The organism is Curtobacterium sp. 22159 (assembly GCF_052045775.1).
In the GTDB taxonomy this organism is placed as follows: Bacteria; Actinomycetota; Actinomycetes; order Actinomycetales; family Microbacteriaceae; genus Curtobacterium.
This window is the reverse complement of the sequence record NZ_JBQEPN010000002.1, coordinates 10133-66716: the sequence shown is the minus strand read 5'-3', so window position 1 is coordinate 66716 and position 56584 is coordinate 10133. Positions and strand designations below refer to the sequence as shown.

The following is a 56584-nucleotide window of genomic DNA, read 5'->3' as shown; positions in this document are numbered from 1 at the left end:
AACGCCAGCGATGCGAGGATCGCGGCCTTCTGCGCGGCGTCGTAGCCCTCGACGTCGGCCGTCGGGTCTGCTTCGGCGTACCCGAGGTCGGTCGCCGTGGCCAGCGCGTCCTCGAACGTGGCGCCTTCACGGTCCATCAGGTCGAGGATGAAGTTCGTCGTGCCGTTGACGATGCCCATGATCCGCTCGATGCGGTCACCGGCGAGGGAGTCGTGCAGCGGCCGGATGATCGGGATCGCCCCCGCGACGGCGGCCTCGTAGTAGAGCTGGGCGCCGACCTGCTCGGCCACCGCGAAGAGCTCCGGACCGTGGGTCGCGAGCAGCGCCTTGTTGCCCGTCACGACGTCCGCGCCGGACTGGAGCGCCTGCAGGACGAGCGTCCGTGCGGGCTCGATGCCGCCGATGAGCTCGACGACGATGTCGGCTCCGAGGATGAGCGACTCCGCGTCCGTCGTGAAGAGCTCCTTCGGCAGGTCGACGTCGCGCGGGGCGTCGACGTCGCGGACGGCGATCCCCACGAGCTCGAGGCCGGCACCGGCGCGCGAGGCGAGCTCGTCGCCGTGTTCGAGGAGCAGCCGCGCGACCTGGGAACCGACCGAGCCGGCTCCGAGCAGCGCGACGCGGACGTTGCGGTATTCGATCATCGTTGGTTGTGGTTCCTGTCGGGTCGGAGGTCAGTGCGCGGCGCCTGCTGCGGGCGCGGGCACGACCCCGGTGTCGCGGGCGAGGAGGTCGTCGATCGACTCACCTCGGACGAGGATACGGGCTGCACCGTCGGCGACGGCCACGACGGGCGGGCGCCCCACGTGGTTGTAGTTGCTCGCCATGCTCCAGCAGTACGCACCCGTCGCGGCCACCGCGAGCAGGTCACCGCGGTGCACGTCGCCGGGCAGGTAGTCGTCGTTCACGACCACGTCACCGCTCTCGCAGTGCTTGCCGACCACGCGGCTGAGCACGGCCGGGGCGTCAGACGTCCGGGCGAGCCGAGCCGTGTAGTCGGCACCGTAGAGCGCGGGGCGGGCGTTGTCGCTCATGCCGCCGTCGACCGACACGTACGTCCGGGTGGCGATCTGGTCGCCGTCGCCGTCGCCGTCGCCGCCGACCTCGAGCGTCACCGGCTTGATCGTGCCGACCCGGTAGAGCGTGATGCCCGCCGGACCCACGATGTACCGCCCCGGCTCGACGGCGACCTCGGGCACCGGGATGTCCCGCTCCGCGCAGGCCTCGGCCACGATGGTCGCGAGCGCGTCGGCGACGTCCTCGGGCGCGAACGCGGAGTCCGACTCGGTGTAGTCGATCCCCCACCCGCCGCCGAGGTTCAGCTCCGGGACCGGCCCCTGCGCCACGAGTGTGGCGTGCACGTCCATCAGGCGTCGAGCGGCCTCACGGAACCCGGACTCGTCGAAGATCTGCGAGCCGATGTGCGAGTGCAGCCCCACGAACGCCAGGGACGGCTCGGCGCGCACGGCCTCGGCGGCCGCGACCGCTTCCGTCAGCGGGATGCCGAACTTCTGGTCCTCGCGCGCGGTCGCGAGGTACTCGTGCGTCGAGGCGTGCACGCCGCTGTTGATCCGGATCCGGACCCGCTGCACGACGCCGGCGTCCGCCGCGGCACGGGCGACGCGCTGCACCTCTTCGTGGCTGTCGAGGACGATCGTGCCGACACCCACCTCGACGGCGCGGGCGATCTCGGCGTCGGACTTGTCGTTGCCGTGGAACCCGAGCATCGCCGGGTCGACGCCGCCGGCCAGTGCGACCGCGAGCTCACCGCCGGTGCAGACGTCCACGCGGAGGCCCGCCTCGGCCATCCACGCGGCGACCTGGGTGGTCAGGAAGGCCTTGCCGGCGTAGTAGACGTGCGCCCGGGTGCCGATGCGCTCGAACGCCTCGGCGAAGGCGTTCCGTACCCGGACCGCGCGGGACTGCACGTCCCGCTCGTCCACCACGTACAACGGCGTGCCGAACTGCGCGACCAGGTCCGACGCGGTGACGCCGCCCACCGCGAGCTCGCCGTCGTCCGTCCGCGTCGCGGACGCCGGCCAGATGCGCGCGGTCAGCGCCGAGGCGTCCGTCGGGAACCGCAGTCGCTGCGGGGCAAGGGGGTTCTCGCTCACGGGACCCGATCCTACCGAGCCGGGCCGCGCCTCCCGGCCGCGTTACGCACCGGTGCGGTCACGAGCACTTCCCGACCGTCTGCAGACCCTGCTCGTTGAGCGGCAGCGAGTCGGCCGTGACGCGCACCGTGGCCTCCGTCGAGGTGATGTCGAGCGACCGGACGCGGAGGGCCGCCGGCAGGAACCGCGCCGTGCAGACCTCGACGGGGACGTTCGTCACGCCCGGGATCGAGTCGACCTTGAGCCCGAGCGCCGAGTTCGTGATCCGCACCGTCTTCGGCGTGATCGTGATGCCCGTACCGTCGTCCTGCGCGACGACGGCGCCCCTGGCCGCGTAGCTGATGTCGTACCCGAGGACGGCGGTCTTCCCCGAGAGCTCCACGCCGCCGTCCACCAGGGTCATCCGGTCGAACAACGGGCTGTACTTCGACAGCGCCTTGACCGAGGACGCCGCCAGGGTCACGTGCCCGTCGACGTCGTGCACGTCGCCCTTGCCGTCCACCGGGACGTCGCGCGCCGTGACGTCGGCGGCCAGCGGGACACCGTCCACGGTGAGCTTCCGCGACGAGATCTCGACCTCGTCGAGCTGGCCCGAGATCAGCTGCGGGATGACGATGCCCTTCGCGTGCGCCGTCACCTTCCCCGTCGCGCCGGAGGGCAACGACTGCTCGACCTGCTGGGCGATGACGCGATCGACGACGCTGCGCAGGACGAACTCGGCGACGACCACGAGCGCGGCGAGGACGAGCACGACGACCACGAGGACGACGGGCCAGCGGCGCTTCCGGGGGGTCTCGGTGGCGGCGGACATGCGTCCCACCCTGCCAGGCCGGCCTGGAGGCGCGGCGCGCGTCCGGCGCGCGGGGCGCGTCGCGCGGGGGTCCGCTCCGCTTCGAACCACGGAAACGACGTCGAACCAGGCGRWYCGCCTGGTTCGACGTCGTTTCCGTGGTTCGGTCCGCAGGCGCGCCGCCGGCGCGCGGGGCGCGGGGCGCGTCGCGCGGTCGCTACATGCGCTCCGGAGCGGTCACGCCGAGCAGGCCGAGACCGTTGCGGACGACCTGGCCCGTGGCGTCGTTCAACCACAGGCGCGTGCGGTGCAGATCGGTGACGGCCTCGTCCCCGAGCGGCGTCACGCGGCAGGCGTCGTACCAGCGGTGGTAGAGCCCGGCGAGCTGCTCGATGTAACGCGCGATCCGGTGCGGTTCGCGCAGCTCGGCCGCCTGCCGCACCACGCGCGGGTACTCGGCCAGGGCACCGAGGAGGGCGCTCTCGGTCTCGTGCGTGAGGAGCGAGGCGTCGAAGGCCGACCGGTCCACGCCGGAGGCCGCGGCGTTCCGGGCCACCGACTGCGTGCGCGCGTGGGCGTACTGCACGTAGAAGACCGGGTTGTCGTTCGTGCGCTTCACGAGCAGGTCGAGGTCGATGTCGATCGCGGTGTCGCTGGCGAACCGGACGAGCGAGTACCGGCCGGCGTCGACACCCACGGCGTCGACGAGGTCCTCCATCGTGACGATGGTGCCCGCGCGCTTCGACATCCGCATCGGCTCACCGTCCTTGAGGAGGTTCACCATCTGACCGATGAGGATCTCGAGGTTCTTGCCCGGCTCGTCGCCGAACGCCGCGCACATCGCCATCATCCGGCCGACGTAGCCGTGGTGGTCCGCGCCGAGCATGATCAGGTTGCGCTCGAACCCGCGCTCGCGCTTGTCGAGGTAGTACGCCAGGTCACCGGCGATGTACGCGGGCTCGCCGTCGGACTTGATGACGACGCGGTCCCGGTCGTCGCCGAAGTCGGTCGTGCGGAGCCACTGCGCCCCCTCGGCCTCGTACATGTGGCCGTTCTCGCGCAGCCGCTCGATGGCGCGCTCGACGGCCTTCGACTCGTGCAGCGAGTTCTCGTGGAAGTACACGTCGAAGTCGACGCCGAAGTCGTGGAGCGAGGACTTGATGTCGGCGAACATGAACTCGACGCCCTCGCGCCGGAACAGCTCCTGCGCCTCGTCGCGGGGCATGTCGACGACGTCGGTGCCCGCGGGGAGCGTCGCGATCACACGCGCGGCGATGTCCGAGATGTACGCGCCGCCGTAGCCGTCCTCCGGGGTGGGTTCCCCCAGCGCCGACGCCACCAGCGACCGGGCGAAGCGGTCGATCTGCGCGCCGTGGTCGTTGAAGTAGTACTCCCGGGTGACGAGGCCGCCCTGCGCCTCGAACACGCGAGCGAGGCTGTCACCCACCGCGGCCCAGCGCACGCCACCCATGTGGATGGGGCCGGTGGGGTTGGCGGACACGAACTCGAGGTTGATCCGCACGCCGTCGTACAGGTCACCACGGCCGAACGACTCCCCGCCGTCGACGATGGTGCGGGCGATCTCACCGGCGGCCGCGGCCTCGAGCGTGATGTTGATGAACCCGGGACCGGCGACGTCCACCGAGTCGACGCCGTCGAGCTCCGTCAGCTCGCCGGCGATCTCCGTCGCGAGCTCGCGCGGGTTCGTGCCGAGCCGCTTCGCGAGCTGCATCGCCGCGTTCGACGCCCAGTCGCCGTGCGCGCGGTTCTTCGGGCGCTCGAGCGCCACGTGGGACTCGTCGATCGTCACGGCGTCGGACGCACCTCGTCGCTCGACGATCCCGGTCAGGATCGACAGGTACGCGGCGGAGAGTTCGGCAGGAGTCACGAGGAGCGAGTCTACCGGGACGTACAGGTCCTCCCCGGCCGATGCACCATCATGTCGGGATGACCACCCGCAGCCGTGCCCGGGCGATCAGCGCCGCCCTGCTCACCGCGTCCGCGTCCGTCGCCCTCGTGGCGTGCTCCGGCGGTGGATCCGGACACGCCACCGCCAGCGCCAGCCCGGCGCCGATCGGGAAGCGCGTCACGCAGACGTGCGCCGAGCTGCTCCCCACCACCGCGCTCTCGGTCTACGGGAAGACGTTCGAGCAGGTCCGCGACTACGAGCCGGACAAGGGGTCCCCCGCCGCCCGCATCGCCGAGCAACGCGGCCGGGTCTGCGAGTTCCGGGCGACGGACGACGCCGCCACGACCATCACCCTCGCCGTCGCGAACCTGCCTGAGAAATCACTCACGAACCTCAAGGACGCCCTCTACCAGCGCGGTGGTTCCGTGCCGACCTACCGCGTCGAGGGGTACTTCTCCCTCACCGACGGTGTCGGCCGGGCCGACGCGTTCGCCGACCCCTACTGGATCACCGCGTCCTCTCCGCTCTTCACCGAGCCAGGAGGCGCGCAACCGGTCATCGACGCCGTCCACGACGTCGTGCAGCCAGCCGGGTCCGCGACACCGTCCGACTGACGCTCCCGGCGACACGCGGTGTCCGGGGCAGGGTCGCGGACCTGCTACGGTTGTTCTCACCCAAGGGCCCCCATAGCTCAGGGGATAGAGCACTGCCCTCCGGAGGCAGGGGCGGAGGTTCGAATCCTCCTGGGGGCACAGGAACAATTCCGCGCAGGCAGTCGGCTTCGCTTCGCTCAGGCGTCTGCGCGCGACGTCGGCTTCGCCGACCTTCCCTCGGGGGGCGGTCGGGGCGGGGCCCGCGCGCGATGTCGGCTTCGCAGACCTTCCCTCCGGGGCCGGTCGGGGCAGGGCCCGCGCGCGATGTCGGCTTCGCCGACCTTCCCTCCGGGGGCGATCGGGGCGGGGCCACCGGGCGGGACCGGCTCGGGTAGCGTCGGGGCATGGGGATCCTTCCAGACGCCGAGGTGGCTCCGCTGCGCGGCGGGCCGACGCTCCGGTGGGGCGTGATCGGCCCCGGCACCATCGCGAACGACTTCACCGCGACCCTGCACGCCAACTCCGACCAGCGCGTCGTCGCCGTCGGGTCCCGCTCCCCCGAACGCGCCGCCGCCTTCGCCGCACGCCACGGCGTCCCCGCGGCCCACGGCTCGTACGAGGCCCTCGTCGCGGACCCCTCCGTCGACGTCGTCTACGTCGCCTCGCCGCACCCGCAGCACCTCGGGCACGCCCTGCTCGCGATCGCCGCGGGCAAGCACGTGCTCGTGGAGAAGCCGATGACCACGTCGGAGGCCGACACCCGCACCCTCGCGGACGCCGCACGCCGCGCCGGGGTGTTCGCCATGGAGGCGATGTGGACCCGGTACCTGCCGGGCACCACCGTCATCGCCCGGCTCCTCGCTGACGGCGCGCTCGGCGACGTGCAGCTGGTCTCGGTCGACGTGGGCTGGCCGCACCAGCCCGACCCGGCGGACCGCATGTTCGACCCCGCCGCCGGCGGGGGCGCGCTGCTCGACGCGGGCGTCTACGGGCACTGGTTCGCGCGGTTCGCCGCCGGCGCCCCGGTGACCAGCCGCACGACGGGAGTGGTCTCGGACCGCGGGGTGGACCTCCAGTCCGTCACGGTGTCGACGTCCGGCGGCGCGCAGTCCGTGGTGACCACGACGATGACGGCGTGGACACCCGGCCTGGCGGTCATCGCGGGCAGCCGTGCGACCGTGCGGTACACCGACCACTTCGTGTTCCCCGCGTCCTTCGCACTGCACCACGGGCCGGAGGCCACCCACTGGTCGGACCCGAGCGGACTGCGCGGACGGGCCGGGCTCGTGTGGCAGACCGCCGCCCTCGCGCGGTACGTCGCCGACGGTCGGACCGAGTCGCCGGTGCACTCGCTCGGCGACTCCGTCGGGCTCGCCGCGGCGCTCGACGCGGCACGGGCGGCACTCGGTCCCGCGCCGGGGACGCCCGGAGTTTCCGAACACGTCACGTCCACCCTCTAGGATCACGGGCCGGTCGTCCCGCACGCGACCGGGAAGAGGACTCGATGACCACCGCCACCGGGAACCCGCAGCACGAACTCGCCCGCGCCGGGTACGCGCCCACCCCGCGGACCCTGCTCGACGTCCTCACCGCCACCGCGACCGAGCACCCCGACGCCCTGGCACTCGAGGACCCCGCGGGGACCGTCGACTACGCGACCCTGCTGCACCTGGTGCACGAGCAGGCCGACGACCTCGCCCGCCGGGGCGTCCGGCGTGGCGACCGGGTCGGGGTGCGGATCCCGTCGGGCGGCCGCGACCTCTACGTGTCCATCCTCGCCGTGCTGGCCGCCGGTGCGGCGTACGTCCCCGTCGACGCAGACGACCCCGAGGAACGGGCGACGCTGGTCTTCGGCGAGGCAGCCGTGGTCGGCGTGGTCGGGGCCGGCGGCGTGCTCCGTGACCGCGCGGGCGCCGAGCTGCCCGTGACCGACCCCGGGGCGACCGCCGAGGCGCCCCGGCTCGAGGACGACGCGTGGATCATCTTCACCTCCGGGTCCACCGGGGTGCCGAAGGGCGTCGCGGTCACCCACCGGTCGGCGGCGGCGTTCGTCGACGCCGAGGCGCGGATGTTCCTGCAGCCCGCACCGATCGGCCCCGGCGACCGGGTGCTGGCCGGGCTCAGCGTGGCGTTCGACGCCTCGTGCGAGGAGATGTGGCTCGCGTGGGGTCACGGCGGCTGTCTCGTCCCCGCGCCGCGGTCCCTCGTGCGCACCGGCGTCGACCTCGGTCCGTGGCTCATCGCGCACACGATCACGATCGTGTCGACGGTGCCGACGCTCGCCGCACTGTGGCCGGACGACGCGCTCGAGCAGGTGCGCCTGGTGATCTTCGGCGGCGAGGCGTGCCCGCCCGAACTGGCCGCCCGCATCGCGAGCCGGGACCGCGAGGTCTGGAACACGTACGGGCCGACGGAGGCGACCGTCGTGGCCTGCGGTGCCCTGCTCGACGGGAGCACGCCGATCCGGATCGGCCTGCCGCTCGACGGCTGGGACCTCGCCGTCGTCGACGCCGAGGGGCAGCGCGTGGAGCCCGGCGGCGTCGGCGAGCTCGTCATCGGCGGCGTCGGGCTCGGTCGCTACCTCGACCCGGCGAAGGACGCCGAGAAGTACGCGCCGTTCCCGGCACTCGGGTGGGGGCGGGCGTACCGGAGCGGTGACCTCGTGCGGTACGACCCCGAGGGACTCGTGTTCCAGGGGCGCGCGGACGACCAGGTGAAGCTCGGCGGCCGGCGCATCGAGCTCGGTGAGATCGACGCGGCCCTGCAGGCGCTCGACGACGTCGCGGGCGGCGCTGCCGTGGTGCAGCGGACCCCGGCCGGCAACCAGGTGCTCGTCGGGTACGTCGCACCCGTCGCGGGCGCGACCATCGACACCGCAGCGGCGAACGCCCGCCTCCGCGAGGAGCTGCCGGCCGCGCTCGTCCCGCTGCTCGCCGTCGTGGAGTCGCTGCCGACGCGTACGTCCGGCAAGGTGGACCGGGCGGCACTCCCGTGGCCCCTGCCCGGCTCGTCCGCCGCGGCGCTGTTGCCCGACACGGTGGCCTGGATCGCCGAGCGCTGGTCGGCGATCCTCGGCGTGCCGGTGTCGAGCGTCGACGACGACTTCTTCGCGCACGGCGGCGGATCGCTGACGGCCGCACAGCTCGTCTCCGCGATCCGGGAGCGCTTCCCGACCACGACGGTCGCGGACGTGTACGACCACCCCCGCATCGGTGCGCTCGCGGAGGCGCTCGACGACTCCGGCCCCGTGGTGTCGGTCCCCCGGGACGTGCGCCCGGTGCCGCCGCTGACGGGCCTCGCGATGACGCTCCTCGGACTGCCGGTGCAGGTCCTCCGTGGGCTCCGGGTGCTCACCTGGACGGCACTCGTCGCCGCGGTCCTGCACGCCACGACGCTGCCGTTCCTGCCCGTCCTCCCCTGGCCTGCCCTGGTGGCCGCGCTCCTGCTGTTCGTGACGCCGGTCGGCAAGATGGCCGTGACGGTCGTGCTCGCCCGGCTGATCCTCGCCGGCGTCCGCCCGGGCGACCACCCGCGTGGCGGTTCGGTCCACGTGCGGGTGTGGCTCGCCGAGCGGATCGCCGAGGCCGTCGACGGGCCCTCGACCGCCGGAGCGCCGTGGATCAGCTACTACGCGCGGGCGCTCGGCGCCCGGATCGGCAAGGACGTCGATCTGCACACGCTCCCGCCGGTCACGGGGATGCTCACGATCGGCAAGCGCGCATCGATCGAGCCCGAGGTCGACCTCGCGGGGCACTGGGTGGACGGCGACGTGTTCCGGCTTGGGCGCGTCCGCGTGGACGAGGACGCCGTCGTGCACAGCCGGACGACGCTGCTGCCGGGCGCGCACGTCGGGGCGGGCGCGGAGATCGAGGCGGGGTCCGCGGTCACCGGCCGGGTGCCGGACGGGGAGCGCTGGGCGGGCTCGCCAGCGGAGCGCGTCGGGTCGGCTCGGCACGACCGGGAGGCGCGGCCGCCGTCCCGACGTCGGTGGCTGCTGGCCTACGGGGCCGGTGCGGTGGCCGTGGCCGGGCTGCCGGTCGTCGGCGTCGCTGCCGGCGTGGCACTGGTCTGGCTCCTGGTCGGTCCGGCGTCTTCGCTCGGCGCGGCCGTGCTCCGGGCGCTCGTGTGGGTGCCGCTCGCGACCGTCGTCGCGGGCGCCGTGTACGCCGCGCTCGTGGTCGCCTCGGTGCGGTTGCTCGGGATCGGGCTGCACGAGGGACGCCATCCGGTCCGGTCGAGGATCGGGTGGCAGGTGTGGACGACCGAGCGCATCCTCGACGGAGCACGCACGCTCCTGTTCCCCCTGTACGCCTCGCTCGTGACGCCGCTCTGGTTGCGACTGCTCGGGGCGCGGGTCGGCCGGAACACCGAGATCTCGACCGTCCTGCTCATCCCCGCGCTGACGCAGATCGCCTCCGGCGCGTTCCTGGCCGACGACACGATGGTCGCGACCTACGAACTCGGCGGCGGTCGCGTGCGGATCGGCCGGTCGAAGGTCGGTCGCCGGGCCTTCCTCGGCAACAGCGGCATGACGGGCGCGGGGCGCTCGGTCCCACGTGAGGCGCTCGTCGCCGTGCTGTCGGCCGTGCCGAAGAAGGCCAAGCGGGGCTCGTCCTGGCTCGGCTCTCCCCCGGTGCGACTCCGGCGGGCCGCGGCCGAGTTCGACGAGGAGCGCACGTTCCGGCCGCCGCGGTCGCTCAAGGTCGCGCGCGGGTGCTGGGAGCTGCTGCGCCTGCTCGCTCCGATGGTGTCCGCGGCGATCGCGCTCGGGGTGGCCGCACTGCTGCTCGCGCTGTGGTCGGCCGTCGGGATCGGGTGGACGATCCTGCTCGCGGGACCGGTCCTCATCGTCGCGGGAGCGGCCGCTGCGGTGGTGTCGACGGGCGCGAAGTGGGCGTTCGTCGGGCGCATCGAAGCGCGCGAGCACCCGCTGTGGTCGTCGTTCGTGTGGCGGAACGAGGTGCAGGACACCTTCGTCGAGACCGTCGCCCGGCCGTGGTTCGCCGAGCAGGCCACCGGCACACCGGCCCTGGCGGCGTGGCTGCGGAGCCTCGGTGCCACGATCGGCCGTGGTACCTGGCTGGAGACGTACTGGCTGCCCGAGGCCGATCTCGTGACGATCGGCCAGGGTGCTTCGGTGGCGCGCGGGACGGTGGTCCAGACCCACCTGTTCCACGACCGCGTCATGCAGCTCGACGCGGTGCGCCTCGACGCCGGTGCGACGCTCGGTCCGCACAGCGTGGTGCTGCCGGCGGCGGGCATCGGCGACGGCGCCACGGTCGGCCCGGCGTCGCTCGTGATGCGGGGCGAGCAGGTGCCGGGCGGGACGCACTGGTCGGGCAACCCGATCGCTCCGTGGACATCCGCGCCCACGGTCCCCGCCCGACCGTCCGCCGAGGCCGCCACCGTGGCAGACTGATCGGCACCGTGAAGCCGACGAACCGAGACGCCGACCCGTACACCCCGCACAGCGGCGACCGGCGGTGGGACGCCCGCCACTACGACCTCCGGCTGGAGTACCGCGTGGCGACGAACCGGCTCGACGGCACGGCGACCGTCACCGGGCGGGCGAACGAGACCCTGGACCGGATCGTGTTCGACCTGCACGGACTGTCCGTCGACCGGGTCGACGTGGACGGCAAGCGCGCACGGAAGACCACGACCGCAACCCACAAGCTCACCGTGACCCCGGCGGTGCCGGTGGCCGCCGGCGCCGAGTTCACCGTCCACGTGAAGTACCGGGGCACGCCGCACCCGCTCCGCAGCCCCTGGGGACAGATCGGGTGGGAGGAGCTGACCGACGGGGTCATCGTGGCCGCCCAGCCGACGGGTGCGCCGTCGTGGTTCCCCTGCAACGACCGCCCGGACGACAAGGCGACGTACCGTTTCGAGGTCACCGCCGAGGCCGCGTACGAGGTCGTCGCGAACGGCGAGCTGCTCGCGAAGGAGCGTGCCCGCGGCGGCACGACCTGGACCTACGCGACGAACGAGCCGATGGCGACGTACCTGGCGACCGTGCAGATCGGCCGCTACCGGACCACGAAGCTCCGCGGCTCGGACGTGCCCGTCACGCTGCACCACCCGGCGGACCTGCTGTCCGCCGCGAAGACGGACTTCGGCCGGGTGCCGGACATGCTCGCCCTGTACGCCGACCGGTTCGGTCCGTACCCGTTCCCGGCGTACGGCGTCGTGGTGACCGACGACGACCTGGAGATCCCGCTGGAGGCGCACGGCCTCGCGGTCTTCGGTCGGAACCACGTCGACGGCGAGCACGGCACCGACCGGCTCATCGCACACGAGCTCGCGCACCAGTGGTTCGGCAACTCGGTCACCGTCGCGCGGTGGCGGGACATCTGGCTGCACGAGGGGTTCGCCTGCTACGCGGAGTGGCTGTGGTCCGAGCACAACGGCGGCGACTCCGCGGACGTCCTCGCGGAGCGCTACCGCGAGGGGCTCCTGGAACGGCCGGAGGACCTGGTCGTCGCCGACCCGGGGGCGAAGGACATGTTCGACGACCGCGTCTACAAGCGCGGTGCGCTCGCCCTGCACGCCGTCCGCCGCGCATCGGGCGACGACGCGTTCTTCGCGGGGCTGCGGACGATCACCGAGCGCCACCGGTACGGCACGGTGGCGCCGGAGGACGTGCTCGAGGCGTTCGCGGGCGCCGCCGGCACCTCGGTCGACACCGTCCGCGCACTGACGGCGCCGTGGATCGAGGAGCCCAGCGTGCCCGGTCCGGTCGGCGGACTCCGCTCGGGCGACGCCTAGCTGCCCGTCTCCGCCAGGTCCGGCTCGCAGCTGACCTCGGCCCACACGGCGTCGAGGGAGAGCCCGACGACCGCGGCGACGGAGGCGATGGTCGCGAACGCCGGCGTGGCGATGCGGCCGGTCTCGATCTTCCGCAGGGTCTCCGGGGAGATCCCGGCGGCGAGTGCCGTGGCGAGGATCGAGCGTGTCCCACGAGCGCGGCGCAGCAGTGCGCCGAGGCGGCGACCGCGGGCGACCTCGTCGGGACGGAGCGGGAGTCGGACCATGCTCCCACTCTAATACCGGTCGTGGAGTACCGGTATGATCATCCCATGATCGAGATCCTCAGCCCGGCCGAGGTCGACCGTGCACGTCGGACCGGTGCCCTCGTCGGCACGATCCTGCAGACGCTCCGGGACCGCACGCGCGTCGGCACCAACCTGCTCGACATCGACCGGTGGACGAAGGCGATGATCGAGGACGCCGGCGCCGAGTCCTGTTACGTCGACTACGCGCCGTCGTTCGGGCGCGGACCCTTCGGCCACCACGTCTGCACCGCCGTGAACGACGCGGTGCTGCACGGACTCCCCCACGACCGTGCGCTCGCCGACGGGGACCTCCTCACCCTCGACCTGGCGGTGTCCCTCGACGGGATCGCGGCCGACGCGGCGATCAGCTTCGTCGTCGGCACCCCGGACCCGGCGGACCTCGCGCTCATCGAGACGACCGAGCGCGCCCTCGCCGCCGCAGTCGCCACCGCCGGCCCGGGCGTGCGCACGGGCGACCTGTCGCACGCGATCGGCACCGTGCTCGAAGGTGCCGGGTACCCCGTGAACGTCGAGTTCGGCGGCCACGGCATCGGGTCGACCATGCACCAGGACCCGCACGTGTCGAACACCGGTCGCCCGGGCCGCGGCTACACGCTCCGGCCGGGCCTGCTCCTCGCGCTCGAACCCTGGGTGATGGCGGACACCGACGTCCTCGTCACGGACGCCGACGGCTGGACGCTCCGCAGCGCGACGGGGGCTCGAACGGCCCACACCGAGCACACCGTGGCGATCACCGAGGACGGCGCCGAGGTCCTCACCCTGCCACGCTGACCGGCGCGCCGCCCGCGGCGACGGCGACGACCACGTCCGCGCTCGGGTGGAGCAGGGTCACGGGCTGTTCCGCACCGTCGAAGTGCGCGACGCCGCGGTCGAGGTCCACGTCGACGGACGTCGGGTCCACCCGGAGCCCGCGTCCGTCCCGTTTCAGGACGGCCTCCTTCACCGCCCAGCACGCAGCGAGCGCCCGGGGGTCATCACCGGCACGGGAGCGCTCAGCGCCGGTGAAGGCGTCGAGCGGCGCCGCGGCGACGCGCGACACCCGCTCGACGTCGACACCGAGGGACCCTGGCCCGACGGCCAGGGCGAGCAGTCCCGTCGTGCGGGCAAGGCTGACGCCGACGCGCTCGCCGTGCACCTCGGCCCACGGGCGGCCGTGGTCCGTGGCACCGCAGTGCGCGCAGGAGCGCCCCGCGCGCACGGTGACCGGGTCGGCGGCGGTTGCGGCGACGACGGCGGCGACCAGCGCCTCCCGGTCGGCTGCGCGGTCCGCGCCGCGCGCGGCGAGCGTCACGACGACGCTGCGGAGGCGCGGCAGGCTCACGGAACGAGCCTACGGTGCGGGCGTCAGGCGTGGGTGAGCGCGATGAGCGCGACGTTCATGGTGCTGTAGAGGCCCTCGGACCGGGTCGCCTGGCGGACACGGCCGCGGAGCACCTCGTACCTGCCGTCGTGCTCGCGCACGAACCCGATGACGCCGCTCGCGGGCGTCGACACCCGGTGGTAGCCGTCCTCGAGCGGGACGACCTCGGTACTCGTTGTTCGCTCCATCGCAGTTTCCCCTGTCTCGTTCGTCGTCGAACGCGCCCTGAGCATACCCCGGTCGGGGGACAACTCCTTCACAGGCAGGGCGTTCCACGAGGGTTCGCCCGGAGTCTGCCCGGACCGCTGCGCCGCCTGGATAGACTCCGGGCAACAGCGCTCCGTGGCGCGGTTCCGGGCACGCTCGGGCCTCCCGCCACGGCGACGGACGGAGGACGGATGCGAGCGGTCCAGGACGGATCGGCCACGGGTGGGACGAGCACGAACAGGGGGACATCGCGGCTGATCGCCCGCGTCGCTGCGGCGCTGCTCGCGATGGTCGTCGTGCTGGCCCCGGCAGCGACCGCCCGCGCGACCGCGCCCGTCGACCTCCGCGGCGCGTACGTCCTCGACCAGGCGGGTGCCCTCGACTCCGCCCAGCAGGCGCGCGTCGAGAGCGCGATCACGAAGCTCTACTCGGAGACCAAGACGCAGCTGTACGTGGTGTTCGTGCCGTCGTTCTCCGACCCCGCCGACCACTCCGCGTGGGGCTCGGCGACGCTGCAGAAGAACCAGATCGACAGCGACGGCATCCTGCTCTCGGTCGCCGTCGACGACCGGGACTACGACGTCCGTCAGACCAACGAGACGGCCATCTCCAGCTCCGACGTCCAGACCGCGGTGGACGACGACCTGCTCCCGGCACTCAAGCGGAGCGACTGGTCGGGCGCGGCCGTCGCGTTCGCCGACGGACTCGCCGCCTCGCAGGCGCCGCCGAACCTCACCTGGCTGTGGATCCTGCTGCTCGTCGTGGTGGTCGGCGTCGTCGTCGTGCTGATCGTCGTCCGGACCCGCAACAAGCGCCGGACGGCAGCGGCGACGAAGGCGCAGGAAGCCGCCCTGGCCGACCTCGAACGCCGGGCCGGGGGCGCGCTCGTCACCATCGACGACGAGCTGCGCACCGCCGAGCAGGAGGTCGGGTTCGCCACAGCGCAGTTCGGGGAGGACGCGGCTAAGCCCTTCGCGGACGCCCTCGCGGCGGCGCAGCAGGCCGTCCGCCGGGCGTTCACGTTCCAGCAGCAGCTCGACGACGAGATCCCGGACACCCCGCAGCAGCGAGCGGACTGGTCCAAGCAGATCATCGCGATCTGCGAGCAGGCACACGCCTCGCTCGAGGAGCAGACCGAGGCGTTCGACCGGCTCCGCTCGCTCGAGGCCGGGGTCGAGCAGGCCGCCGCCACCCTCGCGAACGACGTCGACGCCGCCCCCGCCGCGGTGAGCGCCGCCGCGGCCGCGCTCGACCGGGTGCGGGCCGCGTACGCCGGTCGGACCCTCGCCACGGTCGCCGACACCGTCGACCAGGCCCAGCAGGTGCTGGCGTACGCCACCGAACGGTCGCGAGCGGCCACCGCGGCGATCGCCGCCGGCGACAAGGGCGAGGCCGTCGTCGCCGTGCGTGACGGGCAGCACGCCCTCGCGCAGGTGCAGCAACTCACCGCGAGCGCGACCGCCGCCGAGGACTCGTTCCGCGAGGCGACCGCGCGTGCCGACGCGATGCGCGCCGACATCGAGGGCGACGTCGCGGCCGCCCGCACGCTGACGTCCGGCGGCCCGGACCTCGCCGCAGCGGTCACCCGCGCCGAGACCGTCCTGCGCCAGGGCTTCGACCCGAAGGACCCGATCACCGCCGTCGACGCGCTGACGAAGGCGAACACCGAGATCGACCGGGCCATCGCCACAGCCCGCGGCGCGGAGGAGCAGCACCGCCGCGCCGCACGAGCGCTCGACGACGCGCTCCGCGACGCCCGGAACCGGATCAGTCAGGCCCGCGACTTCGTGTCGCTGCACCGCGGAGGCGTCGGACCCACGGCCCGCACCCGACTGTCCGAGGCGGAACGCGCCCTCGACGACGCGGTCCGGCTGGCCACCTCCGACCCCGGACAGGCCCTGCAGGCGGCGCGCGCCGCAGAGCAGTACGCCGCGGCCGCGATGGACGCCGCCGACGACGACATGAACGGCTGGGGCGGCGGGGGCTTCGGCGGCGGGGGCGGGAACGGCGCCCAGCTCGGCGGCCTCGTCACGGGACTCGTGCTCGGCGGCCTGCTCGGCGGCCGCGGAGGCAGCTACGGCGGCGGCTCCTTCGGGGGCGGCGGTGGCGGCTTCGGCGGTGGCGGCGGCTTCGGCGGCGGTGGCGGCTTCGGCGGCGACGGGGGCGGCGGCGGGTTCTCCGGCGGCGGCCGGTTCTGACCCCGCGACCGCGCATCCAGCGACCGCACGGCGCACCCCGCGACCGCGATCCCCCGACGGCCCATCCCGCGTCCCGCACCGGGGCACGACAACGACCAGCAGCACCACCAGACCACCAGGAAAGGGAACAGCAATGGCAAAGCAGACGATCTTCGGTCGCATCTCGACCCTCGTCCGAGCGAACGTCAACCAGCTCATCGACAGCGCCGAGGACCCGCAGAAGATGCTCGACCAGCTCGTGCGGGACTACTCGAACAACATCGCGGACGCCAAGACCGCGATCGCGCAGACGATCGGCAACCTGCGACTGCTCGAGCAGGACCACGAAGAGGACAAGAAGGCCGCCGTCGAGTGGGGCCAGAAGGCCGCGAACGCGTCGAGCGCCGCGGACAAGTACCGCGCCGAGGGCAAGACCGCCGAGGCCGACAAGTTCGACAACCTCGCCAAGATCGCCATCGGCAAGCAGATCGCCGCCGAGCAGGAGGTCAAGGACGCCGAGCCGAACCTCGCCGCCCAGAACGAGGCCGTCGAGAAGCTCAAGACCGGACTCGCCGGCATGGAGCAGAAGCTCGAGGAGCTCAGGTCCAAGCGCGACAACCTCGTCGCCCGCTCGAAGACCGCCGAGGCCCAGTCGAAGGTGAACGACGCCCTCGGGAACATCGACGTGATGGACCCGACGAGCGACCTCGGCCGCTTCGAGGAGAAGGTCCGCCGCGAGGAGGCCAAGGTCCTCGGTCAGCAGGAACTCCAGTCGTCGAGCCTCGACGCGCAGTTCGAGAGCCTCGAGGACGTGGGCAAGGACGCGGAGGTCGAGGCCCGTCTCGCGGCGCTGAAGTCCGGCGGCTCGTCGAACCTGTAGCCACCGCACCCCTGGGCGACGCCGGACCCCACCTGACAGACTGAGACGATGCAGTTCCTCGTGGTCGGTCAGTGGCAGGGTTCGGCGTCGTCCCGTGCGATGCGGCTGGGAGACGGGGCGACGGCCATCGCGGCCGACCTGCCCCGCGCCTCCACGACCGTGATCGACGTCCCGGCGGGAGCGGGAGACCGGCTCGAGACCGCGGTCGCGCGCTACACGTCGGTGCTCGCGGTCGCGGAGCGCGTCGCGGAAGAGACCGGTGTCGCGTCGGAACCCGTGCTCGTCGTGGGCGGGGACGGCGCGAGCGTCCTCGGCGCCACGGTCGGCCTCGGACCGGGCACCGCGTTCGTGCGGTTCGCCGGGTCGAGCGGGTTCCGAGCGCTCAACCGCGCGCAGCCGGTCGCCGCCGAGACCGCCGTGCTGCGCATCCTCGTCGACCGGCCGGACGACCTGTTCCCCGCGCTCCCGACGCTACCCGCCTCGTCGATCGTGGTGGCCGGCGTCCGCGGTGTCGAGGACGCCGAGACGAAGGCGCTCGACCGCGCCGGCGTGGTCCACCTCGACGTGGACGCCGCCACGCCCGAGGCGATCAGCGCGGCCGTCGACGCCACGGGCGCCGAGGCCGTGTTCGTGCACGTGGACCTCGACGTGCTCGACCCGTCCGAGGTCGACGGGCTGCTCGAACCCGTCCCGTTCGGACTCGACGGCGCCGGGCTCGTCGAACGCATCCAGGCGGCGACGCGGGGCCGTCGTCTCGCGGGTGCCGCGCTCACCGGCTTCGCGCCCGTCGACCCGGACCGCGCCGTCGACGACCTCGGCGTCATCCTGCGGGCTGTCGGTGCCCTGACGAGCGCGTCCCGGGCGAGCTGACCGGGGACGACCGGGGGACGACCGGGTACGCACCGCACTCGGCAGGACCCCCGTCGGCTCGCGTACGCTCGGCGGCATGACGGACTACGACCTCATCGTGATCGGCGCCGGCGCAGTCGGCGAGAACGTGGCGGACTACGCCCGGAAGCGCGGCCTGTCGGTCGCGATCGTGGAGGCCGAACTCGTCGGCGGTGAGTGCTCCTACTGGGCGTGCATGCCGTCGAAGGCACTGCTGCGGAGCGGTCACGCCCTCTCGGCGGCGAAGCGCCTCGACGGGGCGAAGCAGGCAGTGACGGGCGACCTGGACGCGGCGCGCGTGCTCGCCCGCCGGAACTCGTTCACGTCCGACTGGAAGGACGACGGGCAGGTCTCCTGGCTCGAGTCCGCCGGCATCGACCTGATCCGCGGACACGCCCGGATCACGGGCGAGAAGACGATCGAGGTCGACGGGAAGGCGTACACCGCGGCCGCCGCCGTGGCGCTCGTCACCGGGTCGCTGCACACGCTGCCGGACCTCCCCGGGCTCGCGGACGCGAAGCCGTGGGGCACGCGCGAGGCCACGAGTGCCCAGGAGGTCCCGGAGAGCCTGCTCGTCATCGGCGGCGGGGTGTCCGGCTCGGAGCTCGCGACCGCGTGGGCCTCCCTCGGAGCGAAGGTCACCCTCGTCGCACGGCACGGGCTCCTCGGCGGCATGGAGCCGTTCGCGGGCGAGCTCGTCGCCGACTCGCTGCGGGAGCTCGGCGTCGACGTCCGCACCGGCGTGAACCCGACCCGCGTCGACCGCGACGAGCACGGCCTCGTCACGACGACGCTCGACGACGGCACCACCATCGTCACGAGCGAGGTGCTCGCCGCCACCGGTCGCGCCGCCCACACGCGAGACCTCGGCCTCGAGAGCGTGGGACTGACGGCCGGCGACTGGCTGCAGGTCGACGACACGATGCTCGTGCAGGGCACCGACTGGCTGTACGCCGTCGGCGACGTGAACCACCGCGTGCTGCTCACCCACCAGGGCAAGTACCAGGCCCGCGCGGCCGGCGAGGCCATCGCCGCCCGCCACCAGGGCACGCCGCTGCACACCGAGCCGTGGGGCGCGCACGTCGCGACCGCCGACCACGCGGCCGTCCCCCAGGTCACGTTCACCGACCCGGAGGTCGCCAGCGTCGGCCTCACCGAGTCGGCGGCCCGCCAGCAGGGACTGAACGTCCGCGCCGTCGAGTACGAGCTCGGCAACGTCGCCGGGGCCGCACTGCAGGCGGACGGGTACACCGGACGGGCCAAGATGGTCGTCGACGAGGACCGGCACGTCGTCGTCGGTGTGACGTTCGTCGGGCAGGACGTCGCCGAGATGCTGCACGCCGCGACGATCGCGGTCGTCGGCGAGGTCCCGGTCGACCGGCTCTGGCACGCGGTCCCGGCGTACCCGACGATGAACGAGATCTGGCTGCGTCTGCTCGAGACGTACGGTCGCCCGGAGTAACGGTGCGGAACCCGCTGCTCGACTCCCCCGTGTCGCGGGCCGGTTGGCTGTTCGCGACCGCCGTCGGGCTCGCCGTCGGGGTGCCGCTCTCCACCGGTCGGGTCCGGGTCGTGGACGGGCTGATCGTCTGCACGGGGCTGCCGAGGTGGGTGTTCCGCCGCGGTGGCACGTGCGTCGGCTCGGTCTACCTCACGCGCGACAACGACGGGGAGCGCGTGCTCCGGCACGAGCGCGTGCACGTCGCGCAGTGGCGGCGCTACGGGATGCTCATGCCGTTCGTCTACGCGTTGGCCGGGCGTGATCCGTTGCGGAACCGCTTCGAGGTCGAGGCCGGGCTGGAGGACGGCAACTACCGCTGATCGACGGTGCCGTCCGTCCTGCGGTCGCGACCGCGGTGCCGAGCGGGCAGGACACGCCGCACGCGTGTCACCGAGTGGGCACGACCGGTCGGCCGGGGACGCCGAGTTCGACAGAACGTGCCCACTCGCGGAGCGGGCCGGGCCGGGCCGGGCCGCGCGGCAGCCGGTCAGGCGGCGGGGCGGCGGGGCACCACCAGGGGCGTGCCCGTCTCGGGGTCGGGGACGACCACGCACGGCAACCCGAAGACGTCCTCGACCAGGTCGGCCGTCACCACCGCCGCGGGTGGCCCGGCGGCGACGATCGCCCCGTCCCGCATCGCGATGACGTGTGTGGCGTACCGGGCCGCCTGGTTGAGGTCGTGCAGCACCGCCACGACCGTCCGACCGGCGGCGTGCAGTGCGGCAGCGAGCTCCAGCACGTCGTACTGGTGGGCGATGTCGAGGAAGGTCGTGGGCTCGTCGAGCAGGACGATGTCGGTCTCCTGCGCGAGCACCATCGCGATCCACACCCGCTGGCGCTGGCCGCCCGAGAGCTCGTCGACGCTCCGGTCGGCCAGCGCGACCGTGGACGTCTGCTCCAGCGCGGCCTGCACGGCCGCCCGGTCGGACCCGGACGACGGGTGCAGCAGGTCCTGGTGCGGGAACCGGCCGCGGGACACGAGGTCACGCACCGTGATGCCGTCCGGCGCGATGGGCGTCTGCGGCAGCATCCCGACCCGGCGCGCCACGGCCTTCGGACGGTACGAGTCGATCGGTGCGCCGTCGAGGTACACGGTGCCGGCGGTCGGCTTGAGGGTGCGCGCGAAGGACTTCAGCAGCGTCGACTTGCCGCACGCGTTCGGCCCGACGATCACCGTCAGCTCGCCGTCGGGCACGTCGACGTCGAGCGAGGAGACCACCACCCGGTCGTCGTACGCGAGGGTCAGTCCGCGCGCGCCGAGTGCCGTCCGCGGAGGCGTCGTCGTGGCGTTCAGTTCTCGGCCTTGCCGTGCCGCCAGTAGCCCATGAAGGCGACCTGCTCGCGGCCGAGGCCGACGCCCCGCACGAGGTGGCGCCGCAGCTCCTTGACGCAGCCGGCCTCCCCCGCGATCCAGGCGTACACGGGCCGCGGCGCGTCCGCTCCGGGGATGTCCCAGAGGACCTGCTCGTCGACGTCGACGTCCGTGAGCTCGGCGGTTTCCCCGCAGCCGGGGCCGGCCGCGACGGTGGAGGCCCACGCGTGCACCTGGTCGGTCATCCGGACGCCGTGCGAGGCGCCGTTCCGGGCGATCCAGCGCACCTCGACACCGGCCGGCGCCGTCACCGGGAGCCGGTCGGCGTCGGTCGGGACCTCGATGAACACGTGTCCGACGGTGGCGACGTCGAGCGCTTCGAGGATCGCGCAGATGGCGGGCGCGGCCGTCTCGTCACCGGCGAGCAGGATCCGGTTCGCCGTGCCGGGGTCGAACTCGGCCGCACCGGTCGGGAGCTCAGCGGGCGAGGACGGCACGGCGGGGCCGACGATCCGGAGTTCGTCGCCGACACGGCAACCGGACACCCAGCGCGAGGCCGGGCCGGTGTCGCCGTGGGCGACGAAGTCGATGTCGAGCTCACGGGCGTCTGGGCGGAACGACCGGACCGTGTAGGTGCGCAGCGGGTTGCGGGTCGCGTCCGGCAGTGCCCGCCACGCGCCGTACCAGTCCTCGCCGTCGGGCAGGTCGGTGAAGCCGTGACCGGGGATCGGCAGCACGAGCTTGATCCGCTGGTCGAGGCCGACGGCGGAGAAGTCGGCGAGGGCGTCGCCCGACAGGGTCACCCGGACGAAGTGCGGGGTGAGCGGTACGACGGCTGCCACGCGGACGGAGAAGACACGGTACCGGGCTGCCACGACATCGAGTATGGCATGCCTTACCTAAGACGCCCAAGGGTCCGCACGGTGCGAGGATCGTCCCGTGTCCGGAGCCGACGACGAATTCGCAGACCTGCCCGACCTCGCCCGCGCGAGCGGCGTGACGGAGCCGATGCGCGCCTCCAGGCAGGTGGTCCGCACCGCCGACGGGCAGGAGATCGCCGCCATCCGCTGGACCCGTCGCGGCGACGGAGCGGGCCAGGAGGCGCGGATCACCTACCTGCACGGGCTCGGCATCGACGCGCACAGCTTCGACGCGACCGCCCTCGCCCTCGGCGAGCCCGCCGTGGCGGTCGACCTGCCCGGGCACGGCCGCTCGGGTTGGCGGGACGACGCCGACTACGCCGCGGCCGTCACCGCGCCGGACGTCCTCGCCGCGCTCGACGCCCTCGAGGTGCCGCCCGGGGTCGTCGTCGGTCACTCCCTCGGAGCCATCCTCGCCGCGCGGCTCGCGGCACTCGCGCCCGAGCGGGTGACCGGGCTCGTCCTCGTCGACATGTCGCCGGACTTCGCACAGCGGGCGGTCGACCGGATCGCCCGCGCGCTCGAGGACGAGGAGCCGTTCGCGTCCCTCGACCAGGTGGTCGACCGGGCGGTCGAGGCCCGGGTCGGCGACGACCGTGCCGTGCTCCTCCGCGAGGCACGTCACACCACGCGACTCGGTGCCGACGGGCGGCTCGTCCGCCGCCACCACTTCCCGCACCTGCCGGCGGGGCGCACCGCCTCGGTGGGACGGTTCGCCGACGCCTGGCCCGACCTCGAGGCCCTGGACGTACCGATCCTCCTCGTCCGGGGTGACCGTGGCTACGTCTCACCGAAGCTCCACGCGCAGTTCGCCGAGCGGCTCCCGGCGGCGGAGATCGTCACCGTCGCAGCCCGGCACGCGGTGCAGAACCAGGCGCCCACCGAACTGGCCCGGGCGATCCGGGCATGGACGGAAGGTAACGGTTTGTTGCACCCGATCGAAGAACCGTCGCCGGACGGCACCAGCCGCCGGTAACCTCGTGCGAGCGCAGCGACGACCGTCGCCCTCGCGCCCGGAAGGAACCCACAACCCATGAGTCCGCTCCTCCCCCGCAGCACCTCCCGCCTCGGCCGCGCGGCCCTGGCCGCCACCGCGGTCGCCGTCGCCTCGGCGCTGGTGCTCACCGGCTGCTCCGGCTCCTCGAACGAGACCGGCGGCACCGACGCGACCGTGCGCGTCGGCCTCGTGCTCGAACCGACCAGCCTCGACATCCGCACGCAGTCCGGCGCCGCACTCGACCAGGTGCTCATCGACAACGTGTACCAGGGCCTCGTCGGCCGCACGGCGGACGGGGACATCCGCGACGTGCTCGCCTCCTCGCACGAGGTGTCGTCGGACGGGCGGACCTACACGTTCACGCTGCGGAAGGGCACCACGTTCCAGGACGGCAAGGACGTCACCGCGGACGACGTCGTGTGGTCGCTGCAGCAGGTGAAGTCGAACGCGTCGTACGTCGACTCCGCGCAGCTCGCGAACGTGTCGTCCATCTCGTCCCCCGCCCCGGGCGTCGTGCGGCTCGAGCTCGCGAAGCCCGACTCGGACCTCCTGTGGAACCTCACCGGACGCGCCGGCCTCGTGCTCGAGAAGGCAGCGCGGAACGACCTCTCCGACACCGCCAACGGCACCGGCCCGTACGAGGTCGCGAGCTGGAAGCAGGGCGACTCGCTGACGTTCAAGCGGAACGCCGACTACTGGGGCACCAAGGCGAAGGTCGCGAAGGTCGTCTTCCGGTACATCACGCAGCCGTCGACCGCGGTCAACGCGATGGCGAACGGCGACCTCGACGTGCAGACCGCCGTCGACGGCACGCTGAAGAGCCAGCTGCAGGGCAACTCCGACATCACGCTCCACACCGGCAAGACCACCGACAAGTACACGCTCGCCTTCAACGACCAGAAGGCCCCGTTCACCGACAAGCGCGTCCGCCAGGCGATCCGGCAGGCGATCGACACCAAGGCGATCATCAAGGCGGTCGGCGGCACCGGTGTCCAGCAGGGCGGCCCGATCCCGGAGCTCGACCCCGGCTACCAGGACCTCACCGACATCGACGCGTACGACCCCTCGAACGCGAAGAAGCTGCTGGCCGAGGCCGGACAGCGGGACCTCCACCTCACCCTGACGTACGCGAACATCTACTCCGCGACGATCGGCGACGTGCTCAAGTCCCAGCTCGCCGACGTCGGCATCAGCCTGACCGTGAAGCGGGTCGACTTCGCCACGTGGCTCTCGCAGGTCTTCGAGGCGCCGAAGAGCGGCAAGCGTGACTTCGACCTGTCCATGGTCGACCACGTCGAGGCACGCGACTTCGGCAACTGGGCGAACCCCGACTACTACTTCGGCTACGACAACGCCGAGGTGCAGTCCCTGTACGCCGAGTCGGTCGCCGCGACGAACGAGTCGGACAAGGTCGCCGCCCTCCAGAAGGCGGCGAGGATCGTCAGCGAGGACGCCGCGGGCGAGTGGCTCTACACGGCGACGTCGATCACCGCGGTCCGCAAGGGCGTGACGGGCGTGCCGTTCGACGGCACGAACTCGCGACTCGACCTGTCGAAGCTCGCCGTCAAGTGAGCCGACCTGCTCCCGGAGCACCGGTCCCGTGACCCGGTTCCTCATCGGGCGGGTGCTCCTGCTCGTCGTCGGCCTGTTCGTGGCCAGCGTCATCATCTTCGCCACGCTCCGGGTGCTGCCCGGGGACGTCGCGCAGGTGGTCGCGGGCACGCAGGCGTCGCCGGCGCAGGTGGCCGAGCTCCGGCAGCAGCTCGGGCTCGACCGCCCGCTCCCGGTCCAGTACCTCGACTGGGTCGGCGGGCTCTTCCGCGGGGACCTCGGGCGGTCGCTCGTCACCGACGGCCAGGTCGCGCCGGAGATCGCCCAGAAGCTGTCGGTGACGCTGCCGCTCGCCGCGATGTCCCTCGCGGCGGCCCTCGTCATCGGGGTGCCGCTCGGCGTCCTCGCCGCGGTCCTCCGTCGGCGACCGGGCGGCGTGGCGATCACGTTCGTCGCGCAGGCCGTCGCGGCGATCCCGGTGGTCTGGGCGGGGATGCTCCTCGTCGCGCTGTTCGCGGTGACGCTGCACTGGTTGCCGACGCAGGGGTTCCCGCTGGACGGCTGGGACGAGCCCGGGCGCGCGTTCGCCGCACTCGTCCTCCCGGCCGTCACCATCGGCGCGGTCGAGGGTGCCGTCATCCTCCGGTTCACCCGGTCGGCGACCCTCACGGTGCTCGACGCCGACCACGTCCGGACCGCGGCCGCGATCGGGCTCACCCGGACCCAGGCACTGATCCGGCACGGACTGCCGTCGGTGGCCCTCACCGTGCTCGCCGTGCTCGGCGTGCAGATCGCCGGGCTCCTCGTCGGCGCGGTGGTCGTCGAGCAGCTGTTCTCGCTGCCCGGTGTCGGCCGCATGCTCGTCACCGACGTCGGACGCCGGGACATCACGAAGGTGCAGTCCGAGCTGCTCGTCCTCACCGGCCTCGTGCTGCTCGTCGGGTTCGCGGTCGACGTCGTGCACCGGGTGCTCGACCCCCGGCAGCGGGAGGTCGCCGAGTGATCCGTCGTCTCCTCGCCCGGCCGACCGGGGTCTTCGCCGTGGTCGTCCTCGGCCTGCTCGTCGTCCTCGCGGCGGTCTCCCTGGTGTGGACGCCGCAGGACCCCTTCCGCACCGACCCGTTCCACCAGTGGGAACCGCCGGGCGCCGCGCACTGGTTCGGCACCGACGCCTCCGGCCGCGACATCGCCAGCTACCTGCTCGCCGGCACCCGGACGACCGTCCTCGTCGCGATCGGGTCCGGGGTCATCGCGAGCGTCGTCGGGATCGTCCTCACCGCGATCGGGTCGCTCACCGCCCGCTGGGTCCGCGAGGGCACGGCGGTCCTGCTCGACATCCTCGTCGCGTTCCCCACGCTCCTGACGGCCATGCTCCTCACCGCCGTGGCCGGTGGATCGCTCGGCGTGGTCATCGTGAGCGTCGGCCTCTCGTTCGGCGTGACGATCGCCCGCGTCGCCCGTGGCGAGATCCGCCGGATCGCCCGGAGCGACTACGTCACCGCCGCGCGTGCGTCGGGCGTGGGGAGCGCCGGTGTGCTCTACCGGCACCTCGTCCCGAACGCGGCACCGTTGTTCACCGTGCAGCTGTCCCTCGCGATGGCGACCGCCGTCCTCGCCGAGGCCGGTCTGTCGTACCTCGGCTACGGCGCCGGGTCGGGCACCGCGTCCTGGGGCAGCCTGCTCTCCGATCTGCAGACGTACATCGGGGTGCACCCGTGGAGCGCCACGTGGCCCGGAGCCGCGATCGCGCTCGTCGTCGCGGCGCTCTCGCTGCTCGGTGACGCCGTGCGGGACGCCACGGACCCGCGCCTCACCACGAGCGACCGAACCGCCGGCACGGCGCCGAGCGACCGCGCCGCGGACGGCACACCGACCACGGGGGTGACCGCATGACCGACACCGCGACCGGCGCTGCCGGGCTCGAGGTGCGTGGACTGACGGTCCGCATCGACCGCCGGACGATCCTCGACGACGTGACGTTCACCGTGCCTCCCGGCCGCCGCCTCGGCGTGATCGGTGCCTCCGGCTCCGGGAAGTCGATGACCTCGCTCGCCCTGATGGGGCTCGAGCCGGCCGGTGCGGTCGTCGAGGGCAGCATCCGGCTCGACGGGACGGAACTCGTCGGCCTCCCCGACCGCGAGCGCGCCCGCCACCGTGGCTCCGGCATCGCGATGGTGTTCCAGGAGCCGGGCACCGCGCTCGACCCGCTGCGCCGGGTGGGGGCACAGATCGCCGAGCCGCTGCGTCTGCACCGTGGGCTCGACCGACGTGCGGCCACCGCGGCTGCCGTCGACCTCGCGGTGTCGGTGGGGCTGCCCGACCCGGAGTCGCTGCTGCGGCAGTACCCGCACCAGCTGTCCGGCGGGCAGCGGCAACGGATCTGCATCGCGATGGCGATGGCCGGTCAGCCGTCGTACCTCGTCGCGGACGAGCCGACCACGGCGCTCGACGTCACGACCGAGGCGCGCATCCTCGAGCTGTTCGAGCAGCTCACCGCCGGCATGGTGTTCGTGACGCACGACCTCGCCGTGCTCGCCCGCATCGCCGACACCGCGGTCGTCCTCGACGCCGGCCGGGTCGTCGAGCAGGGCACCGTGGCGGGGCTCCTCGCCGCGCCGCAGCACCCCGCGACGGCGGCGCTCGTCGACGCCGCCCGTGCGACCGCCAGGAGGACCGCCCCGTGAGCACCACAGCACTCGAGGCCGTCGGGCTGCACCGGACCTACCGGCTCCCCCGACGCGGACCGTTCGAGCCCGGTCCCGTCCGGACGGCGGTCGACGGGGTCGACCTCGCCGTGGCGCCGGGCACCAGGCTCGGGATCGTCGGCGAGTCCGGCTCCGGCAAGTCGACGCTGGTGCGGCTCCTGGCCGGACTCGAGGCGCCGTCCGCCGGGACCGTGCACGCCTCCGGTCGTCCGGTGGTCGCGTCGGGTCGCTCCGGCGCGATGCGGTGGTTCCGCCGCGAGACCGGGGTCGTCTTCCAGGACCCGTACGCGTCACTCGACCCGCGGATGCGCGTCGGAGCCATCGTCGCCGAGCCGCTGCGAGCGCTCGGCATCGGCGGGTCGGCCCGGGAACGGGCCGGGCTCGTGCGCGACGTGCTCGAGCGGGTCGACCTGCCCGCCGACGCCGTCGACCGGTACCCGCACGAGTTCTCCGGCGGGCAGCGGCAGCGCATCGCGATCGCCAGAGCCGTCGTGCACGCACCGAAGATCCTGTTCGGCGACGAGCCGATGAGCGCGCTGGACGTGGTGGTACGGGCACGGGTGATCGACCTGTTCCGCTCGCTCGCGGACGACCTCGGGCTCACGCTCGTGCTCGTGTCGCACGACATCGGGGTCGTCCAGCGGCTGTGCGACACCGTCGCGGTCATGGCTGCCGGGAAGGTCGTCGAGCACGGCCCGGTGTCGCTCCTCGACGACCCCCGGCACCCGGTGACGCGGACGCTCGTGGAGGCGGCGCCCACGCTTCCCTGACCGCCGCCGCGGACACGCGTCCCGCGCCGGTCACCACACGGGTGGGTGCCGCCGCTGCCACCGCAGGCGTCGCTCCAGCTGCGCCCCGATCGCGAGCAGCACCCGCTCGCCGCCGGGGCGCCCGACGAGCTGCACCCCCATCGGCAGACCCCCGCCGTCCGGGTGGTCGTCGGCGGTGGTGGCGACGGGCAGCGTGATCGCCGGCAGACCGGACACGTTCGCCATCGACGTCCACGGTGAGTAGGCGCACTGGCGGCGGAAGTCCTCCTCCGGGTCGTCGCCGTACCAGCCGAGCGGTCGGGGCGGCAGCGCGAGCGTCGGCGTCAGCACCGCGTCGAACCGGTCGAACGCGCCGATGAGCGCCGCCGAGAAGGCGTCGAGCGTCGTCATGGCGTCGAGCACCTGCGTCCCGGTGAGCGCCCGACCGCGGTCCACGAGCCACGACACGAGCGGCGTCAGCGCCGACAGGTCGATCCCGGGGACGAACGGCAGGCGGGCCGCGCTCGACTCCCACGCCACCCGGAACGCGTCGGCGTACGGCGCGCGGGGCATCGCGACCTCCTCGACCCCGTGACCGACCTCGCCGAGGACCCGCACCGCCGTCTCGACCGCCGCGCGGGCAGCGGGGTCGACCACGACGTCGACGGCGTCGTCCCACGGTGACCCGTCGAGGATCCCGACCACGAAGCGACCCTCGCCACGGACGGCCGCAGCGGTGAACGGGCCGTCCCCGACGTCGGGCGTGACCAGTGCGTACGGCTGGGCCTCTGGCAACCCCGTCGGAGCGACGAGCGCGTCGAGCAGCATCCCGGCATCCGCGACCGTCCGGGTGATCGGTCCGGCGACCGAGAGGCCGCCGACACCGCTCCGCCCGGGCATCGACGGCACCCGGCCGCGGCTCGGCTTGAGCCCGACGAGCCCGGTCGCCGCGGCGGGGATGCGCACGGACCCGCCTCCGTCGGACCCCACCGCGGCGGGCAGCAGGCCGGCCGCGACGGCGACCGCGGCGCCGCTCGAGGACCCGCCCGGCGCCCTCGTCGTGTCGTACGGGTTGCGCGTGACGCCGGAGCGGGTCTCCGACGACGAGGACATCCCGAACTCCGGGCTCGCCGTCTTGCCGAGGCTCACCGTCCCGGCCGCGTCGAGGGCGGCGACGAGCGGGTGGTCGTCCGTGGCCGCGCGTGCCGGCAGCGACACCGTCCCGTTGCCGGTCGGGACGCCACGGCGGTCGTAGAGGTCCTTGTCGGCGGACGGGAGGCCCCACAACGGCCGCGACGTCGGCACCAGGTCGCCGAGGTGGTCGGCTCGTTCCCGAGCGGCATCCGCCGTCACCGTCACGAACGCGCCGAGCTCCCGGTCGAGCCGGCCGATGCGGGCCAGGAAGTGGTCGGTCGCCTCACGGACGGTGACCTCACCCCGTCGGATCCAGTCCCAGAGTTCCTGCGCGGAGAGGTGGTGGAGTTCGAACACGGTTCCCGAGCCTATGCCGACACCCCCGCCGCCCGGCTTGCATCCTTCGGAGGAACCGGCGGAGGTGCGTCCCTTCGCCGGTCGTCCCGGGACGGCGGCGTCCCTAGCGTCGACGTCATGACGATCACCACCGAAGACCGGAACACCACCGGCACCGCCCGGGCGGACCGGACGGGGGTGTCGGGGCTCGTCGCCCGGCACCCGCTCGTCGCCTTCGCCGCCCTCGCGCTCGGCCTGAGCTGGGCCGCGTGGGTCCCGTACATCCTGTCCCCGCACGGCCTCGGCGTGTGGGACCTCCACTTCCCCGAGCTGCTCGGCACGGCCCAGTTCACCGGGGTGCTGCCCGGCGCGCTGCTCGGCCCGCTGGGCGGAGCGTTCATCGTCACCGCGCTCGCCGACGGACGCCCGGGCCTGCGGCGGTGGGTGGGGCGGCTCTGGCGCTGGCGCGTGTCCTGGTACTGGTACGCGCTCGCACTCGTCGGGGTCCCCGCGCTCATCGTCGCCACCGGGCTGCCCTTCGCCGGCGGTCAGGTGCAGGCGCCGAGCATGCTCGCCCTCGTCGCGCTCGTGCCGGGGCTCGTCGTCCAGCTGTTCACGACCGGCCTGTCCGAGGAGCCGGGCTGGCGTGACTTCGCGCTGCCGCGCCTCCAGGAGCGCTTCGGTCCGCTCGGCGCCGCTGCCGTCCTGGGTCCGCTGTGGGCGCTCTGGCACATGCCGCTCTACCTCAGCGACTGGGGCGGGTGGCCGAACGCGCACTGGACCGAGCCGCTCGTGTTCGCCGTGTTCACGATCACCTTCAACGTGGTGATGACGTGGGTGTTCAACCGCACCGGCGAGAGCCTGCCGGTCGCCCTGCTCCTGCACGTGGGCGTGAACAACACCATCTCGACGCTCTGGGCCGACATGTACCCGGGCATGACCGCGGGCACGATGATGCACGGTCTCGCGATCGTGTCCACCGTGGCCGCCGCCGTCCTGCTCGTCGCGACCCGGGGACGCCTCGGCTACCCGGGGGCGCTGCACGGGTCCCGGACCGCCGGACGACTCGTAGGATCGAACGATGGCACCCGCTGACGCGCCCGACCGGCCCGAGCGGCTCGACCGGCCGGGCCGGCCCGACCCCCGCGCCCGTCGCACCGACGCCCTGGTCGCCGTCGGTTCCGCCGTCCTCGCCATCGGCCTCCTGCTGGGCGTGCCCGCGGCGGACGCCGCCGATCCGAGCACGATCCCGAGCGGCGCTCCGGACCCGGCGGTCGGCAGCGTCCCGTGGACCCTCCTCGTCGTGACCCTGCTCGTGCAGTCCGCGGTGCTCCTCGTCGCACGCCGGGCGCCCCGGACCGTGCTCCTGGTCGTCGCCGCGCTCCCCGTCGTCCTCGCGTCGGTCAGCGTCAGCACGGTGTTCGGGTTGAGCGCGCTGCCGGTCGTCGTCGCGGTGGTCCTCGCCGCCCTGCGCGTGCCGCTGCCCCGTCTCTGGCCCGCCGTCGCCGTCGCCGCGCTCCTCGTGGCGACGGGCTCCGGCATCGAGTGGGCGGGCACGTCGGGCGCGTTCCGGAGCGGGGCCGCCTTCGGCCTCGGCGCGTCGATCGGCCAGGGCGCGCTGCAGGCGGTCGGCGCGGTGGGCCTGCCGCTCGTCGTCACGCTGATCGTCCGGTCCCGCCGCGAGCTCCGGGCAGCGCGCCGTGCCGAGGCCGACGCCCGGACCGCCGAGGCGGACGCCCGGACCGCCGCCGCAGACGCCCGCACGGCAGAAGCAGCGGCCGTCGCCCGCGAACAGGACGCGCGGGTGGACGCCGCCGTCTCCCGCGAACGAGCCGCGATGGCCCGCGAACTCCACGACATCGCCGCCCACCACCTGTCCGGCATCGCGCTCATGTCGGCGGTCGTCGACCGGCAGATCGACACCGACCCGGAACAGGCCCACGACGGCGTCCGCCAGGTGCGGGAACAGAGCACCGCCGTGCTCGAGGACCTCCGCCGCCTGGTCGGGCTGCTCCGTGACGACGCCCCGGCCGAACGCACCGTCGAGACCGTGGCCGGCATCGTCGACCTCGTCGAGCACGCCCGCACGCGGACGGCCGTCGTCCTCGACGTGCGCCCCGGGGACCGACCGCTCGCGGAGGGCATCGGCCCGCTCACCCAGCTCGTCGCCTACCGCACGGTCCAGGAGGCGCTCGCGAACGTCGCCCTGCACGCCGCCGGTGCCACCTGCACGGTGACGGTCGACGACCGTCACCCCGACCACCTGACCGTCCGCGTCGAGAACGGGGCGCCCACCGCACCGTCCGTGGGCAGCACGCCGTCGGGCGGGAACGGACTGCGCGGCATGCGCGAGCGGGCGGAACTGGTGGGGGCGCGCCTCCAGGTCGGCCCCACCCGGGACGGCGGCTGGAGCGTCGAGCTGGTCACCGGCCGGGAGGCGCCACCAGCGTCCGACACGACCGGGCACGACCCGGAGGTGTCCGGGTGATCCGCGTCCTGGTGGCGGACGACCAGCCCCTCGTCCGTGCCGGGGTGTCCGCCCTGCTGGCCGCGGAACCCGACATCGAGGTCGTCGGCGTCGCGGCCGACGGCGGCGAGGCGCTCGCGCTCGCCCGCTCCACACGGCCGGACGTCGCGTGCCTCGACATCCGGATGCCGGTGCGGAACGGGATCGAGGTGACCCGGGAGCTCTGCTGGCCGGGGGCGGACCCCGCCGTGCCGGTGCTCGTGCTGACGACGTTCGACATGGACGACCTCGTGTTCGGCGCGCTCGAGGCGGGGGCGTCCGGCTTCCTGCTCAAGGACGCGGAGCCCGACGTGATCATCGGCGCCGTCCGGCAGGTGGCGGCGGGGAACGGCACCATCGACCAGGCGCTCACCCGTCGTGTCCTGCGCGAGTTCGTGTCACGGCGGAGTCTCCGCCCGGTGTCCGGCGACCGTGCCGACGACGTGCTCACGGCCCGCGAACGGGACGTGCTCCTGTTGCTCGCCGAGGGGATGTCGAACGAGGAGATCGCCGCGGCGCTCGTCGTCGAGGTCTCCACGGTGAAGTCCCACCTCGCGCGGATGCTCCCGAAGCTCGGGGTGCGGTCACGCTTGCAGGCCGTCGTCTGGGCGTACCAGAACCGGATCGTGTCGGTACCGGACCCGGGCGGGCCGTCCGGATCGTGACCGCGTCGCCCGATCAGCCCCGGCGGCGGTACCGGACGTGCGTGGTCAGCGGGGAGTGCAGGACCTCGACCGGTTCGAAGTCGAACGTCGCGGTGCCGCCGGCGGCAAGTGCTTCGTCGAAGATCCGCTCCCCGGAGCCGAGCAGGACGGGGGCGATGTCGAGGACGAGCTCGTCGACCACCCCCGCGGCGAGGGCCTGGCGCACCGTCGAGGCGCCGCCGGCGATGTCGACCCCGCCGTCGCCGGCCGCCTCGACCGCCCGCGTGTAGGCGGCGTCGAACCCGTCGGTGACGAAGTGGAAGGTCGTGCCACCGTCGAGCTCGATCGGGTCGTGCGCGTGGTGGGTGAGCACGAAGACCGGTGCGTGGTACGGCGGCTCGTCCCCCCACCATCCCTGCCAGTCGACGTCCCACTCGCCGCGGACCGGTCCGAACATGTTGCGGCCCATCACGTACGCGCCGCGCGGTCGCATCAGCCAGGATGCCGCGGTCACGTCGGCCGCGCCGACGTCCGCACCCGGCATGTGCCACGTGTGCAGTTCACCACCGCGTCGACCGAGGGGGTGGTCGATGCTCTGGTCGGGTCCGGCGACGAAGCCGTCGAGCGAGATGGACATGTGGCAGGTCGTGTCGGCCATCGGCTGGCTGCTCCTCGGTGTCGGTGGCGGTGTCGGTGTCGGTGCGGCGCGTGCGGCCGGGCCCGCCGGTTCGGCCGGGCCCGCCGGTTCGGCCGCTCCGGCCGCTTCGGCCGCTTCGGCCGCTTCGGTCAGCGGCTGAGGTGCGCGTCGAGCACGTCGCGCACCGTCGTCCACTCGTGCACGCCGTAGCGGTCGTTGTCGACGTGGTGCAGCTGCGCCTCGCCGCTGAACATGCTGACGAAGTACTGCATACCCTGCCACGCGGGGAACGGCTCGTCGTCGTCGGCGCGTGACAGGCGTCGGCCCACCCGCGCCATCGCCGACAGGGTGCCGGTCGTCCCCGCCCACTGCAGGCGGAAGTGCGTGCCGGTGAGCTGCGACATCGTGTCCGCGATGCTCCGGGACGTCACCCGGTCGCCCGCCACCTCGACGACGCGCGGCGCGGCCGGGTCGAGCGCGACCAGTGCGGTGGTGCGGGCGACGTCGTCCTTCGTGGTGAAGTCGAGCAGCTGGTCGGGGGACGACCAGTAGAGGACGCGCTGCCGGTCGAACAGGACGAGCGGCGCCTGACCGGTGAGCATGTCCGTGAACGCGCCGTTCAGCACCGAGGTCGCGCGGACGGGAGCGGCGTCGAGGTCGGCCGCGAACTCGCGGCGGAGCTCGAAGTTCCGGTTCGTGCCGGGTGTGATCGACCGGTAGTCGGCGGCGTAGTCGGACGGGACGAAGCGCTGCACGCCGGCCTCCACGGACGCGGCGAGCAGCGCGCGCTGGGCGTCGACGATCACCGGTCGCGTGCCGCTCACCGCGGAGACGACGACCTCCACCCCGGCGAGCGCCGTGGTCAGCGCGGTGCGGTCGGTGTAGTCCGCGGTGACGACCTCGACGCCGTCCGTGGCGAGTCGTTCGGCGGCGGGGGTGCCGGCGGTGCGGGTGAGGACGCGGACGTGGGTGTCGTGCTGCCGGAGTGCGTGGACGATGCGTGCGCCGAGGTCGCCGGTGGCGCCGGCGACGAGGACGGTGGTGGTCACGCCTGCTCGACGAACGCTGTGGGGTGGTCGATGGGGAGGGTGGTCTTCGTCGTCATGCGGCCAGTCTTCTCCGTGCGGGGCGTCCTCGTCCGGAGCGTGGCGTGTCAGTGGCTCCGGGGCGCGGCCTCGACCGCCACCGGTTCGAAGCGCGGGGGGACCCAGGTGAGGATGCCCTCGAAGAGCTGTGCGGCGGAGAGCAGGACGAGGAACACGGCGCTGGAGGCGGTCGCTGCCCGGACGCCGATCGCCGGGTAGAGCAGGAGCGCGACGCCGATGCAGATGCAGAGCACGGCGGCGACGAGGGTGAGTGAACGGACGGTGGAGAAGGTGGAGCCGGTGAGGATGACGGCTGCTTCGAGGAACCAGGCGAGGGAGATCACGAAGACCCAGATGCTGAGGGCGCCCGGTGGGTGGACGACGGCGATGACGCCGGCGACGAGCACGAGGGCGCCGAGCACGGTGTGGATCGTCCGGCGGAGCATCGGCATGCCGTCGCCTGCCTGGGCGCGGCCGATCCGGAGCAGTCCGGCGAGGACCATGTAGGAACCGAGCAGGTGCACCTCGGCGTCGAGCGCGGCGGCGGGCCGGGTGAGCACGAGGACGGCGATGAGGAAGCCCGCGGCACCGGTCACGAGGAGGACCACTGCCTGGCGGGCTCGTCGGGCTGCCGGTCTCGGTGTGTGTGCGGACCAGTTCTGCGGACGCGGCGTGCTCGGCGAGGTCGGTGTGTCGTCCATGGTCGTCCTCCGGTTGCTCCCTGTGCCGCACCGTCTACTCCTCTGCACGGCGGTTCGCTCGGTCCATGTGCACACATCGACAGTGGACGCGGACGCACGTTCGGGTGTAGGCCTTCCAGCACAACCCGAAGTCAGTGAGTTCCGGAACCTTGCAGGGAAGGTCGGTGGACGTCATGGACGTCGCACGGAGCACGGATGACCAGCCGCCGGTGGATCGACGACTGCGGACAGCGTTCGGCGTGCTGGGGGTCGTCGCGCTCCTCGCCGGTGTCGCGGCGCTGGTCCTGCCGCACGCGACGCTCGTCGCCGTCGTGTGGGTGTTCGGCATCTACCTCGTGGTGGCGGGTGCCACCCTGCTCGTCCGGGCCTTCACGGGCGGTACGGGAGCGTGGCGCCGGATCGGCCTGGTGGTCCTCGGGGTCCTCGTCCTGGCGGGCGGGGTGTTCGCGATCCTGCACCCACCGGTCGGTGTCCGCTGGTTGGGGCTGACGATCGGCTTCGCGTGGCTGCTCGAGGGCATCACGCTGCTGTACGCGCCGACGACGGACCACCGTGTCCTCGCGGTCACGGGGGCCGTGCTGAGCATGCTCAGTGGGCTGCTCCTCATCAACCTGCCGTACCTCGGTGCCGTGTTCGCCGTCGCCGCCGTCAGCAGTGTCCTCATCGTCTCCGGGATCGTCCAGCTCGTGATCGCCGTCCGGTGGCCGCGCGTCGACGGCTCCGGGGACGCCGTCCGTCCGGACGTGCCAGCGGTCTGATCGCGACCGGCACTCCGGCACCACCCGATCGCGCATCGTCGAGGGGGCTCAGATGACCGTGGAGGAACAAGAAGCGGCGCGCACCGCCGAGGGGGATCGGTCCCTGTCGGTCGTCGCACTCGCCGCGATGGTGGTCGGGTCGATGGTCGGCGCGGGCGTGTTCTCGCTCCCCCGGAACTTCGCCAGCGGTGCCGGTGTGGTCGCGACGGTCATCGCCTGGGTCGTCGCGGGTGTCGGGATGCTGATGCTCGTCTTCGTGTTCCAGGCGCTCGCCACGCACCGCCCGGACCTCGACGCCGGCATCTTCGCCTACGCGAAGGCGGGTTTCGGCAACTACGTCGGCTTCTTCTCCGCGTTCGGGTACTGGGCGAGCGCCTGCGTCGGGAACGTCACCTACTGGGTGCTCATCGGCTCGACCCTCGGGTCCGTGCTGCCGGCGTTCGGCGAGGGCGACACGCTGCTCTCCGTCGTCGTCACCTCGGCGATGCTCTGGGCGTTCCACCTGTTCGTCCTCCGCGGCACCCGGAACGCCGCAGTGCTCAACACGATCGTCACCATCGCCAAGCTCGTGCCGATCCTGCTGTTCGTCATCGTCGGTGCGGTGGTCGGCACGCACTGGGAGACGTTCCGGCTCAACCTCTGGGGCGGTGCCGAACCGAGCGCCGCCGAGCTGTTCTCGCAGGTCCGCTCCACGATGCTCATCACGGTGTTCGTCTTCCTCGGCGTCGAGGGCGCGACGGTCTACTCCCGGTACGCCCGACGCCGGGAGGACGTCGGACGCGCGACGGTGAGCGGGTTCCTCGGCGTCCTCGCGGTGTTCGCGCTCGTCACGCTCGTGTCGTTCGCCGCGCTGCCGGCCGCGGACCTCCGTGGCCTGAGGCAGCCCTCGATGGCCGGGGTGTTCGGTGAGGTGGTCGGGACGTGGGGTGCCGTCCTCATCAACGTCGGACTCGTCGTCTCCGTGCTCGGCGCCTACCTGGCGTGGACGCTCATGTCGAGCGAGGTCCTGTTCGAGGCCGCTCGGCAGGAGGACGCCCCACGGTTCCTCACGGTCGTGAACCGCCACGGGACGCCGTGGATGGCGCTCCTGTTCACCAGCGGCCTCATCCAGGTCTTCCTCGTGATCACCATGTTCTCCGACGACGCACTCACGTCGATGCTCGAGCTGTGCAGCTCGTTGTCCCTCATCCCGTACTTCCTCACGGCGCTGTACGCCGTGCAGTTCGGCGTGCCGAGGTGGTCGCGCGGCGCGCACGGCGACGCGCCGCCCACCGGCGGCAGCCCGCTCAGCCGCGGGCAGCTCGTGGCGGCCCTCGTCGCGGTCGTGTACACGGTCTTCCTCGTCATCGCGGCGGGTCCGCAGTACCTGCTGCTGTCCTTCCTCATCTACGCGCCCGCGACCGTGCTGTACGTCGTCGCGCGACGTGAGCGGCGCCTCCAGGTCTTCACCCGGTGGGAGGTCGTGCTCTGCATCGTCGCGATCACGGGCGCCGTGGTCGCGCTCATCGGACTCGTCACCGGATCCATCTCGCTCTAGGAGGCACCATGCCCACCGACACCACGTCCCCCGGACCGGACCCGGACGCGTCGCCGACGTTCGGCGCGTACTCCGAGGTCGGCCGACTCCGCAGGGTCCTCGTCTGCGAGCCGGGTCTGGCGCACCGACGGCTCACGCCGAGCAACAACGACGCACTGCTCTTCGACGACGTCCTCTGGGTCGAGAACGCCCAGGAGGACCACCGCGAGTTCGTGGACAGCCTCCGGTCCCGTGACGTCGAGGTGCTCGAACTCCACCAGGTGCTCGCCGAGACCCTCGCGGTCCCCGGAGCCCGCGACTGGCTGTTGCAGCGGAAGGTCACCCCGAACGAGGTCGGCCCCCTCCTCGTCGACGCGACCCTGGCCCACCTCGACGGGTACGGCGACCGCGAGCTCGCCGACGTGCTCATCGGCGGCCTGGACGTCGAGGACCTCGACCCCGGCGAGCGCCCGGACCTCCTCCGACTGCACGGCGACGCCTCGGCGTCCGACTACCTCATGCCGCCACTGCCGAACATGCTGTACACCCGGGACACCACGTGCTGGATCAACGGCGCCTTCACCCTCAACCCGCTGTTCTGGCCGGCGCGCCACGACGAGACCCTGCTCATGCAGGCGGTGTACACGTTCCACCCGTCGTTCGCGCCGGCCCTCGACCGGCTGGTCTGGGGCGACCCGGAGCGCGACTGGGGACTCGCGACGATCGAGGGCGGCGATGTGCTGCCGGTCGGGGGCGGGGTGGTCCTCGTCGGGATGAGCGAGCGGACGTCGCGGCAGGCGATCACGCAGGTCGCGGCGGCGTTGTTCGAGCGGGGCGAGGCCGAGCGCGTCGTCGTCGCGGGCATGCCGAAGCTGCGGGCGGCGATGCACCTCGACACCGTGCTGACCTTCGCGGACCGGGACGTCGTCACCGTGTACCGCGCGATCGTCGACCACGTGCACGCCTTCACGCTGCGGCCCGGCGTGGGTGGGACCGTGGACGTGACCGACGAGTCCCGTCCGTTCATCGACGTGGTCGCGGACGCGCTCGGCGTCGGACGGTTGCGGGTGGTGGACACCGGGGGCGACGACCACGCCGCCGAGCGGCAGCAGTGGGACAGCGCCAACAACGTCGTGGCCGTCGAACCGGGGGTGGTGTACGCGTACGACCGGAACACGCTGACGAACGACCTGCTGCAGGCGGCGGGCATCGAGGTGCTCACCATCCGCGGCGCCGAGCTGGGTCGCGGTCGGGGCGGGGGGGGCACTGCATGACGTGCCCGCTCCTCCGTGATCCCCTGCCGGCATGACCGCCCCTGCCGACGACGACGTCGAGCGGCCCCGAGGCCGCCCGACCTCCGGATCGCGCCGCGACGGGGCGGGGTGGTGGACGGCGGTCGTCGGCGGGGTCGTCGTGGTCGTGGCCGTCGGGGCGCTGGCCGGCTGGGTCGGCGCCACCACCGGCGGCGGTGCACGCAGCGGGACGGGCGGGGCGACCGTCGGCCGTGCGGCGGCGTGCGACGCGGCGCAGGTGGCGCGGCGTGTGCTGCCCAGCGTGGTCACGATCGAGGTCGGCGGGGACGGTGGCGACGGTGGGTCGGGCAGCGGCGAGGTCATCGACGGGTCCGGCATCGTCCTGACGAACGACCACGTGGTCGCCGCGGGCGCTGACGGCACGGTGACCGTCCGGCTCGACGACGGGACGGAGCTCGACGCGGCGGTGGTCGGGCGTGATCCCCGGACCGACCTCGCGGTGCTGCGCACCCACGGAGGGCGTCGCCTGCCGGCACTGCCGTGGGGATCGTCGGACGGCCTCGTCGTCGGTGAACCGGTCGTCGCGCTGGGAGCGCCGCTCGGTCTGTCCGGCACGGTCACCACGGGCGTGGTGAGCGCCCTCGGACGGGACGTGCCCGTCCCGACCGGCGACGGCACGGGCAGCACGGTCCTGACGGGTTCGATCCAGACCGACGCCTCGATCAACCCCGGCAACTCCGGAGGGGCGCTCGTCGACTGCTCGGGTCACCTGGTGGGGATCAACACCGCGATCGCGACCGTGCCCGGCGCCGGCGGCGGAAGCAGCGGCAGCGTCGGCATCGGGTTCGCCGTGCCCGCGGCGGTCGCCCGTCCGGTCGCCGAGGCACTGCTCCGGGACGGACGCGTCGCCCACCCGACGGTCGGGATCAGCACCGCGCCGGTCGCCCTGCACCAGGCGGACGGCTCCGTCGCCGTCGGCCTGCAGCTCACCGCCGTGGCCGCGGGCGGCCCGGCCGATCGTGCCGGGCTGCGGCCCGGCGACGTCGTCACCGGCGTGGAGGACGTCGGCTCCCTGCACCCCGACACCATCGCCCATCTCGAGGCGACACGGGATGTGGGGGACGTCGTCCGCGTGACGTACCGCCGGGACGGCGCGGAGCACGAGGCCCGGATCGCGCTCCGCGCCGCACCGACGACGTGACCGGCACACCGACCCTGCACCACGAAGAGAACGGACAACGACATGACCACGACAGAGACCGGACCGATCGTCGTCGGGTTCGACGGCTCCGACCCCGCGGTCGCGGCGCTCGAACGGGCCCTCGTCCTCGCCGAGCGGCTCAGCAGCCCGGTCGAGGTCGTCACCTCGTGGCGCTGGCCGCTGACGTGGAGCACCCTCCCGGTGGCGAACACCTGGTCGCCGCACGACGACGCTGAGGAGATCCGCCGGCACGCCGACGAGATCATCGGACGGCATGCGTCGCTCGGGGTCGACGTCCGCACCCGCACGGTCGAGGGCGGTCCGGCCGAGACGCTCCTCGCCGCTGCAGACGCCGCCCGACTGCTCGTCGTGGGCAGCCGTGGACGTGGTGGGTTCCGGGGACTCCTCCTCGGGTCCGTCAGCACCGCCTGCATCCAGCACGCCACCTGTCCCGTGCTCGTGGACCGGGGCGACACGACCACGGCCGACGCGGACGCACCCCGCAGACCGATCGTCGTCGGGGTGGACGGCTCCCCCGAGTCCGGTCGAGCGCTCCGCTTCGCGGTGACCCTGGGCCGCCGTCTCGGACTCCCGGTCCGGACGATCACCACCTGGCAATGGCCGGACGCACTCAACCGGGACGAACCCCCCTTCGACCACTGGTCCCCGGAGCAGGACGCACTCGCGACGGCATCGTCAGCGCTCGACGCCGCCGACGACGTCATCGACGACGACGTCGACGTCGAGTCGGAGCTGATCGAGGGACGCCCCGCCGAGGTCCTGCTCGAGGCGGGGCGCGACGCGTCGTTCCTCGTGCTCGGCAGTCGCGGCCTCGGCGGGTTCCGCGGACTGCTCGTCGGCTCGGTCACGCAGGAGTGCGCCCAGCACGCGACGTGCCCGGTGCTCGTCCACCGCCCCTGACCCGCGGAGCCGCACCGTTCCGTGCGTGCCGGTAGGTTGGCGACGTGACGACGATCGACCTCAACAGCGACCTCGGCGAGGGCTTCGGCGCCTGGACGATGGGTGACGACGAGGCGATGCTCGACGTCGTCTCCTCGGCGAACATCGCCTGCGGAGCCCACGCCGGCGACCCGTCGATCATGCTCGCCACCTGCCGCGCCGCTGCCGAGCGGGGTGTGACGGTCGGCGCGCACGTCGCCTACCGGGACCTCGTGGGGTTCGGACGTCGGCCGGTGCAGGTGACTCCGGACGAGCTGTACGCCGACGTCGTCCACCAGCTCGGCGCCCTCGTCGCCACGGCCCGGGTCGCGGGCACGGCAGTGCGGTACGTGAAGCCGCACGGCGCGCTGTACAACACCGCGTGCGCGGACCCGGTGCAGGCCGAGGTGGTGGCGCGTGCCGTCGCGGACGTCGACCCGACGCTGACGCTCCTCGCGCTGCCGGGCTCCGAGCTGCTCCGCGCGGCGACCGACCGCGGACTGCGCGCCGTCGGCGAGGCGTTCGCCGACCGCGCCTACGAACCGGACGGGTCGCTCGTCTCCCGGAGCCGTCCGGGCGCGGTGCTGCACGACCCGGACGTGATCGCGGAACGGGTGCTGCGGATGGTGACCGACGGCACGGTGACCGCCGTCGACGGGTCCGAGGTCCCGGTCGGCGCGGACTCGGTCTGCGTGCACGGCGACACACCCGACGCGGTCGCGATGGCGCGTGCGATCCGGGCGCTCCTCACCCGGAACCGCGTCGCGGTCGCCCCGTTCGCATGAGCCTCGACGTCCGGACGGCGGGGACCTCGGCCCTGATGCTGACGTTCGGGTCCCTCGCCGAGGCGGTCGCCTTCCGCGCGGGTCTGCGATCGACGACCGCGATCGCGGGGGTCACCGAGGTGGTCTCCGGCGCGCGGACGCTCCTCGTCCGCTTCGACCCGCGCGCCACGGACGCCGTGCGGCTCCGCGCCGCGCTCGCCGACGTGCGCCCGCGGGAGGTCGGCCCGTCCGGCAGCGGTGAGGCCGTCGTCGTCCCGGTCACGTACGACGGCGAGGACCTCGAGGAGGTGGCCCGGCTCGCCGGGACGACCCCGGTCGCGCTCGTCGCCTGGCACACCGGTCAGGTGTGGACGAGCGCCTTCTGCGGCTTCGCCCCGGGCTTCAGCTACCTCACCGGCTCGGCGCCGTTGCTCGACGTCCCCCGGCGGAGCACGGCGCGCACGGCCGTTCCGAGCGGCAGTGTCGGGCTCGCGGGCGGGTTCAGCGCCGTGTACCCGCGCACCTCTCCGGGAGGGTGGCAGCTCATCGGCCGAACGGACGTCCCGATGTGGTCGGTGGACCGTGACCCGCCGGCACTCGCGCCCGCCGGCACCCTGGTCCGGTTCGTCGACGTCGGAGCGGCATGAGCGCGTTGACCGTCGTGCAGGTGGGCCCCGGGACCTCCGTCCAGGACCTCGGTCGTGCCGGCTTCAGCGACACGGGCCTCGGAACGGCGGGCGCCGCCGACCGTGGAGCGGCTGCCCTGGCGAACCGCCTGGTCGGCAACCGTCCGGAAGCGGCCGTCCTGGAGGCGCTGCTCGGCTCCGTCACGCTCCGCTCGGACGCGCACGTGGTCGCCGCCGTCACGGGCGCACCCTGCCCGGTCACGCTCGAGCGTGCGGACGGCCGGGTCCGGGGCGCCGCCGCGTACGAGGTGCTCACCCTGGCTCCGGGCGACGTGCTCCGGATCGGCACCGCGACCGCCGGACTCCGGTCGTACCTGGCGGTTCGGGGCGGGCTCGCGGTCGAGCCGGTGCTCGGCAGCCGGTCGTGGGACTCGCTCGCGCGCCTCGGTCCCCCGCCGGTCGCCGTCGGGGACCTCCTGCCCGTCGGGGACGCTGCCGGCTCCTGGCCGCTCGTCGACGCGGTCGCACCGCCACTCCTCCCCGTTCCGGGCGAACCGGTGGTGCTCGAGGCGGTCGCCGGTCCCCGCGACGACTGGTTCACGCCGGAGTGGCGCACGGTCCTCACCGACCAGGACCACCACGTGACGCCGGACAGCGACCGGGTCGGTGTCCGCACGACGGCCGCACGACCGCTCGTCCGCGCGGTCGCCGGAGAGCTGCCGAGCGAGGGCGTCGAGACCGGATCACTGCAGGTCCCGCCCGAGGGGCACCCCGTGCTGTTCCTCGCCGACCACCCGGTCACGGGCGGCTACCCGGTCGTCGCCGTGCTCACTCCGGCAGCCGTGGACCGCGCCGCGCAGCTCCGCCCGGGCGACGCGGTCCGGTTCCGCGTCGTCGGCTGACTCACCCCGCGTACCGGGGGTCGGCTGCCGGGTCGTACGGCTGCGAACCCCACGAGCCGGCGTCCGCGCCCGCCGGCAGTGGGTGCTCGGCCTGCCACGTCGTGTCGACCGCGTCGAACTCCGAGGCGGTGCACCAGTCGAGCGTGTACACGTCGGACGCGCCGAACGCCACGAAGAGCGATGACGTCGGGATCCGTCCGAGCGACGCCCCGCGCGCCGTCATGCACCCCTGGAAGCGGTCGAACGCGGCCAGGTACTCGCTCCGTGTGACGATCCCGTCCTCCATCGCCTCGTCCTGGGCCGCGCTGGCCCTCGGGACGGGTGGCGTCCGGAGCCACCCGTACGAGAGCGTCCACCCGAGGTCGCCGTGGACGGTGATGTGGACGGTGCGGCCCGCGATGTCGGTGGCGCGACGGGAGTCGGACGTCGTCGACCCCGCGGTGCACGACGACGAGGAGCGGGGCCGCCCGGACACGGTCTGTTCGAGCACGCCGTTCCCGGTCCGGCAGGTGGCGACCCAGACGAACGTGTCGGCGCCCCGCGGCGGCGTCCCGACGGTGATCGTCTCGTCCGCCGAGCCGACACGCCCCACGGGCGTTCCGACGACGGTCCGGTACGAGGGACCGGCGCCGTGGACGACGACCGCGGCCCGGCTCTGCGCCTCGATCGCGGCCGGGTCGGGGCTCGCCGCCGCGGTGACGGCACCACCGACCGCGGCGCCGCCGAGCACGCACGCGATGGCTCCGGCGACGGTGCCGAGGTGTCGACGACGCCGTCCGGACGTCCGTTCGACCGTGTCGACGAGCAGTGCCCGCACCGCCCGGTCGCGTTCGTTCGTGTCCGTGATCTTGTTCATGGCCGTACTCCGTTCCGTTCGACGACCGGTGTCGTGATGGTGGTGCCCGGGGTGAGCGCTGCCGCCAGCCGGGCACGTGCACGCGACAGTCGGGACTTCACCGTGCCCGGTGCGATGCCGAGCGTCGCGGCGATCTCGCGCTCGCTGTAGCCCTCCAGGACGGACAGCGTGATGATCTCCTGGTCGCGGTGGGCGAGCGTCCGCAGCGCCCGGATCGCCTCACCGTCGTCGTCGTGGTCCGCGTGGTCCGGTACGGGCTCGGGTGGTGGCAGTCGGTCGAGCGCGGCCCGGTAGCGACGTGCCGCGCGGGTCTGGTTCCGCGCCACGTTCGTCGCCGTGACGAGCAACCACGGCAGGAGCGACCCGTCGACGAGTCGCACGCGCGCTCGGTTCCGCCACGCCTCGAGGAACACGATCGCGACCGAGTCCGCCGCGTCCGTCCCCACCGGCACCAGCCGCATGCAGTGCCGCTGCACCCGGTGCCGGTGCCGGTCGAACACCCGCCCGAACGCCTCGCCGTCACCCTCGAGCGCCATCGCCCAGTCCGATCTGTCCACACCCTGCAGTGTCCGGGACGCCCCCGTCGGTTCCATCCCGCCATCCTGATGGACGCCGGGCGCGGTGCGGGCCCGCACCGCGCCTCCCGTCCGCCCCACGTCGACGTCCCCCGCGCCGGCGGACGTCGGGCCGCCCACGGGATGGGACGATGGGGGCATGACCGCCACGCTCGTCGCCAAGGGCCTCGCCGGCGGGTACGCCGCTCGCACGCTGTTCGATTCCCTCGACCTCACGGTCGCCCCGGGCGACGTGATCGGCGTCGTCGGGGTGAACGGTGCCGGCAAGTCGACGTTGCTGCGGCTCCTCGCCGGCGTGGACGAACCGCTCGCCGGGACGGTGTCGCTCGCCCCCGTCGACGCCTTCGTCGGGTGGCTCCCCCAGGAGCACGAGCGCGTCGCCGGCGAGACCGTCGCCGCCTTCATCACCCGTCGGACCGGGTGTGCCGACGCGACCGCCGCCATGGACCGTGCGGCGGAGGCGCTCGGCGACCCGGACGCGGGCGACGCGGCTGCGGACGCGTACTCCGCCGCGCTCGAGCGGTGGCTGGCGTCGGGAGCGGCGGACCTCGACGAACGGATCCCGGTGGTGCTCGCCGAGCTCGGCTTCGCCACAGGCACCGACGACGGCGGCGTGGGACCGGACTCGCTGATGACGTCGCTGTCGGGCGGTCAGGCGGCGCGGGTCGGGCTCGCCGCACTGCTGCTGTCCCGGTTCGACGTCGTCCTGCTCGACGAGCCGACGAACGACCTCGACCTGGACGGCCTCGACCGGCTCGAGGCGTTCGTCCGCGGGCTCCGCGGCGGTGTCGTGCTCGTCAGCCACGACCGCGAGTTCCTCGCGCGCTCCGTGACCGCGGTCCTCGAGCTCGACCTCGCGCAGTCCTCGAACCGGCTGTTCGGCGGCGGCTACGACTCCTACCTGGAGGAGCGCGAGATCGCCCGGCAGCACAAGCGCGACGCCTACGAGGAGTACGCCGCGACGAAGGCCGACCTCGTCTCCCGCGCCCGGACCCAGCGGGAGTGGTCGAGCCAGGGCGTCCGGAACGCGATGCGGAAGAACCCGGACAACGACAAGATCCGCCGCCGTGCCGCCAGCGAGTCGAGCGAGAAGCAGGCGCAGAAGGTCCGGCAGATGGAGTCACGCATCGCCCGGCTCGACGAGGTCGAGGAGCCCCGCAAGGAGTGGCAGCTCGAGTTCACGATCGGCAGCGCACCGCGGTCGTCGTCGGTGGTCGCTACGCTCTCCGACGCCACCTTCGTGCAGGGCGACTTCACCCTCGGTCCGCTCTCGCTGCAGGTCAGCGGCGGCGACCGCATCGGCATCACCGGGCCGAACGGTGCCGGCAAGTCCACCCTGCTCCGCGCGCTGCTCGGCACCCAGGCACCGACGAGCGGCACCGCGTCCCTCGGGTCGAGCGTCGCGGTCGGCGAGATCGACCAGGCGCGCGCGGCGTTCACCTCCGACCAGCCCCTCGCCGCCGCGTTCGAAGCGCTCGTGCCCGAGTACACGACGGCGGACGTGCGCACCCTGCTGGCGAAGTTCGGGCTCAAGGCGGACCACGTCGGTCGCCCCGCGAGTGCGCTCTCGCCCGGGGAACGCACCCGCGCGGGGCTGGCGCTCCTGCAGGCACGCGGGGTGAACGTCCTCGTGCTCGACGAGCCGACGAACCACCTCGACCTCGCCGCGATCGAGCAGCTCGAACAGGCCCTCGACACCTACGACGGCACCCTGCTGCTCGTGACCCACGACCGTCGCATGCTCGAGACCGTGCGGCTCGACCGACAGTGGCGGGTGGAAGCGGGACGGGTCACCGAACGCTGACCAAGGCGGTCAGTGGAACGGGCACCCACCGCGGACCCGCCCGCCGGACGCCGGCATGGTCGGGAGCCGCCGCCGGTCGACCTCGAGCCCCTCGTCGTCGATCCGCACCCGGGGATCGCTGAGCACGGCGACCCCGGCAGCCAGCGCGGCGACCGCGACCTTCTCCCCCGGGCACCGGTGGCCGGTCGCCACGTCCGCTCCGCCGTGCGGGACGAACGTCGGGATCGACTCCCAGTCGTCGACGTCGAGGAAGCGGGACGGGTCGAACGCCGCCGCACGGTCCCAGGATCGGTCGTCGGTGTCGGTGCCGAGGACGTCGAGCAGCACCCGGCCACCGGCGGGCAGCCGTCGGCCGTCGAGTTCGACGTCCGCGGTCGCCCACGCCGGCAGCAGCGGCACGAACGGCGCGGTGCGACGGATCTCCTGCGCGAACGCCACCGCGAGCGGACCGTCGACGGGCGTTCCACGCGCGGCGGTCTCCTCCGCGATCCGGTCACGCCACTCCGGGCGGTCGTGCAGCTCCTTCGCCGCGAACGCGACGAAGCGGGCGACGGCGATCGCGGGCCGGATGCTGTTCTGCAGCTCGATGCCGGCGAGCCGTGGGCGGAGGAGCGCACCCGACCCGTCACGGTGCCACGCCCACTCGTGCAACGCGGTGCCCGGGTCGGGTGTGAGTCGTCCGCTGCGGACCGCCTCGACGAGCCGTGCAGCGTGGCGGTCCGACCAGTGTCGGTCGAGCACGGCGAGCAGGAACTCCGGCGAGTACGGCACACCGAAGCCGTCGACGATCCGCGCGAGCCGCGCCGCCCAGCGGGTCTTCGCGTCCGCCGTCCCCGGCAGTCCCGCCCACCGCATCACCGCCCGGCCGATCGCGCCGACGGCGGCGTCGTAGGCGGATCGTCGTCCGCCCTCCGTCCACTCGGCGAGTTCCCCGAGCCACTCCTGGGCGAGGAGCGGCGTCAGCCTCCGGACCTGCTCGTCCTCGTACGCGACGTCGACGAAGGTGGCCTTGCGGTGACGGTGCGCCGCGCCGTCGAGGGAGTGCACCGAGCCGACGCCGAACAGGGTGCGCTGCACGATCGCCGGCATCGCGCCGTGACGAGCGGTCCGTGCGCCGTCGTAGAAGAGCTCGACTCCCTCGCGGCCCCGGACCAGGAGCGCACGCTTCCCGAGCAGCCGGAGCGGGACCGCACGTGCCCCGGGACGGGTCCGGCGCCAGAGGTGGGCGCCGAACCCGTAGCCGCGGGTGAGGAGCGAGAGGGAGTCGTCGATCGGCATGCCGCCATGCTGCCGGTCGTCGCCCGATCAGGCTCTCGGGAGCGCCTGCAGTGCGAGCCGTTCGACGACCTCGGCGCTCTCCTCCTCGGGTGTCCGGTCGGCGGCGATCGTGATGTGCGCCTCGTCCGGCTGCGGCGGTTCGAGCGTGGCGAGCTGGGACGCCAGCAACGAGGTCGGCATGAAGTGGCCGGAGCGCTGGCTCATCCGGTCCTCGATGAGGTCGCCCGAACCGGCCACGTGCACGAACACGACCCCCGGCCGGCGGAGCACGTCACGGTAGGACCGTTTGAGCGCCGAACACGTCACGACTCCGGGCGCACCGGTCTCCAGGTGCGTGCGGATCCACTCGGCGACGACGTCGAGCCACGGCCAGCGGTCCTCGTCGGTCAGCGGGGTGCCCGCGTGCATCTTGTCGACGTTCGCCTGCGGGTGCATGGAGTCGCCCTCGGCGAAGTCCCACCCGAGCTGCTCGGCGACCATCGCCGCCACGGTCGACTTCCCCGATCCCGAGACGCCCATCACGACCAGCACCCGGGCGTCGGGCACGACTGCGGCGCTCAATGGATGAACACCCCGGCGAGCAGGACCCCGAGCAGGCCGAACACCGAGATGAGGCACTCGAGCATCGTCCACGTCTTGAACGTCTGCCCGACGGTGGTGTTGAGGTACCCCTTCACGAGCCAGAACCCGGCGTCGTTCACGTGCGACAGGAAGACGGAACCGGCTCCGATCGCGAGCACGAGCAGCGACGTCATCGGCGAGGACAGGTCGTGTGCGATCGGCGCCATGATGCCGGCGGCGGTCACGGTCGCGACGGTCGCCGAACCCGTGGCCACGCGGACGAGCGCGGAGACGACCCAGGCGACGAGCAGCACGGAGACCCCGGAGTCCTTCACCGCGTCGGCGATGACCCCACCGATCCCGGTGTCGATGAGGACCTGCTTGAACCCACCGCCGGCGCCGACGATGAGCAGCACACCGGCGACCGGCGGCAGCGCGCTCTCCAGGGACCTCGACACGGCCGAGCGGTCCATGCCGCCGCCGATGGCGAAGAAGACCATCGCGTAGAGCGCCGCGATCCCGATGGCGATCATCGGCGTGCCGAGGAAGTCGAGCACGCTGACCCACGAGCCGGAAGCGTCCGGGACGGTCGCCTCGCGGACGGCCTGGGCGAGCATGAGGACCACCGGCAGCAGGATGCCGACGAGCGCGACGGTGAAGGACGGGCTGCGCGGTTCGCTGATGACGCGGGTGAAGTCGCTCTTGCCGTGGGGCAGGGATGCGGTGTCCTGCGTGGCGGGGCCGCGCCGCGCCTCCCGGCCCTCGTGGGCGGGGTCCTGCTGACCGGACCCGTCCCGCGAACCGAAGATGTCCGGGGCGGGGATGTCGACCCAGCGAGCGGCGAAGCGCGCGAAGAGCGGGCCGGCGAGGACGATGACGGGGATCGCGAGCACGATCCCGAACGCGAGCGTCGTGCCGAGGTTCGCGCCGACCGTCGAGATCGCGACGAGCGGGCCGGGGTGCGGCGGGACGAACGCGTGCATCGTGGAGAGGCCGACCAGCGCCGGCACGGCGATCTTCATGATCGGGACGGAGCTGCGCTTCGCGACGAGCACGATGATCGGGATGAGGAGGACGAGGCCCACCTCGAAGAACATCGGCAGACCGATCAGCGCACCGATGAGGGCCATCGTCCACGGGAGCGCGGCCTTCGACGAACGCCGCACGAGCGTGTCGACGACGCGGTCGGCAGCACCGGAGTCGACGAGCATCTTGCCGAACATCGACCCGAGGCCGACCAGGATGCCGACGCTCGTCATCGTCGCACCGAACCCGGTGCCGAAGCTCGCGACCGCCTTGTCCGGGGCCAGACCGGCACCGATGCCGACGCCGAGCGCGCCGATCGTGAGCGCGATGAACGGGTGCACCTTGAGCCAGGTGATCAGCGCGATGATCACGACGATGCCGATCACCGCCGCGATGACGAGCTGCGCGACCGGGCCGGACGGGTCGACCGTCTGGGTCCCGCCGCTGTCCGCTGCGAGCACCGTGGCCACGTCGGCCGGGAGAGCGTGAGGCATCAGGGCCCCTTCCTGGAGCCGCCGCTGTGCGGCTCCGTCGCCTTCGTTTCGAGTACGGTCCGGCACCGATCGGCCGAACCGTCAATAATCTGATAAATCAGACTATACGACGATCCACCGCGCGGCACCCGCTCTCCCGAGCAGTCTGCCGATTCGATGGAGACCGCGTCACACCGCCGCGTGACGCGTACTGCATGGAGGAACGATGGCGACCGCACGCGGACTGCACGCCCAGGTGCTCGACACCCTCGGGCAGCGCATCGTCGACGGGTCGCTCGCGACGGGCGCGGTCGTCCGACCGGAAGCCGTCGCCGACGAGTTCGGCGTGTCCCGGTCGGTCGTGCGCGAGGCGCTGCGGGTCCTCCAGTCGCTCGGGCTCGTCGAACCGCGGCAGCGCGTCGGCACGCAGGTGCTCGGGATCACGTCGTGGGAACTGCTCGCGCCGACCGTCATCCGGTGGCGCGGCGCCTCCCCGTCCTACTTCGTGCAGCAGCGCGAACTCCTGGAACTGCGGCTCGGCGTGGAGCCCGTCGCGGCCTCCCTCACCGCCGGTTCGTCGGGCGCCCGGGCCGTGCTGCACGCCGCGACCGACATGTCGGACGCCTGCGCCCGCGAGGACAGCCGCGCCTACCTCGAGGCCGACGTCCGGTTCCACCGCGCGCTGCTCACCGCGTCCGGGAACGCCGTGTTCGCGCACTTCGCGGGCACCGTCGAAGCGCTGCTGCGGACCCGGACGTCCGAGTCACGCGACACGATCACGCGGTGGACCCGGGACGCCGCGGCCCGCCACCTGGCGGTCGGACGCGCGCTCGTCGACGGCGACGCGGCAGCCGCGTCGGCGGCGGCGGGCGAGTTAGTCCGGGTCACGCGCGACGAGTTCATCGCGGAGGCACCCTCCGCCTGACCGGACCGACGTCGGCCTGGAGGCGCGGGTCGGGCCCGCCGCGCGCCTCCCGTCCGTCATCGGCGCGGTGTCAGGGGCGGTCGGGTGCGGTGCGGCCGCGCGCGAAGAGCCGCGGTCCGCGCAGGCGCAGCCGCATCGTCACGGTGCCGAGCCAGCGGTCGTACTTGTACCCCACCTTGCCCATCCGGCCGATCTCCTCGAAGCCGAGTCGTTCGTGCAGCCGGATGGACGCCTCGGCCTGGCGGTCCGCGATGACCGCCACGACCTCGCGCACCCCGGCGGCGCGGCACTCCTCGAGGAGCGCCTCCATGAGCGCGCGCCCGAGCCCCTTCCCGCCGGAGGCCGCACCGAGGTAGATCGAGTCCTCGACGACGTGGTTCGACCGATCGCGCGGGTTCCAGGGGTCCACCAGTGCGTAGCCGAGGATCTGCCCCGACGGGTTCTCGGCGACCAGGAACGGCAGCTTCCGCTTCCGGATCTCGTCGTACCGGCGCTTCCACGCGGCGAACGTGAAGGCCTGCGGGTCGAACGTCACCGACGAGTTCCGGACGTAGTGCGTGTGGATCTCACGGACGTCGGGGAGGTCGGTGGGCTCCGCCGCCCGGATCGTGTACGTGAAGGGCGCCTCGGGAGCGACGGGCGCGCGCAGGTGCCGCGGCAGGACACGGCGGCGCTGGTATTCCTCCTCGAGCACGTCCGTGAGCCTATTCGCTCGGCAGGGACCAGTCGACCGGATCGGCGCCCTGGGCGCGCAGCAACGCGTCGACCTGCGAGAACGGTCGGCTGCCGAAGAACCCGCGCGATGCGCTCAGCGGGGACGGGTGCGCCGACGCCACCACCGGCGTGTCGCCGAGCAACGGCCGGACGGTGCCCGCCTGCGCACCCCAGAGCACGGCGACGAGCGGCTTCCCGCGGGCGACGAGCGCACGGACGGCCTGGTCGGTGACGGCTTCCCACCCCTTGCCGCGGTGGCTCCCAGCGGCGCCCGCCTCGACCGTCAGCACACGGTTGAGCAGGAGGACGCCCTGCGCCGACCACGCCCGCAGGTCGCCGTGCGGCGGCGATGTCACGCCGAGGTCGTCGTGGAGCTCGCGGTAGATGTTCGCCAGGCTGCGCGGCACCGGTCGCACGTGCGGGTCCACCGCGAACGACAGGCCGATCGGGTGACCGGGCGTCGGGTACGGATCCTGCCCGACGACGAGCACCTTGACGGCGTCGAAGGGGTCGGTGAACGCGCGGAGGACGTGGTCGCCCGCCGGCAGGTAGTGCCGACCCGCGGCCACCTCGGCGCGGAGCCAGTCGCCCATCCGGTGGACGTCGTCCTCGACCGGCGCCAGGGCACGAGCCCACCCCGGGTCGACGAGGTCGGCGAGCGGCCGGGGCTGCACGGGCCTACGCGCCCATCGTGGCGACCGAGACCGACTCCTCGCCGGAGACGACCCGCCAGACGCTGCCCGTCCCCCGGACCTCGAGCGCGCCCTCGCCCACGACGAGCGTGGTGTCCTCGTCGATCGCGAGACCGGCGGTGACGAACTCGGCCTCGGCGCTCGCGATGAGCCGCGCGAGCGTGCCGGCCTGGACGGCGTGCACGTCGATGGTCAGGTCCACCAGCCCGAGCCCCTCGCGCAACTCGACCTCGTCGAGCCCTTCCGACGCCGCCTCGGGGCAGATCTCGACGCCGCCGATGCGCCACCCGCCGACCAGGGCACGGTCGGCCGCGATCATCGCGCCCGCCGAGTACCCGAGGTACGGCAGGCCGTCGGAGACGAGCAGCCGGATCTGGTCGACGAGCGGTGCCACGGCGTCCAGGTAGTGGGGGGTCACGCCGCCGCCGACCACGAGCGCGTCGACGTCGCTGAGCACCGTCGTGCTGAAGACCTCGCCCGGGGCGACCTGCGTCACGAGGACCTCGGCCTGCCGCGCGCCGCCGAGGACCTCGGCGATGTCGGCCGTGGAGCCGGGGCCGGAGCCTGCGGCGTCGGCGACGGACAGCAGCCCGATGCGGGGCACGGTGCGCCCGACCGCAGCGGACCGGACGGCCGCCTCGGCGATGAACGGGGCGGCGGCGTCCGACGCGGCGAAGGGACCCCCGCCGACCAGGTGGATGCTCACGACTCGGCCGTCACCGGGGCCAGGGCGCTCCACGGGAAGGTGATCCACCCGTCCACCCGCCGCCAGACGTGGTCCGGCTCGAGCACGGTGCCGGGCTTCGAGTAGAGGCAGGCGCTGCGGACGTCCGCGCCGGCGTTCCGGATGATGTCGACCACGAGGCGCAGGGTCCGACCGGAGTCCGACACGTCGTCGACGACCAGGACGCGCTTGCCCGCGAGGCTCGGCGCGTCGAGCGCCGGCGACAGGATGACCGGCTCGTCGAGGCGCTGCTCGACGTCCGTGTAGAACTCGACGTTGATCGAGCCGCACTCCTTGGTGCCGAGCGCGTAGGCCACCGCTCCGGCGATGATCAGGCCACCGCGGGCGACGGCCACGACGACCTCGGGCTCGAAGCCGGACGAGAGGACGTCCTTGGCGAGCAGTCGCGCGGCATCACCGAACTCGAGCCACCCGAGCACCTCCGGCCCGCTCGTCACGGTCACGGTCTCGGTCTCGGTCGAAGGAGCCTGGCCGGGTGACCCGGAGTCGCTGGTGATCGCCATCCGACCACGGTACCGGCACCGGCCCCGCGCCCGCGACCCGCACGGGCACCCCGGGCGCGTGCCGCCGTCGGATGGTCCGACCCGGTCAGCTCCGGGGCGTGAGCGGACCGCGCGCGAGCTTGTGCTGCGCCGACTGCGCCACCGGCCGGATCGTGACCAGGTCGAGGTTGACGTGCGGCGGGAGCTCGACCGCGTGCACGATCGCCTCCGCCACGTCCTCGGCGACGAGCGGCTCCGGCACGTTGTCGTAGACCGCCGCCGCCTTCGCCTCGTCGCCCCGGAAGCGGGTGAGCGCGAACTCGTCGGTCTTCACCAGGCCGGGCGCGATCTCGACCACGCGGATCGGTTCGCCGTTGAGCTCCAGCCGGAGTGCGGCGACGAGGGCGTGCTCGGCGAACTTCGCGGCGTTGTACCCGCCGCCGTTCTCGTACGCCACGTGACCGGCGGTGCTCGTCACGGTGACGATGTCGGCGTTCCCCGCATCGGCAGCACGGCGACGCAGGTGCGGGAGCAGGGCCGCCACCACCCGCTTCGTCCCGATGACGTTCACCTCGAACATGGCGCGCCAGTCCTCGACGTCGGACTCCTCGACGCTGGCCGACCCGAACGCACCGCCGGCGTTGTTCACGAGCACGTCCGCTCCCCCGGTCTCCTCGACGCGGGCGGCGAGCCGGGCGACGTCCTCGGCGTCGGTGATGTCGGCCACGAGCACCTCGGCCCCGGTGGACGCGGCGAGCGCCTCGAGCTTCGCGGCACGACGGGCGACCGCCAACACCTCCCAGCCCCGCTCCCGGAACAGTCGGACGGTGGCCGCCCCGATGCCCGAGCTCGCTCCGGTGACGACTGCACGACGTGCCATGTACTTCCTCCGTGGTGGGGACGGGTGTCACGACAACCGTACCGATCCGGCGGGATGGCGATCCGGTACCGTGACCGGGGATGACGACGGATGCCGCCCCTCCTGCGCCCTCGGCGCCCGCCACGCAGCTCGACCCCGGACGCACCGACCGCCGCATCCCGATGTGGGACACGGCACGGTTCCTGGCGGTGACGCTCGTGGTGATCGGTCACGCGATCCAGCGGCAGACGCCGGCGAGCGAGCACGCCCTCGCGCTGTACACGTTCATCTACGCGTTCCACATGCCGGCGTTCGGTGTGATCAGCGGCTACTTCTCGTCGGCGGACACCCCGACGGCGAAGCGCATGCGTCGGACGATCACGGACATCGTCGTGCCGTACATCGTCATGCAGACGATCTGGACCGTGGTGCAGGCGATCGTCGAGGGTGGCAAGCAGTTCAACCCGACCCAGCCGACCTGGACGCTCTGGTTCCTGCTCGCCCTCGGGATCTTCCGGCTGATCCTGCCGTACCTGGCGCAGCTGCGGTGGCCGCTGTTCTGGGCGGTCGTGTGCAGCATCGGGGTGGGGTACCTCGACAACGTCGACTCCACCCTGTCGCTGTCGCGGGCGATCAGCCTGCTCCCGTTCTTCCTGGTCGGCTGGCAGGTCAAGCAGTGGGGGCTGTTCGACCGGTGGTACGAGGCACCCCGTCGCGTGGTGGTCCGCGTGCGCATCGCCGCCGCCGCGGTCTTCGCGGCGTGGGGCGTGGCGTGTGCGGTCTGGATCCCGCAGTTCAAGGAGTTCGACCTGCACCACTGGTTCTTCTACGACGACTCGTACTCGGGTCTCGGCGAGGACGCGTGGTGGGCAGGCGGTGTCCGGTTCGGGCTCATGCTGCTCGCCGCACTCCTGACCGCGTCGTTCCTGCTGCTCGTGCCCCGCCGGACCGTCTGGATCACCCGGTTCGGCGCCGCGACGATGTACGTGTACCTCCTGCACACGTTCGTGCTCTACCCGATCCGGGAGTCCGGGGTGCTCGCCGGGCCGCACTCGGCGTGGCCGTACGTGCTGCTCATGGTCGCGATCGCCTGCGCGGTGAGCCTGTTCCTCGCGCAGCCGTTCGTGCGCCGCGGGATGCGGTGGCTGCTGGAGCCGGACGTCAGGTGGTTGTTCCGTCGAGAGCCGGCGTGACGGCGGGCCGCACGGCTCGTCCCGGCACGGCTGGCGCGTCCGGCGCGTCCGGCGCGTCCTGTGCGTCCTGTGCGTCCGGGGCGGCGGCGTCCGTTACGTCGCGTGGCGCGAGTGCTGGTGCGCGCCCGGCCACCTGCGTACCGTGACCAGCGACGCGACGCCGCGCCGTTCCTCCCGGCCGGCGTCCGGCGACCCGACGACCCGACGACCGACAGCACCGACAGGAGCACCGATGAGCACGAACGACGCAGCCGCCTGGCGGTTCGAGACCACGCAGGTCCACGCGGGCGCACAGCCCGACCCGACCACGGGTGCCCGCGCGACGCCGATCTACAAGACCACGTCGTACGTGTTCGAGAACTCGGACCACGCGCGTGACCTCTTCGCGCTGGCCCAGCCGGGCAACATCTACTCGCGCATCATGAACCCGACCAACGACGTCGTCGAGCAGCGCATCGCGGCGCTCGAGGGCGGGTCCGGCGCGCTCCTCGTGTCGAGCGGTCAGGCTGCCGAGACCTACGCCGTGCTGAACATCGCCGGCGCCGGGGACCACATCGTGTCCTCGTCGTCGATCTACGGCGGCACGTACAACCTGTTCAAGTACACGCTCGCGAAGCTCGGCATCGAGACCACGTTCGTCGAGGACCAGGACGACCTCGAGGAGTGGCGCCGCGCCGTCCGGCCCAACACGAAGCTGTTCTTCGCCGAGACGATCGGCAACCCGAAGATCAACGTCCTCGACATCACCGGCGTGAGCGGTGTGGCGCACGAGGCCGGTGTCCCGCTCATCGTGGACAACACCATCGCGACGCCGTACCTCATCCGCCCGTTCGAACACGGCGCGGACATCGTCGTGCACTCGGCCACGAAGTTCCTCGGCGGTCACGGCACAGTGATCGGCGGCGTCATCGTCGACGGGGGACGGTTCGCGTGGTCGGAGCACGCCGAGAAGTTCCCCGAGTTCAACACCCCGGACCCGTCGTACCACGGTGCCGTGTTCGCGCAGGCGGTCGGCAACGAGCTGGCGTACATCATCAAGGCGCGGGTGCAGCTGCTCCGCGACCTCGGTGCGTCGAACTCCCCGGACACGGCGTTCACGCTGCTGCAGGGCATCGAGACGCTGTCGCTGCGCATCGAGCGGCACGTGCAGAACGCGCAGGAGATCGCCGAGTGGCTGGACCGTCACCCCGACGTCGCCACGGTCGCGTACGCCGGACTGCCGACGTCGCCGTGGTACGCGGCGGCGACGAAGTACGCGCCGAAGGGCGTCGGCGCGGTGCTGTCCTTCGAGCTCAAGGGCGGTGTCTCGGCCGGCAAGGCGTTCGTGGACAACCTGCAGCTCTTCTCGCACCTGGCGAACATCGGTGACGTGCGCTCCCTGGTGATCCACCCGGCGTCGACCACCCACTCGCAGCTCACCCCGGAGCAGCAGCTGACGACCGGTGTCACGCCGGGGCTGGTCCGGCTGTCGGTCGGCATCGAGAACATCGAGGACCTCAAGGCGGACCTCGAGGCGGGGCTCGCCGCTGCCCGGGCGGTGTCGCAGGAGGGGCTGCGCGCGTAGCGCTGGCGCGCTGTCGGTGCGGCGCGGCGGGTGGTGCGGCGCTGCGGGTGGTGCGGCGCTGCCGTGCTGCCGACCCGGAACGACGAAGTCGCTGTCGTACGACAGC

At 73.2% G+C, this 56584-nt stretch carries 54 protein-coding genes and 1 tRNA gene (1 of these 55 only partly in view); 32 read left to right on the top strand and 23 right to left on the bottom strand.

The annotated features are described in order from the left end of the window. From ACTJKO_RS02475 to argS, 4 genes are all read right to left on the bottom strand, one after another. On the bottom strand, positions 1 to 644 hold the 5' portion of the coding sequence (locus ACTJKO_RS02475; protein WP_440685327.1) for a homoserine dehydrogenase. 664 nt of this gene lie to the left of the window's left edge; the window shows 644 of its 1308 coding nt (coding positions 1–644); it begins with the start codon at positions 642 to 644; its stop codon lies off the left edge, out of view. 30 nt (positions 645 to 674) lie between these two features. Beyond that, on the bottom strand, positions 675 to 2114 hold the full coding sequence (gene lysA / locus ACTJKO_RS02470; RefSeq protein ID WP_440685324.1) for a diaminopimelate decarboxylase: 1440 nt from the start codon (positions 2112 to 2114) through the stop codon (positions 675 to 677). Positions 2115 to 2172: 58 nt separating this feature from the next. Next, positions 2173 to 2925 carry an LmeA family phospholipid-binding protein gene (locus ACTJKO_RS02465; protein WP_440685322.1) on the bottom strand — a complete coding sequence of 251 codons (753 nt, stop codon included), beginning with the start codon at positions 2923 to 2925 and terminating at the stop codon, positions 2173 to 2175. Between the two features lie 196 nt (positions 2926 to 3121). Further along, positions 3122 to 4792: an arginine--tRNA ligase gene (gene argS, locus ACTJKO_RS02460; protein ID WP_440685320.1), complete on the bottom strand. Its 1671-nt coding sequence runs from the start codon at positions 4790 to 4792 to the stop codon at positions 3122 to 3124. A 59-nt stretch (positions 4793 to 4851) separates the two neighbouring features. Between argS and ACTJKO_RS02455 the strand changes: the two genes are divergently transcribed. The 5 genes from ACTJKO_RS02455 (at position 4852) to ACTJKO_RS02435 (ending at position 12174) form a co-directional block, all read left to right on the top strand. Continuing rightward, positions 4852 to 5427, top strand: a complete 576-nt coding sequence (locus ACTJKO_RS02455; protein ID WP_440685318.1) for a hypothetical protein — start codon at positions 4852 to 4854, stop codon at positions 5425 to 5427. Between the two features lie 66 nt (positions 5428 to 5493). Next, positions 5494 to 5565, top strand: a tRNA-Arg gene (locus ACTJKO_RS02450). Positions 5566 to 5810: 245 nt separating this feature from the next. After that, positions 5811 to 6866 (top strand): Gfo/Idh/MocA family protein, encoded by a 1056-nt coding sequence (locus tag ACTJKO_RS02445; protein ID WP_440685316.1) that lies wholly within the window; start codon positions 5811 to 5813, stop codon positions 6864 to 6866. A gap of 44 nt (positions 6867 to 6910) precedes the next feature. Next, a complete protein-coding gene (locus ACTJKO_RS02440; RefSeq protein ID WP_440685314.1) occupies positions 6911 to 10825 on the top strand; it encodes a Pls/PosA family non-ribosomal peptide synthetase in 3915 nt (1304 codons plus the stop codon). Between the two features lie 8 nt (positions 10826 to 10833). Then, the gene (locus tag ACTJKO_RS02435) at positions 10834 to 12174 is read left to right on the top strand and encodes a M1 family metallopeptidase (protein ID WP_440685312.1); all 1341 of its coding nucleotides are present in this window, start codon (positions 10834 to 10836) and stop codon (positions 12172 to 12174) included. On the opposite strand, the gene ACTJKO_RS02430 is transcribed toward ACTJKO_RS02435, so the two are convergent. Next, positions 12171 to 12440 carry a helix-turn-helix domain-containing protein gene (locus ACTJKO_RS02430; RefSeq protein ID WP_440685310.1) on the bottom strand — a complete coding sequence of 90 codons (270 nt, stop codon included), beginning with the start codon at positions 12438 to 12440 and terminating at the stop codon, positions 12171 to 12173. The two genes, ACTJKO_RS02435 and ACTJKO_RS02430, sit on opposite strands and share 4 nt — an antisense overlap. A 45-nt stretch (positions 12441 to 12485) precedes the next feature. Here ACTJKO_RS02430 and map point away from each other — a divergent pair, with 45 nt between their 5' ends. Then, positions 12486 to 13253, top strand: coding sequence for a type I methionyl aminopeptidase (gene map, locus ACTJKO_RS02425; RefSeq protein WP_440685308.1), 768 nt, complete (start codon positions 12486 to 12488; stop codon positions 13251 to 13253). Here the strand turns inward: map and ACTJKO_RS02420 are convergent. Together ACTJKO_RS02420 and ACTJKO_RS02415 are read right to left on the bottom strand one after the other, a co-directional pair. Continuing rightward, positions 13237 to 13803 carry a 4'-phosphopantetheinyl transferase family protein gene (locus ACTJKO_RS02420; protein ID WP_440685306.1) on the bottom strand — a complete coding sequence of 189 codons (567 nt, stop codon included), beginning with the start codon at positions 13801 to 13803 and terminating at the stop codon, positions 13237 to 13239. The genes map and ACTJKO_RS02420 overlap by 17 nt on opposite strands. 23 nt (positions 13804 to 13826) lie before the next feature. After that, on the bottom strand, positions 13827 to 14030 hold the full coding sequence (locus ACTJKO_RS02415; RefSeq protein ID WP_022905704.1) for a hypothetical protein: 204 nt from the start codon (positions 14028 to 14030) through the stop codon (positions 13827 to 13829). A gap of 210 nt (positions 14031 to 14240) precedes the next feature. On the opposite strand from ACTJKO_RS02415, the gene ACTJKO_RS02410 reads away from it, so the two are divergent. The 5 genes from ACTJKO_RS02410 (at position 14241) to ACTJKO_RS02390 (ending at position 19815) form a co-directional block, all read left to right on the top strand. Further along, positions 14241 to 16247, top strand: a complete 2007-nt coding sequence (locus tag ACTJKO_RS02410; protein ID WP_440685304.1) for a TPM domain-containing protein — start codon at positions 14241 to 14243, stop codon at positions 16245 to 16247. A gap of 133 nt (positions 16248 to 16380) precedes the next feature. Continuing rightward, positions 16381 to 17106 (top strand): PspA/IM30 family protein, encoded by a 726-nt coding sequence (locus ACTJKO_RS02405; protein WP_440685302.1) that lies wholly within the window; start codon positions 16381 to 16383, stop codon positions 17104 to 17106. A gap of 48 nt (positions 17107 to 17154) precedes the next feature. Then, a complete protein-coding gene (locus ACTJKO_RS02400) occupies positions 17155 to 17976 on the top strand; it encodes an arginase family protein (protein WP_440685300.1) in 822 nt (273 codons plus the stop codon). Positions 17977 to 18052: 76 nt separating this feature from the next. Continuing rightward, on the top strand, positions 18053 to 19456 hold the full coding sequence (locus ACTJKO_RS02395) for a dihydrolipoyl dehydrogenase family protein (protein WP_440685298.1): 1404 nt from the start codon (positions 18053 to 18055) through the stop codon (positions 19454 to 19456). Between the two features lie 2 nt (positions 19457 to 19458). Continuing rightward, positions 19459 to 19815, top strand: coding sequence for a Fe-S oxidoreductase (locus tag ACTJKO_RS02390; RefSeq protein ID WP_440685296.1), 357 nt, complete (start codon positions 19459 to 19461; stop codon positions 19813 to 19815). A gap of 167 nt (positions 19816 to 19982) precedes the next feature. On the opposite strand, the gene ACTJKO_RS02385 is transcribed toward ACTJKO_RS02390, so the two are convergent. Next, complete coding sequence (locus tag ACTJKO_RS02385) at positions 19983 to 20789, bottom strand: ABC transporter ATP-binding protein (protein ID WP_440685900.1); 807 nt, start codon at positions 20787 to 20789, stop codon at positions 19983 to 19985. Further along, positions 20786 to 21682 (bottom strand): siderophore-interacting protein, encoded by an 897-nt coding sequence (locus ACTJKO_RS02380; protein WP_440685294.1) that lies wholly within the window; start codon positions 21680 to 21682, stop codon positions 20786 to 20788. The genes ACTJKO_RS02385 and ACTJKO_RS02380 overlap by 4 nt, the downstream gene beginning before the upstream one ends. 64 nt (positions 21683 to 21746) lie before the next feature. Between ACTJKO_RS02380 and ACTJKO_RS02375 the strand changes: the two genes are divergently transcribed. The 6 genes from ACTJKO_RS02375 to ACTJKO_RS02350 are packed head-to-tail and all read left to right on the top strand — an operon-like array spanning position 21747 to position 27750. After that, the gene (locus ACTJKO_RS02375; protein ID WP_440685292.1) at positions 21747 to 22703 is read left to right on the top strand and encodes an alpha/beta fold hydrolase; all 957 of its coding nucleotides are present in this window, start codon (positions 21747 to 21749) and stop codon (positions 22701 to 22703) included. Positions 22704 to 22760: 57 nt separating this feature from the next. Further along, positions 22761 to 24296, top strand: coding sequence for an ABC transporter substrate-binding protein (locus ACTJKO_RS02370; RefSeq protein ID WP_440685290.1), 1536 nt, complete (start codon positions 22761 to 22763; stop codon positions 24294 to 24296). A 28-nt stretch (positions 24297 to 24324) separates the two neighbouring features. Further along, positions 24325 to 25278 carry an ABC transporter permease gene (locus ACTJKO_RS02365; protein ID WP_440685288.1) on the top strand — a complete coding sequence of 318 codons (954 nt, stop codon included), beginning with the start codon at positions 24325 to 24327 and terminating at the stop codon, positions 25276 to 25278. Continuing rightward, positions 25275 to 26168 (top strand): ABC transporter permease, encoded by an 894-nt coding sequence (locus tag ACTJKO_RS02360; protein ID WP_440685286.1) that lies wholly within the window; start codon positions 25275 to 25277, stop codon positions 26166 to 26168. Before ACTJKO_RS02365 ends, ACTJKO_RS02360 begins: the two co-directional genes overlap by 4 nt. Then, the gene (locus ACTJKO_RS02355; RefSeq protein ID WP_440685284.1) at positions 26165 to 26959 is read left to right on the top strand and encodes an ABC transporter ATP-binding protein; all 795 of its coding nucleotides are present in this window, start codon (positions 26165 to 26167) and stop codon (positions 26957 to 26959) included. The genes ACTJKO_RS02360 and ACTJKO_RS02355 overlap by 4 nt, the downstream gene beginning before the upstream one ends. Continuing rightward, positions 26956 to 27750, top strand: a complete 795-nt coding sequence (locus ACTJKO_RS02350; RefSeq protein WP_440685282.1) for an ABC transporter ATP-binding protein — start codon at positions 26956 to 26958, stop codon at positions 27748 to 27750. Before ACTJKO_RS02355 ends, ACTJKO_RS02350 begins: the two co-directional genes overlap by 4 nt. Positions 27751 to 27780: 30 nt before the next feature. Here ACTJKO_RS02350 and ACTJKO_RS02345 read toward each other — a convergent pair whose 3' ends face one another. Further along, on the bottom strand, positions 27781 to 29220 hold the full coding sequence (locus ACTJKO_RS02345) for an amidase (RefSeq protein WP_440685280.1): 1440 nt from the start codon (positions 29218 to 29220) through the stop codon (positions 27781 to 27783). A 117-nt stretch (positions 29221 to 29337) separates the two neighbouring features. On the opposite strand from ACTJKO_RS02345, the gene ACTJKO_RS02340 reads away from it, so the two are divergent. Genes ACTJKO_RS02340 through ACTJKO_RS02330 form a run of 3 tightly spaced genes read left to right on the top strand, consistent with a single transcriptional unit; the run spans position 29338 to position 32370 of the window. Further along, complete coding sequence (locus ACTJKO_RS02340) at positions 29338 to 30294, top strand: CPBP family glutamic-type intramembrane protease (RefSeq protein ID WP_440685278.1); 957 nt, start codon at positions 29338 to 29340, stop codon at positions 30292 to 30294. Next, positions 30281 to 31687 carry a sensor histidine kinase gene (locus tag ACTJKO_RS02335; protein ID WP_440685275.1) on the top strand — a complete coding sequence of 469 codons (1407 nt, stop codon included), beginning with the start codon at positions 30281 to 30283 and terminating at the stop codon, positions 31685 to 31687. The genes ACTJKO_RS02340 and ACTJKO_RS02335 overlap by 14 nt, the downstream gene beginning before the upstream one ends. Continuing rightward, complete coding sequence (locus ACTJKO_RS02330) at positions 31684 to 32370, top strand: response regulator (RefSeq protein WP_440685273.1); 687 nt, start codon at positions 31684 to 31686, stop codon at positions 32368 to 32370. The genes ACTJKO_RS02335 and ACTJKO_RS02330 overlap by 4 nt, the downstream gene beginning before the upstream one ends. A gap of 13 nt (positions 32371 to 32383) precedes the next feature. Here ACTJKO_RS02330 and ACTJKO_RS02325 read toward each other — a convergent pair whose 3' ends face one another. The 3 genes from ACTJKO_RS02325 to ACTJKO_RS02315 form a co-directional block, all read right to left on the bottom strand. Continuing rightward, positions 32384 to 33007, bottom strand: a complete 624-nt coding sequence (locus ACTJKO_RS02325; protein WP_440685271.1) for a dihydrofolate reductase family protein — start codon at positions 33005 to 33007, stop codon at positions 32384 to 32386. A 128-nt stretch (positions 33008 to 33135) separates the two neighbouring features. Then, a complete protein-coding gene (locus ACTJKO_RS02320) occupies positions 33136 to 34035 on the bottom strand; it encodes an NmrA family NAD(P)-binding protein (protein WP_440685270.1) in 900 nt (299 codons plus the stop codon). A gap of 104 nt (positions 34036 to 34139) precedes the next feature. Then, positions 34140 to 34679 (bottom strand): DUF308 domain-containing protein, encoded by a 540-nt coding sequence (locus ACTJKO_RS02315; RefSeq protein WP_440685268.1) that lies wholly within the window; start codon positions 34677 to 34679, stop codon positions 34140 to 34142. Between the two features lie 266 nt (positions 34680 to 34945). Between ACTJKO_RS02315 and ACTJKO_RS02310 the strand changes: the two genes are divergently transcribed. From ACTJKO_RS02310 to ACTJKO_RS02275, 8 genes are read left to right on the top strand one after another with little or no spacing between them, the layout of a single operon-like run. Continuing rightward, positions 34946 to 35530, top strand: coding sequence for an HdeD family acid-resistance protein (locus tag ACTJKO_RS02310; RefSeq protein WP_440685898.1), 585 nt, complete (start codon positions 34946 to 34948; stop codon positions 35528 to 35530). Between the two features lie 52 nt (positions 35531 to 35582). Further along, complete coding sequence (locus tag ACTJKO_RS02305) at positions 35583 to 37067, top strand: basic amino acid/polyamine antiporter (protein WP_440685266.1); 1485 nt, start codon at positions 35583 to 35585, stop codon at positions 37065 to 37067. Between the two features lie 8 nt (positions 37068 to 37075). Further along, positions 37076 to 38320: an arginine deiminase gene (locus tag ACTJKO_RS02300; protein ID WP_440685264.1), complete on the top strand. Its 1245-nt coding sequence runs from the start codon at positions 37076 to 37078 to the stop codon at positions 38318 to 38320. A gap of 31 nt (positions 38321 to 38351) precedes the next feature. Then, positions 38352 to 39500 carry a S1C family serine protease gene (locus ACTJKO_RS02295; protein ID WP_440685262.1) on the top strand — a complete coding sequence of 383 codons (1149 nt, stop codon included), beginning with the start codon at positions 38352 to 38354 and terminating at the stop codon, positions 39498 to 39500. A gap of 42 nt (positions 39501 to 39542) precedes the next feature. Beyond that, on the top strand, positions 39543 to 40421 hold the full coding sequence (locus tag ACTJKO_RS02290; RefSeq protein WP_440685260.1) for a universal stress protein: 879 nt from the start codon (positions 39543 to 39545) through the stop codon (positions 40419 to 40421). 44 nt (positions 40422 to 40465) lie between these two features. Beyond that, positions 40466 to 41224: a LamB/YcsF family protein gene (locus ACTJKO_RS02285; protein ID WP_440685258.1), complete on the top strand. Its 759-nt coding sequence runs from the start codon at positions 40466 to 40468 to the stop codon at positions 41222 to 41224. Then, on the top strand, positions 41221 to 41850 hold the full coding sequence (locus ACTJKO_RS02280) for a 5-oxoprolinase subunit B family protein (RefSeq protein ID WP_440685256.1): 630 nt from the start codon (positions 41221 to 41223) through the stop codon (positions 41848 to 41850). Before ACTJKO_RS02285 ends, ACTJKO_RS02280 begins: the two co-directional genes overlap by 4 nt. Next, a complete protein-coding gene (locus ACTJKO_RS02275; protein ID WP_440685254.1) occupies positions 41847 to 42731 on the top strand; it encodes a biotin-dependent carboxyltransferase family protein in 885 nt (294 codons plus the stop codon). Before ACTJKO_RS02280 ends, ACTJKO_RS02275 begins: the two co-directional genes overlap by 4 nt. 1 nt (position 42732) lies before the next feature. Here ACTJKO_RS02275 and ACTJKO_RS02270 read toward each other — a convergent pair whose 3' ends face one another. Further along, positions 42733 to 43587, bottom strand: coding sequence for a hypothetical protein (locus ACTJKO_RS02270; protein WP_440685252.1), 855 nt, complete (start codon positions 43585 to 43587; stop codon positions 42733 to 42735). Further along, positions 43584 to 44144 (bottom strand): RNA polymerase sigma factor, encoded by a 561-nt coding sequence (locus tag ACTJKO_RS02265; protein WP_440685250.1) that lies wholly within the window; start codon positions 44142 to 44144, stop codon positions 43584 to 43586. Before ACTJKO_RS02265 ends, ACTJKO_RS02270 begins: the two co-directional genes overlap by 4 nt. 157 nt (positions 44145 to 44301) lie before the next feature. Between ACTJKO_RS02265 and ACTJKO_RS02260 the strand changes: the two genes are divergently transcribed. Then, positions 44302 to 45966: an ABC-F family ATP-binding cassette domain-containing protein gene (locus ACTJKO_RS02260; protein ID WP_440685248.1), complete on the top strand. Its 1665-nt coding sequence runs from the start codon at positions 44302 to 44304 to the stop codon at positions 45964 to 45966. 9 nt (positions 45967 to 45975) lie between these two features. Here ACTJKO_RS02260 and ACTJKO_RS02255 read toward each other — a convergent pair whose 3' ends face one another. Genes ACTJKO_RS02255 through ACTJKO_RS02245 form a run of 3 tightly spaced genes read right to left on the bottom strand, consistent with a single transcriptional unit; the run spans position 45976 to position 49325 of the window. Next, on the bottom strand, positions 45976 to 47244 hold the full coding sequence (locus ACTJKO_RS02255; RefSeq protein ID WP_440685246.1) for a cytochrome P450: 1269 nt from the start codon (positions 47242 to 47244) through the stop codon (positions 45976 to 45978). A 27-nt stretch (positions 47245 to 47271) separates the two neighbouring features. Next, positions 47272 to 47805 (bottom strand): gluconokinase, encoded by a 534-nt coding sequence (locus tag ACTJKO_RS02250; RefSeq protein WP_440685244.1) that lies wholly within the window; start codon positions 47803 to 47805, stop codon positions 47272 to 47274. Beyond that, positions 47802 to 49325 carry a GntP family permease gene (locus tag ACTJKO_RS02245; protein WP_440685242.1) on the bottom strand — a complete coding sequence of 508 codons (1524 nt, stop codon included), beginning with the start codon at positions 49323 to 49325 and terminating at the stop codon, positions 47802 to 47804. Before ACTJKO_RS02245 ends, ACTJKO_RS02250 begins: the two co-directional genes overlap by 4 nt. A 205-nt stretch (positions 49326 to 49530) precedes the next feature. Here ACTJKO_RS02245 and ACTJKO_RS02240 point away from each other — a divergent pair, with 205 nt between their 5' ends. Further along, the gene (locus tag ACTJKO_RS02240) at positions 49531 to 50229 is read left to right on the top strand and encodes a FadR/GntR family transcriptional regulator (protein ID WP_440685240.1); all 699 of its coding nucleotides are present in this window, start codon (positions 49531 to 49533) and stop codon (positions 50227 to 50229) included. A 70-nt stretch (positions 50230 to 50299) separates the two neighbouring features. Here ACTJKO_RS02240 and ACTJKO_RS02235 read toward each other — a convergent pair whose 3' ends face one another. The 5 genes from ACTJKO_RS02235 to ACTJKO_RS02215 form a co-directional block, all read right to left on the bottom strand. Next, on the bottom strand, positions 50300 to 50923 hold the full coding sequence (locus ACTJKO_RS02235; RefSeq protein ID WP_440685238.1) for an N-acetyltransferase family protein: 624 nt from the start codon (positions 50921 to 50923) through the stop codon (positions 50300 to 50302). Positions 50924 to 50933: 10 nt separating this feature from the next. After that, entirely contained in the window at positions 50934 to 51617 is a 684-nt protein-coding gene (locus ACTJKO_RS02230) for a uracil-DNA glycosylase (protein ID WP_440685236.1), read from the bottom strand. 4 nt (positions 51618 to 51621) lie between these two features. Then, a complete protein-coding gene (locus tag ACTJKO_RS02225; protein WP_440685234.1) occupies positions 51622 to 52341 on the bottom strand; it encodes a Type 1 glutamine amidotransferase-like domain-containing protein in 720 nt (239 codons plus the stop codon). Then, the gene (locus tag ACTJKO_RS02220; protein ID WP_440685232.1) at positions 52338 to 52883 is read right to left on the bottom strand and encodes a phosphoribosyltransferase; all 546 of its coding nucleotides are present in this window, start codon (positions 52881 to 52883) and stop codon (positions 52338 to 52340) included. The genes ACTJKO_RS02225 and ACTJKO_RS02220 overlap by 4 nt, the downstream gene beginning before the upstream one ends. An 85-nt stretch (positions 52884 to 52968) precedes the next feature. Continuing rightward, a complete protein-coding gene (locus ACTJKO_RS02215) occupies positions 52969 to 53742 on the bottom strand; it encodes an SDR family oxidoreductase (RefSeq protein WP_440685230.1) in 774 nt (257 codons plus the stop codon). Between the two features lie 80 nt (positions 53743 to 53822). Between ACTJKO_RS02215 and ACTJKO_RS02210 the strand changes: the two genes are divergently transcribed. Further along, a complete protein-coding gene (locus ACTJKO_RS02210) occupies positions 53823 to 54914 on the top strand; it encodes an acyltransferase family protein (protein ID WP_440685228.1) in 1092 nt (363 codons plus the stop codon). A gap of 232 nt (positions 54915 to 55146) precedes the next feature. Continuing rightward, the gene (locus ACTJKO_RS02205) at positions 55147 to 56478 is read left to right on the top strand and encodes a bifunctional o-acetylhomoserine/o-acetylserine sulfhydrylase (RefSeq protein WP_440685226.1); all 1332 of its coding nucleotides are present in this window, start codon (positions 55147 to 55149) and stop codon (positions 56476 to 56478) included. Positions 56479 to 56584: the final 106 nt, after the last annotated feature.

Bases quoted from the DNA above. Each gene is read 5' to 3' on its own strand.
- ACTJKO_RS02465 (WP_440685322.1), bottom strand. From the start codon at position 2,925: ATGTCCGCCGCCACCGAGACCCCCCGGAAGCGCCGCTGGCCCGTCGTC.
- ACTJKO_RS02455 (WP_440685318.1), top strand. From the start codon at position 4,852: ATGACCACCCGCAGCCGTGCCCGGGCGATCAGCGCCGCCCTGCTCACC.
- ACTJKO_RS02445 (WP_440685316.1), top strand. From the start codon at position 5,811: ATGGGGATCCTTCCAGACGCCGAGGTGGCTCCGCTGCGCGGCGGGCCG.
- ACTJKO_RS02440 (WP_440685314.1), top strand. From the start codon at position 6,911: ATGACCACCGCCACCGGGAACCCGCAGCACGAACTCGCCCGCGCCGGG.
- ACTJKO_RS02430 (WP_440685310.1), bottom strand. From the start codon at position 12,440: ATGGTCCGACTCCCGCTCCGTCCCGACGAGGTCGCCCGCGGTCGCCGC.
- map (WP_440685308.1), top strand. From the start codon at position 12,486: ATGATCGAGATCCTCAGCCCGGCCGAGGTCGACCGTGCACGTCGGACC.
- ACTJKO_RS02415 (WP_022905704.1), bottom strand. From the start codon at position 14,030: ATGGAGCGAACAACGAGTACCGAGGTCGTCCCGCTCGAGGACGGCTAC.
- ACTJKO_RS02410 (WP_440685304.1), top strand. From the start codon at position 14,241: ATGCGAGCGGTCCAGGACGGATCGGCCACGGGTGGGACGAGCACGAAC.
- ACTJKO_RS02405 (WP_440685302.1), top strand. From the start codon at position 16,381: ATGGCAAAGCAGACGATCTTCGGTCGCATCTCGACCCTCGTCCGAGCG.
- ACTJKO_RS02400 (WP_440685300.1), top strand. From the start codon at position 17,155: ATGCAGTTCCTCGTGGTCGGTCAGTGGCAGGGTTCGGCGTCGTCCCGT.
- ACTJKO_RS02395 (WP_440685298.1), top strand. From the start codon at position 18,053: ATGACGGACTACGACCTCATCGTGATCGGCGCCGGCGCAGTCGGCGAG.
- ACTJKO_RS02370 (WP_440685290.1), top strand. From the start codon at position 22,761: ATGAGTCCGCTCCTCCCCCGCAGCACCTCCCGCCTCGGCCGCGCGGCC.
- ACTJKO_RS02355 (WP_440685284.1), top strand. From the start codon at position 26,165: ATGACCGACACCGCGACCGGCGCTGCCGGGCTCGAGGTGCGTGGACTG.
- ACTJKO_RS02340 (WP_440685278.1), top strand. From the start codon at position 29,338: ATGACGATCACCACCGAAGACCGGAACACCACCGGCACCGCCCGGGCG.
- ACTJKO_RS02335 (WP_440685275.1), top strand. From the start codon at position 30,281: ATGGCACCCGCTGACGCGCCCGACCGGCCCGAGCGGCTCGACCGGCCG.
- ACTJKO_RS02325 (WP_440685271.1), bottom strand. From the start codon at position 33,007: ATGGCCGACACGACCTGCCACATGTCCATCTCGCTCGACGGCTTCGTC.
- ACTJKO_RS02310 (WP_440685898.1), top strand. From the start codon at position 34,946: ATGGACGTCGCACGGAGCACGGATGACCAGCCGCCGGTGGATCGACGA.
- ACTJKO_RS02305 (WP_440685266.1), top strand. From the start codon at position 35,583: ATGACCGTGGAGGAACAAGAAGCGGCGCGCACCGCCGAGGGGGATCGG.
- ACTJKO_RS02300 (WP_440685264.1), top strand. From the start codon at position 37,076: ATGCCCACCGACACCACGTCCCCCGGACCGGACCCGGACGCGTCGCCG.
- ACTJKO_RS02295 (WP_440685262.1), top strand. From the start codon at position 38,352: ATGACCGCCCCTGCCGACGACGACGTCGAGCGGCCCCGAGGCCGCCCG.
- ACTJKO_RS02290 (WP_440685260.1), top strand. From the start codon at position 39,543: ATGACCACGACAGAGACCGGACCGATCGTCGTCGGGTTCGACGGCTCC.
- ACTJKO_RS02280 (WP_440685256.1), top strand. From the start codon at position 41,221: ATGAGCCTCGACGTCCGGACGGCGGGGACCTCGGCCCTGATGCTGACG.
- ACTJKO_RS02275 (WP_440685254.1), top strand. From the start codon at position 41,847: ATGAGCGCGTTGACCGTCGTGCAGGTGGGCCCCGGGACCTCCGTCCAG.
- ACTJKO_RS02270 (WP_440685252.1), bottom strand. From the start codon at position 43,587: ATGAACAAGATCACGGACACGAACGAACGCGACCGGGCGGTGCGGGCA.
- ACTJKO_RS02260 (WP_440685248.1), top strand. From the start codon at position 44,302: ATGACCGCCACGCTCGTCGCCAAGGGCCTCGCCGGCGGGTACGCCGCT.
- ACTJKO_RS02255 (WP_440685246.1), bottom strand. From the start codon at position 47,244: ATGCCGATCGACGACTCCCTCTCGCTCCTCACCCGCGGCTACGGGTTC.
- ACTJKO_RS02245 (WP_440685242.1), bottom strand. From the start codon at position 49,325: ATGCCTCACGCTCTCCCGGCCGACGTGGCCACGGTGCTCGCAGCGGAC.
- ACTJKO_RS02240 (WP_440685240.1), top strand. From the start codon at position 49,531: ATGGCGACCGCACGCGGACTGCACGCCCAGGTGCTCGACACCCTCGGG.
- ACTJKO_RS02220 (WP_440685232.1), bottom strand. From the start codon at position 52,883: ATGGCGATCACCAGCGACTCCGGGTCACCCGGCCAGGCTCCTTCGACC.
- ACTJKO_RS02215 (WP_440685230.1), bottom strand. From the start codon at position 53,742: ATGGCACGTCGTGCAGTCGTCACCGGAGCGAGCTCGGGCATCGGGGCG.
- ACTJKO_RS02210 (WP_440685228.1), top strand. From the start codon at position 53,823: ATGACGACGGATGCCGCCCCTCCTGCGCCCTCGGCGCCCGCCACGCAG.
- ACTJKO_RS02205 (WP_440685226.1), top strand. From the start codon at position 55,147: ATGAGCACGAACGACGCAGCCGCCTGGCGGTTCGAGACCACGCAGGTC.